Here is a 57,671-nt window from a genome sequence, read left to right as displayed (position 1 = left end):
CGCGTAACCGACCACAATATTCAAGCCCAGCGCGAGCATGGCGTAGAGCAGCACAAAATCCAGCGTGCGCACCCAACCACTGCCGAGCGTCATGCCGGTCAGCAGCGGCAGTAGCAGCGCGGCCAGTACCACCAAGGCATAGCCCATCCAAATGCGGCGTGGAATAGCAGTTGTCATCAGGCTCGCTCGACCGTGGCTTTGCCGAGCAACCCGGATGGCTTCAATACCAACACGGCAACCAGCACGAGAAACGCGAAAACATCTTGGTAATTGCTGCCCAGCACACCGCCGGTGAGATCGCCGATGTAGCCAGCGCCCAAGCTCTCAATCAATCCCAATAGCAGTCCACCCACCACAGCGCCAGTGAGATTGCCGATGCCGCCCAGCACTGCCGCTGAAAAGGCTTTCAAGCCCAATATAAAGCCCATGTAAGGGTCAGCTTGCCCGTAATTGGCGGCGACTAGAAATCCGGCCAAAGAGCCCAGTGCAGAACCGATAGCAAAAGTGGCGGCGATGATGCGATTGACATTGATGCCCATCAGCTGCGCCACTTGGCCATCTTGAGCGGTGGCGCGCATGGCGCGACCGAGCTGCGTGCGGTTGACCAGCAGCCACAAACCGATCAAAGCAATGGCTGATACCAGCACAATGGCAACTTTGGTGGGCGTTAAGCTGGCGTAAGCAAAGGTGAAAGATTGTGTCGGCAGGATGTCAGGGAAGCGTTGATAGCCGCGCCCCCAAATCATCATCGCCACATTTTGCAGAATGATAGAAACGCCAATCGCTGTGATCAGTGGCGCAAGGCGTGGGGCGTTGCGTAGCGGTCGATAGGCAATGCGTTCAATGCTCATGCCGAGCAGCATGCAGGCGGGAATGGTGATAAAGAGCGCCAGCGTGATGCACAGAAACGGCGGCAAACCAAAAACTGTCATCAATACATTGAGCAGGGTGATGGAAATCATCGCACCCATCATGGTGACTTCGCCGTGCGCGAAGTTAATCAAGCCGAGAATGCCGTAAACCATGGTGTAGCCCAAAGCGATCAGGGCGTAAACACTGCCCAGGATGATGCCGTTCGCCAGCTGTTGTGCGAGGATTTCCATGGTGGAGGCGAGCTGCGCTTACTGATCGCTAGCTGTCAGCGCAAATTGCCACTGACCATTGCGTACTTGATAGATAGACACGGGGCTGTTGAGCAAATCGCCTTTGGCATCGAAGCGAATATTGGAGGTCAGACCTTGGTACTCCATTTTCGCTAACAAGGGGCGGTATTTTGCTGGATCAATGCTGCCAGCTTCTTGCATCGCCTTTGCCATCATGCGCATGGCATCGTAAACATAAGGTGCGTACAGCTGGATCACGCCGTACTTGGCTTCAAATTTCTGTTTGAACTCTGGGCCGCCTTTCATATTGCTCAGTGGAATGCCGGGGAGAGAGCCGATCACGCCTTCGGCATCATTGCCGGCCAATTTCAGAAACTCGGCGGTGTAAACGCCATCGCCACCCATAAAAGGCATGGTGATGCCCAGCGCGCGCATTTGTTTCACCATCGGTGCGCCTTGTGCGTCCATGCCGCCGAAGAACAACAGCTGTGCGTCTGAACCTTTGATGTTGGTGAGAATGGCGTTGAAGTCGGTGGATTTATCGGTAGTGAACTCGTGCTTCACGATGGTTGCGCCCAGAGATTCTGCCGTTTTAGCGAATACATCGGCCAAGCCTTGCCCGTAAGCGGTGCGGTCATCAATGATCGCCAGCTTCTTCATGCCTAATGTATTTACCGCGTAGCGTGCCAATTGCTTGCCTTGCTGGCTGTCGTTAGCCATGACGCGGAATGCGCCGGAAAAGCCTTGGGCGGTGTAAGCGGTGGCCGTAGCAGAAGGGGAGATTTGCACCAAGCCAGCATCGTGGTAAATCTTCGATGCGGGAATGGAAGTGCCGGAATTGAGATGCCCAATAACGCCGCTGACACCGGCATCAACCAAGCTTTGCGCCACCTGTGTGGCGGTACGCGGGTCAGCCATGTCGTCTTCCGACATCAACTCAAAGTGGGCGGTTTTGCCACCGATTTGCAGGTTTTCGTTGTTGAGCTCGTCTATCGCCAAGCGAATAGCGTTTTCATTGTCTTTGCCGAGATGCGCTTGCGGACCCGTCAGCGGGGCGGCGTGACCAATGCGAACCGTGAGCGTGTTGCTATTTGCACTGTTATCGGCAGGCGTGGAAGTTGTTGCAGGAGATTTGCCACAACCAGTCAGTAAAGCCGCAGAAGCTAGGAGACCGCAGGCAGCCATCATCGGTAAACGCATGAGAAAAGTCCTTGATTTTCAAGATGCAGGATTATCCTTGCGGGCTGCTGGCAATGTCAAAACTTTACGATTGCAGGCACAGAAAGCAATTTTTTTGGCCATGAAAACTACGATATTTGCAAGTATTTACAGTCTTTCCTTTTGAAAAAAAATACGGGTAGAATGGCCGCTCGAAATCGGCACCCCCAATAAAAAGGACAGTGCGGATCTTGATAAACCCTACGGAGCAAACTAGAACCATGAGCAGCATTGAAGAACGCGTTAAGAAGATCGTTGCAGAGCAACTCGGCGTTAAAGAAGAAGATGTTAAAAACGAAGCCTCTTTTGTAGAAGATTTGGGCGCAGATTCTCTGGACACTGTTGAGCTCGTCATGGCTCTGGAAGAAGAGTTTGATATTGAGATTCCAGATGAAGAAGCTGAGAAGATTACAACTGTTCAGTTGGCGATTGACTACGCCAATACTCATCTGAAATGAGGTTGAGCCGTTTAGCGGCTCGCTCACCATCTGTTATCAATTGAAAAGCCGTTACTTTGCAGTGCGGCTTTTCTTTTTGGTCGTGACATAACGAGGAAATTTAGGCGTGTTAGGCAGAAGAGTGGTAGTTACAGGTCTGGGCATGGTTACGCCGTTGGGCAACACCGTCGCTAGTACATGGGAAGGCGTGTTGGCATCGAAAAGTGGTATTGCGCCGATTGAACACTTCGATGCTTCGCCGTTCACCACGCAATTTGCCGGCAATATTCGCGGTTTGGATATTGAGCAGTACATGCCCTTGAAAGATGCGCGCAAAATGGACGCATTTATTCAGTATGGCTTAGTCGCCAGCATTCAAGCAGTTGAAGACAGCGGTTTTGTGGTGACAGAAGAAAATGCGGATCGCTGCGGTTCTGCGATTGGTTCTGGTATTGGTGGTATTGGTGCGATTGAAGAAAGCCGCGATTTGATCAACACCAAAGGCCCCCGTCGTATTTCGCCGTTTTTTGTGCCGGGCAGCATCATCAATATGGTCTCTGGTAACTTAGCGATCAAATACGGTTTGCGCGGCCCAAATATCGCCGTCACTACCGCTTGCACAACAGGCACGCATAACATCGGTTTGGCTGCACGCATGATTGCACTCGGCGAAGCAGACATGATGGTCGCCGGTGGTGCAGAAATGGCATGCACACCCGTGGGTTTGGGTGGCTTTGCCGCAGCGCGTGCGTTGTCGACACGCAATGACAATCCAGCCGCAGCGAGTCGCCCTTGGGATAAAGACCGCGACGGTTTTGTACTCGCCGACGGCGCAGGCATTGTGGTGTTGGAAGAATACGAAAGCGCCAAACAACGCGGTGCAAAAATTTATGCAGAGTTGTGCGGTTTTGGTATGAGCGATGACGCTTATCACATGACTTCGCCACCAGAAGATGGCAACGGTGCAGCGCGTTCCATGATGAATGCATTGCGCGATGCAAAAATTAATGCAGCAGATTTGCAATACATCAACGCGCATGGCACTTCCACACCAGCGGGTGATGTTGCGGAATGTCGCGCAGTCAAAAGTGTGATGGGTAATGCCGCTGCGCAAGTTGCCGTGAGTTCAACTAAATCCATGACCGGACATTTGTTGGGTGCAGCCGGCGCGATTGAAGCAATTTTTTCTGTGTTGGCCATTCGCGATCAAGTCGCGCCGCCAACCATCAATTTAGATAATCCAGACGACGGCTGTGATTTGAATTTTGTGCCGCATCAACCACAAACCATGACAATTCGCTACGCGATGTCGAACTCGTTTGGTTTTGGTGGCACTAATGGCACGCTGCTGTTCGGAAAAATCTGACGCGTAGCTGGTGGTAGCCGTGCAATCAGTGGCTATTCCTCAAAATTGGGAACGCGCTGTTTCTTACGGTGATGGTTTTTTTGAAACTGTCTTGGTTGTCGATGGTAAAGCGCCGTTATGGGCTTTCCATCGTGCGCGATTGATTGATGCGGCAAAGCGTTTACGCATGGATTGCGACATCGCCACTATCGAAAATAGTTTTCAACAATGTGCGAAACAGCAATCGCTAGCGGTCGTAAAAATTATTGTGGCACGCAGCGGCGGTCAGCGTGGCTATTCACCAGCAAACACCAATTACTCCGTCAGTATTAAGGCTTATCCGGCACCACAATTCTCGCAGCAGCGCATTACACAAGGCCTGCGTTTGCATTTGTGTCGTCAGCGTGTAGCACACAATCCTGCACTGGCAGGCATCAAGCATCTCAGTCGTTTAGAACAAGTATTGACGACAGGTGAACTGAACAAATCACTTTATGACGACGGCTTGATGTTGGATACACAAGGTAGTGTGATTGAGGGCATCAGTAGCAATGTATTTGTTTTGCAAAAAAACACATTGCTGACACCAAACTTGAAATCCTGTGGTGTTGCAGGCGTGATGCGTGCTTTTGTTTTGCAGCAACTCGCCGCAGATATCGGCATGGCAGTCGAAGAAACACGCCTGACATTACAAGACTGCTTGAATGCAGAGGGAATGTTTCTCTGTAATAGCGTGATTGGCATTGTGCCTGTGCAATCTATCGGTGTGAGCAAAATTGCACTGCATACAGAGACGGTAACAAAAATTTGGCAAAAACTTTCTATGCTCGGCTATGCGAGGCTTTATGGCTAAGTTTACTGCGCGTTATGTTGTACAAACTTTGGTATTTCTTTTTCTTATCTCGGTTTTATACGGTGTTTGGGAGGTTAACCGTACGCTATACAGGCCGATCAAGTTGGATAACGACACACATACAGTTTTGGTCGGTCAGGGGGAGACGCTGACCAGTGTAGTGATGCGTTTAGCTGATAAAGGTATCGTTCGTCATCCTAAATGGTTATTGGTTTACGCGCGCTGGAAAAATCAAACACATATCCGTGCAGGGGAATATGAGTTGCAACAGGGAATAACAGGCGAAGCCCTATTACAGAAACTAGCATCTGGTAAAGTGATTCAGTACCAAGTTACTTTGATTGAAGGAAGTACATTTTCAGATGCAATGAAGTTGCTGCTGAGCCAGAAAAAATTAATTGATGATGTCACTCATCTTAAAGATGAAGATTATAAGAAGCTATTAGGCTTTGAAAGGAATAAAGCGGAAGGCTACTTTTTTCCAGACACATACAGCTTTGTCAGTGGTATGAAAGTGTCAGATGTGCTGCGAGTTGCTCACGGCAGAATGAAATCTATCTTAGAAGAAGAATGGAAAAATAGAGCGCAGAACCTTCCCTATAAAACCTCGTATGAAGCGCTTACTATGGCAAGTATTATTGAAAAAGAAACAGGCGCTGCTCATGAAAGAAAACAAATTTCTGGGGTTTTTGTGCGCCGGATGCAGAAGGGCATGAAACTGCAGACGGATCCAACAGTCATTTATGGTTTGGGGGCTGGATTTACAGGCAACCTAAAACGAAGTCATTTGAAAGAACCTTCACCATGGAATACTTATGTGATTGACGGTTTGCCGCCTACACCAATCGCCATGCCGGGGCGTGCGGCTATCAATGCAGCACTGCATCCTGCAGAAGGCAATACGCTATTTTTTGTGGCTAAAGGCGATGGCACGCATACTTTTTCAGAGACGCTGGTTCAGCACCAAAATGCTATAAACGAATATCAGCTGCGTAAAAACGACAACTATCGCTCATTGCCACCGCCTGCTGCAGTAGAGCAACAGCAACAAGAGCCCGCGCCATGAGTACAGCAAGAGGAAAATTTATTACTGTTGAAGGCGGGGAAGGTGTTGGTAAATCGACCAATATTCATTGCATTGAAACCTTTCTACACTCGCAATCTATTCCCTTCATCAAAACACGCGAGCCTGGCGGCACGCCGCTGGCTGAAGAAGTGCGTCAATTGTTGTTGGCGCCACGCGAAGAAGCTGTTTGTGAAAAAACAGAACTGTTATTGATGTTTGCTGCGCGCGCACAACATTTACAGCAGGTGATTTTGCCGGCATTACAGCGCGGTGAGTGGGTACTGTGTGATCGCTTTACGGATGCCACTTACGCTTACCAAGGTGGTGGCCGCAAGCTATCTATTGAAACTATTTTTATATTAGAAACGCTGGTGCAAGGTGAGTTGCAGCCCGATTTAACATTATTGTTGGATGTGGATGTCAGTACAGGCATGGCACGCTTGAGTAATCGTGATCACATTGATCGCTTTGAACGCGAACAGCACAGCTTTTTTGAAGCAGTGCGCGCTATGTATCGCCAACGCGCAAAACAGTTTCCTGAGAGATTTCGCATTATTGATGCAGGCCAGCCTTTGATGGCAGTGCAGGAAAATATTGTTCACTGTTTGCAAGAATTTATTGCGAGCTGCACATCTTCATGAGTAGCAATACTGTATTGACATTGGCGCCATTGCCGTGGCAAGCATCACTTTGGCAATCCTTGGTTGAGCGTAATGAACAGCGGCGTCTACCCCATGCGTTGTTGCTGCACGGTACCGCAGGAATCGGGAAAGGGCATTTGGCGCGATTACTAGCACTTTCACTGTTGTGTGAAAAACCACAACAGCATTTACCTTGCCGCAGCTGTTATGCCTGCCAAATGTTTGCGGCCGGTTCTCATCCGGATTTTTTTCTCGCTGATAATCATTACGGTCTCGATAAAATCGATGGCGATGACGAACCTAAAAAATCAAAAACGAAAAAAACGGCTGTGCCGAGCAAACAAATTAAAATTGATTGCATCCGTGATTTAATTCAATTTGGTGTGCAAACAGCACACCAAAATGGCAAGCGCGTCGCTTTGATTGAGCCTGCGGAGTGGATGAACCACAATGCCGCCAATGCACTGCTGAAAACACTGGAAGAGCCAGGCGAGGATATGCACATCATTCTCGTTTCGCATCAACCTTCGCGTTTATTGCCGACACTACGCAGCCGCTGCCAAGCATTGTTTTGTCCAACACCCAGCAAAGAGCAGTCAATACAGTGGTTACAACAGCAGCAGATTTCGGCGGATCGTGCTCAGGTTGTTCTATCTTTTACACATAACGCCCCCTTAAAAGCACTGGACGCTGCGAACGAACAGCATGATGTGTTGCACAAAGAAACTATGGAAACTTTGAGTGCTGCTCGCAATGGAGACATGAATTATCTGTCTGCTGCAGAATCACTTGCCAAACAAGATCCCGTGATTATTTTGGATTGGTGGTTGACGCTAGTGCATCAACAAACACGCAGTAATCCTCGTGCAGCTTTGTTAAAGTTTTATGACTCTTTGTTGGTGGCACGGCGAAAAATATTAGGCACAGCTAACCCCAATGCGCGGATGTTGTTAGAAACATTGCTCATTGAGTGGATGTTACTCAGTTAATTAGTAGGTGAAGTATGAAAAGACCCGTTTGGCTATTTAGTATGGACAGTGAGCGATTTTCTGCCGCACCGATGACAACGGGCGGTTTGAAAGCCTGCTTTCAAAAATACGGTAAGACAGCAGAAAGTACGGATATTGAGCTAGTACATTTTTTAGTGCGGGAAAATATCGAACCTTGGTTTCAAGAACAGTGGCTCAAGCAGTGTTTACCTCTGGCGGAACAAGCTCTGTCGCAAGGCTTACAACCTGTTGTCGGCTTTAGTGTTTATACATGGAATGCCGCCGAGTTTATTAACCTCATTAAACGCATACGCCAAAGCTGCCCGGCAATTTGGATTATTCTCGGTGGGCCGCATGTGCAACAAGTGGAAGATTATTTGTTGATTGATCCTGTCGATGCTATCGCCATGGGTGAAGGTGAATTTACTTTTGTCGATTGGTTAGACAGCGCACATCTTAAAAATTGGCGCAGTATTGATGGCTTGGCTTTCGTTGAGGACGGCGCAATCGTTAAGAATGCCACGCGCGCGCGCACCACCGATCTCTCTGTTTTTCCTTCTGCATTGGAGGTTATTCCATTAACGGATGATGAAGGGAAACCGCTGTACGAATCTGTGGCGTATGAAACCAGTCGAGGCTGTCCGTTCAAGTGCTCGTTCTGTGAGTGGGGCACAGGCATGTTGGGCACCAAGATTTATCAATTCCCTTTAGAGCGCACGCGTAGCGATTGGGAAAAAATCGTTAACGCTGGTATCGCCAATATCTGGCTTGCAGATTCCAATTTTGGTGCGCTGAAAGAAGATATCGAAAAAACCCGCATTGTCTGTGAGTTGAAAGATAAAACAGGCTTGCCTTCAACTTTTGCAACATCTTGGTCTAAGAAACACAACCCGCGCGTGCAAGAAATTGTGCTGATGCTCAATCAACACGGCTTGTTGCCTCATTATCAATTGGCCTTGCAAACCTTAACGCCTTTGGCGCTTGAATTATCCAATCGCAAAAACATGGCGGCGAATGAGTACGAGCCAATTGCTAAGGCGATGGCAGAAGCGGGTGTGCCGATTGCTGCAGAATTAATTTGGGGATTGCCCGGCGATAATTTGGCGGATTTCGAGCGCAATCTCGATAAGTTGATTGCCACTTTTCCAAATGTAAATATTTTTACTTACAACTTATTGCCTGGCACAGAGTTTTACGAAAAGCGTTTTGAGTATGAAATCGAAGCCGTGCCAGTGGCTGGTTATGGTCGCGCAAAAGGCGAGTATGTGATTGGCTGCCACACTTTTAGTGTGGAAGAAGGGCTAGAAGGTTACTTCTTGATTGCTGCACACATGGTGTTAGTACATGGCACTTTATTGCCATTCACTATTCGTTATTTAGCATTAGAAGCGAGTATTCCTGCCTCGCCATTGATGCGCGCTATTTTGAAACATTTGCTAAAACATTTTGGTCACATCATTACCACATCGCCTGTGAATGAATTGACTGTGCATGAAAAACTAAAAATTTACGAAAATCGTGCCGAGCTTTATGTGGCATTGTTTGATGATATTGATCTCAGCTTCGCGCTCATTCGTGAGGCAATTAACGAGTGGCTAGTGGAGCATGGTGCAAGCGCCGCCTTGCACCAGCGTGTAGATTGGATGTTGGATTTAGATAAAGCCTTGTGCCCGCGCAAAGGCAATCCTTCAACAGAAATTCATCATTTTTCTTGCGATGCACCACGCATTATTCAAGCACTGGAAGCCATGGATTTACCGCCTGCAGCCGCTTTTCAAGGCGACAGCTCTCTGACAGTGAAGTACCCAGGCGGTGTTGGCACGGTACTCAAAGATCCAGACGGCGGTAATTGGATGCGCGGCGATTGGTCCTTGACGAATGAAACGATGATTAATGTGATGGATGCCACACAAGTGGGTGCCGTATTGAGCTGAAAGCTATTGCCAGTGGCTAGCTCGAACAGCACAATGCTGTAAACATAAATAGACAATAATGATAGGTATGCCGTCGCTATGCAGAACACGATCCTTTTGGTTGAAGACAATGCTGACGATGAATTGCTTGCTTTGCGCGCACTGCGCAGCTGTAAGCAGGTGCAGGATGTTATCGTCGTCCGTGATGGTTCTGAGGCCTTAGATTATTTGTTTGGCAGTGGGCTATACAGCGAGCGAGACACTCGCGAACAGCCTAGTTTAATTCTGCTGGATATGAAATTACCTAAACTCAATGGTTTAGATGTGTTGCGCCGTGTGCGCCAAGATCCACGTACGCGTTATCACCCCGTTGTACTGATGACTTCTTCACGCCAAGAAACAGACATCATTGCTGGCTACAGCCTCGGCGCAAATAGCTATGTACAAAAACCGGTCAACTTCGATGAATTTGCTGAGGTGATTCATGATTTGGCCAAATATTGGATAGAAGTGAATCGCACGCCGAATTTATCCATTAACAGCAACTGAGTTGAACACAGAGAGTCGAAGACTGTATGTATCTGAATGTTCTAATTATTGATGACAGCGAAGACGACGCACTGTTGTTGGTGCGTGAGCTGAATAAAAACGGCTACGAGTTGCAGTTTGAGCGTGTCGATACACGTGAAGCGTTAACAAAAGCGTTGGAGCAAAACCACTGGCAATTGGTCATTGCTGATCACACGCTGCCTGGGTTTGATTCGGCAGACGCGCTGAAAATTGTCAAAAAATCGGGCATGGATATTCCTGTCATCATTGTGTCAGGGACCATTGATGAATCAGTGGCTGTTAGTGCTATGCGCAGCGGCGCGCAAGATTTCATCATGAAAGACAAATTGGCGCGTTTGATTCCTGCGATTGAACGCGAGTTGCGCGATGTGGAAACGCGTAAAGCACGCAATCAAGCCGAGCAAGCTTTATCACATATTGCTTATCACGATTCACTCACCAATCTTGCCAATCGTTCTTTACTGAATGATCGCTTGGAACAAGGCTTGGTACGCGCGCGGCGTGATAATTCGTTGCTGGCTGTTTTGTTTATTGATTTAGACCGCTTCAAAATTATTAACGACACTTTTGGTCACACTACGGGTGATATGTTGTTACAAAGTGCGGCAGATCGCATACGCAAAGCCACACGAAGACAAGATTTAATTGCTCGATACGGTAGTGATGAATTTGTTATTTTGATGGAAGACTTAGAGTCGCGTAACGAAGCGGCCACTGTTGCGCAAAACATTATTGAATCACTCCTCAAGCCTTTTAATATCAATCGCCACGAAATGTATGTCGGCTCCAGTATTGGTATTGTTTTTTCGCGCGATTGTGATGGCCGTGGTGAAATGCTGATACGCAAAGCGGATGCGGCAATGAGTCGCGCTAAAAGCTTAGGGCGCAATAAATATCAATTTTATATTGCAGAAATGGGCGACGAATCGCAATCGCGCAATCAGCTAGAACAGAACTTGTATCAAGCCTTGGCGCGTGGTGAGTTTGAATTGTTTTATCAACCACAGGTGCATGTTGAATCTGGTTTATTGCGTGGTGCAGAAGCGTTAATCCGCTGGCGACACCCTACGCTAGGTCTTGTGCCTCCAGCGCAGTTCATTGATCTACTTGAAGAGACTGGCTTAGTTTTACCCGTTGGTGAATGGGTGCTAAGAACAGCAACGCAGCAATGGATGGATTGGTTAAAACAAGGGCTTATCACCGAACGTCATGTAATTTCCGTCAACATTTCCTCTTATCAGTTTCGCGGCGCCGACTTAGTTTTTTCTGTTGGGAATGTCCTTGCAGATACAGATTTGCCACCACATATGCTGGACTTGGAGTTGACCGAAGGCACGCTGATGGAAGATACGCAACTCAGCCAACAAGTGCTGCAAACATTGAAAGAAATGGGCGTCAACTTATCTATTGATGATTTCGGCACTGGCTATTCTTCGTTGAGCTACCTGAAAAAATTCCCGATCGATTATTTGAAAATTGATCAGTCATTTGTTCGTGAGCTTACCAAAAACGAAGATGATGCCGTGATTGCATCGGCCATTATTGGTTTGTCACATAACTTGCATATGAAAGTGATTGCTGAAGGTGTAGAGAACCATGAAGTGTTGCAGTTTCTTGCAGGAAGAAAGTGTGACATCTATCAGGGCTACCACTTTTCAAAACCAATACCAACCAATGCTTTCTCTGATATTTTGCAAGCAGAGCAAAAGCAAATTCAATCGATGGGTTGACCGTGATAGGCAATCAATGTTGCCGTCATAGCAACATTGAGCGACTCGATGCCGTTAGCCATAGGGATGCTGATGGCGGTATGCGACAGCAACTGAATTTCTTTTGAAACGCCATCAGTTTCATTGCCCAACACAAAACCGTCGGCTTTGTAATAGCGTAATCAAACAGTGTAGTTTTTCCATTTGCAGCCATCAAACAAATATTTGCTGAGTGTTGCGCTAGTTGTTGCAATGTTTGTGGCAGCGTTTCACAAATAAAAATAGGCGCGCGAAAAAAAGTGCCTGCGCTGGCTTTAATCACTAAAGAATCTAAACGCGCACAACCGCGTTTGGGGATAATCACGCCGTCTACACCACCAGCCGCCGCTGAGCGCAAAATCATGCCGACATTTTGTGGGTTGGTAATTTGATCAAGCGCCAAGAATCTTGCATGTGGCTTGCTCTTTGTTAGCGAGAGTAGTGCATCTGCTTTTTGTAGGTTAGGCATACGAATATCTAATGCCACACCTTGATCCTGCTTGCCATTGCGTGAAATACGCGATAACGCCAAACGCGTATGAAACGCTTTGGGAACTTGTTTTTTATCGGCTAGCTGTAAGATTTCATCCAGCGAGCCACCTGCGCGATTGGAATCAGCCAAATGCAGTTTGTACGGTTGAATAGCTGGATTTTGTAGTGCTTCCAACACAGGTTGGCGACCAAAGAGTGTGAATAAATCATGGGGCAGGGGAGATTTGCCAGATTGCGTCATGTGAAATCACTCACCAGTCAGTGCGGTTTCTATGCGCGACAGTATAAAATGCTCAGCTCTTTCTGTTGTAATCACAGTGAGTTTTTCATGAGCGAAGTCTTTGATGTCATTTTTGTTGGCGCAGGCCCCGGTGGCTATGTGGGCGCTATTCGTGCGGCGCAACTGGGATTGAAAACGGCTTGCATCGAACGCATGAAAGGCAAGGACGGCAAAGCAACCTTAGGTGGTACTTGTTTGAATGTCGGTTGTATTCCATCGAAGGCGCTGCTGGACAGTTCCTACAAATATCACGAAGCGAGTGAGTCGCTCGCTGCTCATGGCATACAAACTGGTGAAGTTACTATTGATGTAGGCGCAATGCTGCAACGCAAAGACGGTGTTGTGAAACAGCTCACCACGGGCATTTCACAATTATTCAAAGCTAACAGCGTTACACACATCAAAGGTTCGGCAAAATTATTAGCCAATAAAACGCTTTCCGTAACAGATGCGGATGGCGCAGAAACACAGTATCAAGCCAAACATATTGTGCTGGCAGCGGGTTCTACACCCACACAAATTCCTATCGCAAAAGTGGATGACAAATACATTGTTGATAGCACGGGCGCACTCGATTTTCCTGCGGTGCCGCAACGCCTTGGCATTATTGGTGCGGGTGTGATTGGTTTAGAGCTGGGCAGTGTGTGGAAACGCTTGGGCAGCGAAGTGGTTTTGCTCGAAGCCTTGGATAGTTTTTTACCCATACTCGATCAATTCATCGCCAAAGAAGTGAAAAAAACTTTAGGCAGACAAGGTTTGGATATTCGCTTGAGTTGCCGCGTGACTGCCACGCAAATTGACGGCGAAAAAGTGGTTGTCAGTTACAGCGATAAAGACGGCAACGCGCAACAAGAAACATTTGATCGCTTAGTGGTGTGCGTGGGTCGCAAACCCAACACACAAGATTTATTGGCTGCAGATTGTGGCGTTGCCTTGGATGCACAAGGTCGCATCCCCGTGGATGAATACTGTGCAACAAGTGCCGAAGGTATTTGGGCCATCGGCGATTTAGTGCGCGGTCCGATGTTGGCGCACAAAGCATCGGAAGAAGGCGTGATGGTGGCGGAGCGTATCGCTGGTCACAAAGCCGAGATGAACTACGCGCTGATTCCTAGCGTTATCTACACGCACCCAGAAGTGGCTGCGGTGGGGCAGACAGAAGAGCAGGTGAGGGCAGAGGGCAAAGACTGCAATGTGGGGCTGTTCCCGTTTGCGGCATCGGGGCGCGCTTTAGCGGCGGATGAAACCACGGGGCTAGTGAAATTGATTGCCGATGCCGAAACTGACCGCATCCTCGGTTGCCACATTGTCGGCGCGAGTGCGGCAGATTTGGTGCAGCAAGTGGCTGTTGCCATGGAGTTTGGCGCGACGGCTGAAGACTTGTGTTTGATGGTATTCGGGCACCCAACGCTGTCCGAAACGGTGCATGAAGCCGCATTAGCGACCCATGGTCGTGCAATCCATGTTGCTAACAAGAAAAAGCGTGCTTCCGCGCCTGAAAAACCTTGAAAACAGTTGGGCTGAAACCTGTCAGAGTGTAGAATCTGCGCGCGTTATTTTTCGGGTGATGGCTACACAGTGCTTTGTGTCCATCAATTTTCGTCAAACCGGCTTTTGCCGGGTCACAGAGAGCGGTAAAACATGAACCTTCATGAGTATCAGGGCAAGTTACTGTTTGCCCAATACGGCTTGCCCGTATCAAAAGGCCACGCGGTTAGCACTGCTGAAGAAGCAGTGAATGCAGCGGACACAATCGGTGGTAAGGAATGGGTTGTTAAAGCTCAGGTGCATGCCGGTGGTCGTGGTAAGGCCGGTGGTGTGAAATTGGTGAAAACCAAAGACGAAATTAAAGAGTTTGCTGCTCGCTGGTTGGGCAAACGATTAGTGACTTATCAAACAGATGAAAACGGTCAGCCAGTTAATAAAATTCTGATCGAAACTTGCACCGATATCGACAAAGAACTGTATCTCGGCGCGGTATTGGATCGCGGCACTCGCCGCATCGTTTTCATGGCGTCTACAGAAGGCGGCGTGGAAATTGAAAAAGTGGCGCACGAAACACCAGAAAAAATTCTGAAAGCTGTGATTGATCCTTTGACTGGCGCACAGCCCTATCAAGGTCGTGAACTGGCTTTCCAGCTGGGTTTAAAAGGCGTACAAATCAAACAATTCGTTGATATTTTCTTGGGTTTGGCAAAATTGTTCCAAGAAAAAGATTTGGCGTTAATTGAAGTCAATCCATTGGTTATCACCAAAGAAGGCAACCTGCATTGCTTGGATGCCAAAATCGCTGCTGACGGCAACGCTTTGTATCGCCAGCCACAACTGCGCGAAATGCACGATCCAACGCAAGACGACGAGCGCGAAGCCTTAGCTGCGCAGTGGGAACTGAACTATGTTGCTCTCGAAGGCAACATCGGCTGTATGGTGAATGGTGCAGGCTTGGCAATGGGCACGATGGACATTGTGAAATTGCACGGTGGTCAGCCAGCCAACTTCTTGGATGTAGGCGGCGGCGCAACGAAAGAGCGCGTCACCGAAGCATTCAAAATCATTCTTTCTGATTCCAATGTGAAAGCGGTATTCGTCAACATTTTTGGCGGCATCGTGCGTTGCGACATGATCGCAGAAGGCATCATCGGTGCAGTGAAAGAAGTGGGCGTAAAAGTGCCAGTGGTTGTGCGTCTTGAAGGCAACAATGCTGATCTCGGTGCGAAAAAATTGGCTGAATCTGGCCTCAACATCATTGCTGCCAACGATTTGACCGAAGCAGCGCAAAAAGCAGTTGCTGCCGCCGGAGGTGCCAAGTAATGAGCATTTTGATCGACAAAAACACCAAAGTGATTTGCCAAGGTTTCACCGGCTCGCAAGGCACTTTGCACTCAGAACAAGCGATTGCGTACGGCACAAAAATGGTTGGCGGTGTAACGCCAGGTAAGGGCGGCACACAACACTTAGGTTTGCCTGTGTTCAACACCGTGGCTGAAGCCGTTGCTGCTACTGGCGCGACAGCGTCTGTTATCTATGTACCAGCACCTTTCTGCAAAGACTCCATTCTTGAAGCAGCTAACAACGGCATCCAGTTGATCGTCTGCATCACAGAAGGCGTGCCTACTTTGGATATGCTGGAGTGCAAAGTCACTTGCGATACGCTCGGCGTGCGTTTGATTGGCCCTAACTGCCCTGGCGTTATCACACCAGGCGAATGCAAAATCGGCATCATGCCCGGCCACATTCACTTGCCAGGCAAAGTGGGTATCGTCTCGCGTTCCGGCACTTTGACTTACGAAGCTGTTAAGCAAACTACTGATGCAGGTTTTGGTCAGTCTACTTGCGTAGGTATCGGCGGCGATCCAATCCCAGGCAGCAGCTTTATCGACATCTTGAAATTGTTCCAAGATGATCCAAAAACTGAAGCCATCGTGATGATCGGTGAAATTGGTGGTTCAGCGGAAGAAGAAGCCGCTGCATTCATCAAAGCCAATGTTACTAAGCCGGTTGTTTCATACATTGCTGGCGTAACAGCACCAAAAGGCAAGCGTATGGGTCACGCGGGTGCAATTATTTCTGGAGGCAAAGGTACAGCCGATGAGAAATTTGCTGCACTGGAAGATGCAGGTGTAAAAACTGTTCGCAGCTTGGCTGAAATTGCTAACGGCTTACGCGCAGTAACTAACTGGAAATAAACAGCAAATATTTGCTGAGTTCCAACAAAAAGGCAGCGCAAGCTGCCTTTTTTATATATCCTCAAAACATGAAAAAAAATATCGCGCTAGCTTTCAGTATTTTTACTTTGTTGTTTATTGCAGCAGGTTTTAGCTTTCTTTATTGGTTTCCTCGGCTACTACCAACAGGGTTTGTAATGATGCTAACGGATGAAGGTTTGCATCCCTTATTACAATCATCAAAAAAAGAAGTGATTCCACACCGCTATATTGCTTTGTTAGGCGATTCCTATGCTGCAGGAATGGGGGATTGGGCAACAGCTGAGATGTCAAAACCGCAAGCTCGTTATAGCACCGCACATTTATTGCAGGATGCGACAGGCAAGGATGTCATTAGTTTTGGATCGGCTGGGGCAGGGAGCGTGCGAGGTATTGTTACCGAGCCCGTTTCACAGTTAGCCTATTTAAAGCAATACATTAGCAGTGATATAGAACAGCCAGAATGGATGCTGATCTATTTTTATGAAGGCAATGATTTATACGATAACGCGGCTTACTTTCATTATGGTTTTCCACGCTTATTTGATCTTACCAAACAATTTGACTCAGTGACTTACCAACAATACCTGCAAAAATTTGCTATTGATCGTGACGATACAATGCAAATTGTTAAAGCAAATGATTGGTTAAGGCATTGGCCGTTCCTCAATTTCTCAAATACATTCATTCGTACATTGGCAGGAATGCAGCCCAGAAAAATAGGTGGGCAGGGTGCTGATGTTGATTCCACCCTTGATCCGCCTTGGATCATGGGTGGTGCCAGCTTTCGCACGCCGGGGAAGATGAATCAGGCTCGCATTAGCAATCAGATAGTACAACTGCCGGATTCGCTACAAGGGCCAGCACTGGCTTTGAATGCAGATGAGTTGAAGCAAGCATGGTTTGCCTTTGATCAATCGCTGCAGTTTACTCGTAAAAAATTTCCAGACACACATTTCATGCTCGTTTATATTCCATCGGTTTTATCCACCTACGAGCTGCAATCTGAGCAAATTTCTGTTCAGACTTATGAGCGTCGTGAAAGAATTTTTACGCGCCAGCAACTTCTAGAATCCTCACAGCAAATGCGCAACACATTTATAAAAATGGCGAACGATAAACAGCTACCTTTTGTTGATACGACCGACGCCATGCAAAGTGCGGCAAAAATAAAAGCATTGCACGGTCCGGAAGACTGGAATCATCCCAACCAAGAGGGTTATCGAGTGATGACTGAAAGTATTATCCAGCAGCTTGAACCTTTGCTTGTTAACATGACTCCAAGAGTAAATGCACCGTAACGGCCAAGCCATAACTACGCATAATCTATATTATGTTAAATTAAAGATGCAGCCTTATTAGAATGGAAAAACAATGACGCATAAGACAAATACCCGCACTAACCTATCTCGGTCGGCAATATTGGGAAATCGAATTACAAAGAGCCTTATTTTGACGGGAATGCTTTTGGTTAGCGGTAGTTTGTTGGCTAGCATTAATATCACGGCAAAGCCATCCGCATGGCACGAAGATTCTTCGCAAATCAAGCTCACCCAAGACATCGTGCAATTGATGCAAACCCAGCACTTTCGCAAGATGCCGTTGGACGACGCATTGGCCTCCAAGCTGCTTGATAACTACTTAAAAGTGCTTGATCCAAACCGGATGATTTTCTTACAAATAGATATTGATGAGTTCAATACTCGGTACCGCACTACGCTGGATAACGATTTGGAATCTGGAAGATTGCTTGGCGCAGAAGCTATTTATCAACGCTACTACGATCGTTTTACCGGTCGTCTTGAGTGGGCTGCTAAGCAGGTCGATTTTCTCGTCAAAAATGAAAAATTTAATGGCGATGAAACGATACAAACTGATAGAAAGAAAAGCCCTTGGCCAGCAGACCAAACGGCAGCGGATCAGTTGTGGCTCGCTTATCTCAAAAATGACATTCTCAATCTGCGCCTTGCAGATAAGCCGACTGACAATATTGGCGCCACCCTCCTTCGTCGTTATAAAAGTCAGCTAGATAGACTGAAGCGGCAGACAGCAATGGATAACTATGAAATTTTCATTAATGCTTATGTCGAGCTGTACGATCCACACACTAACTATATGTCACCAAGATCAACAAAAGATTTTGAAATTTCAATGGCATTATCTTTAGAAGGTATTGGAGCTGTACTTCAGAAAGAAGATGAGAACACGAAAGTTACTCGATTGATGACTGGAGGCCCTGCGGACAAAGATGGACAGTTAAAAGCTGGTGACCAAATTACCGGCGTCGCTCAAGGAAAAGATGGCGATGAATGGGAAGATGTAATCGGCTGGCCTCTGGATGAAGTTGTTGATTTGATCCGTGGTAAAGCCGATACATGGGTGAGATTGCAAGTAAAAAGAAATGGACAAATATTATCGAAGCCAATTGCTATTCGTCGTGAAAAAGTAAAATTAGAAGATCAAGCTGCCAGTCAAAAAATCATTGAAATACCAGATCAGAAAACGGGGAAATCTCTTCGTGTTGGAGTGATTACTATTCCTGCATTTTATTTAGATTTTGATGCGCTGCGTCGTGGAGATCCTAATGCAAAAAGTACGACGCGTGATGTGGCAAAGATACTCAATGACATAACACAAAAAGGCATTGATGGTGTCGTCATTGATTTAAGAAATAATGGCGGCGGCTCATTGCTTGAAGCTACACAGCTTACCGATTTATTTATTGATCAAGGTCCAGTTGTGCAGATTTTATCAGCGGATAATCATGTTGATCGCCGCAATCGTGCTGTCGGGACAGTTAACTATAACGGCCCCTTAGTTGTTCTGGTGAATCATCTCAGTGCATCTGCCTCTGAAATTTTTGCAGGAGCTATTCAGGATTATCAAAGGGGTATCATCGTTGGCGATCAGACATTTGGGAAAGGCACAGTGCAAACGCTGATTCCAATGGAGGAAGGTAAAATTAAAATCACCGAAGCAAAGTTTTATCGCGTTTCTGGTGGTAGCACGCAGCACCGTGGCGTAGTTCCTGATATCAGTTTCCCTGCCCTGCTACCTTACAGTGAAATTGGTGAATCAGCGTTGGAGCATGCTCTGCCGTGGGATGAAATACAGCCCGCACCTCACTACCGTTTTGCAGATTTACCAGCACTCATTCCACAGTTGCAATCAGCGCACAATCAACGCATGAAAAACAATGTTGAATATCAATCCTTACTAGATAGAACAAAGTGGGCTGATGAATTAAGGCAAAGAAAGTCGATGCCATTAAATTTATTAAAGCGCGAAGAAATAAAAGAGGCGGATGATAAAAAGATTTTATTATTGGCTAATAAAGTAAGGGCTTTCAAAGGAAAGCCACTTTTTAAAACCATACAAGATATCGATGATGACGCACAAAAACAGAGAGATGAAAAAAATCCACAAGACGACTTTTTTCTGATGGAAAGTGCCAATATTCTTGCTGGATTAGTTGACGCACAGCAGAATGGTACTGCACTCGCTGTATCAGCCAACCACCCTTAAAAAACTATTCTGGTTTGTTGTTGCCATCACCTACTGCACTAAAACTCCAGTGCAGTGGGCAGCGATCTGAGCGCCCAGTAACGAACTGAGCAGGCACATCCACTCTGCGTAATTTCTTGCCGCATTCCTCACCCTTAGCCGTTGAAAACTCACCGCAGACTGGGTTGTTGTAGTGCGTTAGCCAGCTTCTGTAGTCGGTCTCTGTTACTTTGCACATGGTGGCTGCGTAAGCCAGTGGGTTTTCAAGATAAGTACCAATGTCTTCTAAGTCAATCGTGATATTGCCAGCGCCTAAGTGGTACGCCATAAAGGTAACTTTGTTATCACGCAAACGGGTAATAAATTGTTCGCCAGCTTCTTTGATTAATTTTGCGTGTTCCCGATGCAAAGTATCAATCTCATCGCGCAATACGGTTTGTTGCTCTTTACAGTAAGAGATTTCAATGTCTTTCCCGTCGAGTTGTTGCTCTAACTCTTTAACAATACCTTGAACGCGAATTTCCAATTCGGCTTCAAAATTAGCCTTGAGTTTTTCTATTTGATCTCCTTCAACTTGCTTGGATTCTTCCAATTGCTTATGGAAAGAATCGCGCAGCTTATCAGTGATTTGTTGTTGATCTTGTAGCTGTCTGCGCAGTGCATCCATAGCTTGGCGGCCACTATCAATTACTGCTTGTGTACTTTCCAGCTGTGTTTGCATCTGTCGCAGTTCATCACTATGAATCTGCCGTGCTTCGCGCAGTTCATCAGCGGCTTTATTTTTTTCTGCGGTTAGCTGAAGTTGATGTTGCCTTTCTAAGTTCTCCAGTTGCTCGCTATTATCAACAGCCACTTTTTTCCTGATATATTGAATCAGTGAATGCGCCAAAGATTTATCTGCATCACTGATTTCACCGGCACTTCCACCAAAATTAGAAACTAGCGCCTCACCAGTTAAAACTGGAATTTCAAAAGCGTATTTGCGGTCACCATCGTGGATTTCATCAACATCAAACGGCAACTCTTTGAATCCCAAGCGATTGCGTTTAACAAGATCTCGCAGCACGACAAATGCATTGGGTTGCTGATTCATGTCAGGATCCCACAGCCCTTGAACATGCCAATCAACAGGACACTGACTGCGGCAACACAAACGAATAGGACCGGCACCCAGATCTGGCCCCAACTCCGCTTGGTCTGTTAATTCTTGTAGCGGGATATTCCATTTACTATCGGCGTTACCAGCACTATCAAAACGCAATAGAAAAAAAACGGCAGAAATAATTTTGAGTTGACCATTTATTCCCACACAAACTGCTTGGATATTTTTATCGGCAAAACTTGGAATAGGTACGAAGTTATCAAGAATGGCTTCAAATTCCGTGAACAGCATTTCTCTATCGACATGCCCATCGACAAAAAACATCACTGATTGGTATTCCCCACTTGTATAACCTGAAAACATACGATTTCCTCTAACTCAATTTTGAGGATGCTATTGTTATATGCGCCCTTGCTATAATGCGCCCCAATTCCAGCTATCAGAAAAACACAGCGATGAAATCGGTAGAGTTGTTATCACCAGCAGGCTCCATCAGAAATATGCAGTATGCGTTTGCTTACGGCGCCGATGCAGTTTACGCCGGTCAACCCCGCTATAGCCTACGGGTAAGAAACAATGAATTCAACCAGTTAGACAAAATGGCTGAAGCCATTTCTATGGCGCATGCGCAAGGTAAACGCTTTTTTGTCGCCAGCAATCTCGCGCCGCACAACGACAAAATACGCTCTTACTTGCGTGATATGGAGCCGGTGATTGCCATGCAGCCTGACGCACTGATTATGTCGGATCCAGGGCTCATCATGATGGTGCGCGATAAATGGCCATATATGCCTATCCATTTGTCTGTGCAAGCAAATGCGGTGAACTGGGCTGCTGTTAAGTTTTGGGAGCGACAAGGCTTGCAGCGCGTGATTTTATCGCGTGAATTGTCGCTGGACGAAGTAGAAGAAATACGCCAACGCTGCCCTGATATCGAGCTAGAAGTCTTTGTGCATGGCGCATTGTGTATTGCTTATTCTGGGCGCTGTTTACTGTCGGGCTACATGACGCACCGTGATGGAAACCAAGGTGCTTGCACCAATTCTTGTCGCTGGAAATACGACACTCACGAAGCTACAGAAACCAATGAGGGCGACATTGTCGCTACCAATCCCGAAGTGCAAAAACAAATTACTGAAGCGAGTCAAACACTTGCCTCCTCTTTTCAAGTTTCAGGTGAAGTAGGTAGTTGGGATCCTTCGGTTAGCCCTACCGACAGCGTCAGCAGTGGAAAATTGCTCAACATTGAAGACCGTGTTTTTCTATTGCAAGAAGAGAATCGCCCTGGCGAATACATGCCCGCTTATGAGGACGAGCACGGCACTTACATCATGAACTCCAAAGATTTGCGTGCGATACAGCATGTCAAACGCTTGATTGATATTGGTGTCGACTCTTTGAAAATTGAAGGAAGAACCAAATCGCATTTTTATGCAGCAAGGACTGCACAGGTCTATCGTGAAGCGATTGATGACGCTCTGGCCGGTCGCGAATTTAATATGGGGTTGATGGATAAATTAGAAAGTTTAGCCAGCCGTGGTTATACAGAAGGTTTTTATCGTCGTCACTTACCGAAAGAATATCAAAACTACGAAAGTGGCTTTTCAATTTCTACCAAGCAACAGTTTGTTGGTGAGGTGATAGGCAAAGATAACAGCACGAATGAATGGATAATCGATACAAAAAATAAATTTTCTGTTGGCGATGAAATTGAATTGATGCATCCACAAGGTAATCAGGTATTTCGCTTATCTGCTATGAAAAATAAACATGGCGAATCTGTAGAGGTTGCGCCAGGATCTGGCCATCAAGTGCGCATTCAAGTTGAAGGAAATATAACTCCAGATTTTGGTCTGTTGATGAAAGCCATCTAAAAAGGAAGCCTCGGTGAGTTCACTATTGTCTATTGCTCGCCAATCGGCTGTATTCGCAGCTTTCTGTTTGTTGGCATCTTTTTCGCAAGCAGAAAAATGTGATTCAAGCACACACTGTGTACGGGTTGGCACTTGGAATATCGCTTGGTTAGGAGGTGAAAAACGCGATCAGGCGTCTGACACAAAAACCATTCAAGGCATGGCGGATATGATCTCTGATCAATGGTCTATTGATTTAATTTCGTTACAAGAAATTAACACCAGTATTGACGGTATGTATCGTGGTGACCACTACTCTACCCGTCCTTGGCAAGAGTTGCGTTCTGCCTTAGAGAAAAAAGGTTACAAAACGGCAGTAGGAAATAGTGGCCAAGGACAGCGCGTTGTTATGGCTTGGCGCAAACCTGTCATTGCAGATGCGGCCGTTGCCGAGCTCAATGTACCCGACAGCTATCAAGTGAATGAATGGTGTCGATCGTCACAGTTACGCAGACCACTAGCAGGGAAATTTCGAGCAGATAAATTTGATTTCTGGTTGATTGCAGTGCATCTCAAATCAGGTTTTGGCAATCAAGGACACTGCAGCGATGATGTGCGGGGCTTACAAACTTATTATCTTGCCGGTGAATTAAAGAAACTTGAGCAATCTGACCGTGACATTATCGCTTTAGGTGACTTTAACACTTCAGGAAAAAATAAAAGCTTAGAAGCACTTTTAGCGATGGGTTTAGATGCCACCACAGAAAAAGGAGATAGAAATCCTGAAAGTTTTAATCGTTCACAAGGAAAAGGAAAGTATGGAAAAATACTCGATCACATCATGATAAAGAAAAAAGATACCGGCGAATGGCGCAAGCAGTCAACCACGATCTATAAGCCACAGAATTCAGAGCCTTTCACAAAGCAATTTTCCGATCACTTTCCTGTGTGGGCTGATTTCAATACACAAACGGACGATGATTAAGTGTACTCAGTTACATTATTCATTCGTTGAATAATGTTTTCCATCACTACACTGCCATCAAAGCGAGCGTCTAAGGCCGCAATAAAAGAATACACACCTGCCAATTTGCGTGCCACCAACATAAATTCCACGCCTGGAAATTGAAAGTGTTGACTAAATGCAGATTTCAACGCGAGCTTCCCCATACGCTTTGGTAATTTTGCAGCAGCCCAACAGTAGTTTCCCGCTTCATCCATTGTGTAAGATGGAATATCCTCTCCTTTTTCTAATCGCATTTTGTAATTTAATGGCTCTGCCAATCCAAGCAATACAGAGCAAAAAATATCTTTAATTTCATTCGCTGTATCTTCTGATAAAAATCCCGCCTGTATCATTCCATTACAAAGTTCGTCTTTATCGCCCCAATAAGCAGCAAGAATCATTTTTCTTAGTGCTTTCAGTAATGAAGGCTCCAATATTCGTACGGAACCAAAGTCAAGCAAAACAATAGTGTCTTGAGGTCTGTATTCATCAGCTATGTAAATACGATAGTTTCCTGCGTGGGGGTCAGTTTGTATTTCACCCCAAAGAAAAACTTCGGAGAGCAGTAGCTCCAGCATATTTTGGGCTAGGTAATTCCGCCTGTCTTGCGACAGTGTTTGAATAACAGGATCATTTTGTGAGACGCCTTGCTCAAAACTCATCGCTAAGATAGTCGATGTGGAATATTCCTCATACACTTGAGGAACGATAAATCGATCATCGTTAGCCAGCAGATTTCCCCAGCGCAAAAGCTTTTGTGCTTCTTTTTGTAAATCAATTTCTTCGAGTAAAACTGCAATGATTTCGTCCGCTCGCGATGACATTTCCTCTCGCTGCTTTTTATCCATCCATAAAAAGAGAGAGGCTTTTAAAACACTAAAATCAGCCAGTAAGGCTTTATCAATATCTGGATAAAGAATTTTTAAGCAGATAGGTTGGTGGCTGATTTTAATTCTTGCTTTATGTGCCTGCGAAAGAGATGCCGCTGCCAGTGGCGTGGGTTCAATGATTAAGTCAGTTCTTTTATCACCAAGTGCTGCCTCTATATGAGGAGCAATGCAAGACCAGGACAAAGGGTCTGTGTCTGACTCTAATTGATGTAAAGCGCTGGCTACTACGGGAGGGAAACAGTAGTCAGCATAGGTTGCTAAAATTTGCCCCAGTTTTACTACGCCGCCTTTAAGCTGGCTTATGTCTTGCACTAATTGTTGTATTTGTTTTTCAATATTTTGATGGCGCAGTGTTTGTTTTTCTTCCGCATCGCTAATTAAGAGTGTATTCCACAGACCTTTTGTCCATCCCCATCCAGCTTTCATGCCAGCTTGTGCGAGATGTAAGTGGCGAGAGATAGCGTGATGGCGAATACCCTTCACGCGTCAAAAACCTGCTTGTAGTAGCGATCACAGAACTCTAAAAACTCCTTTTTGCCTTCACCAAGATAGGGGAAATCAAAGAGAGAACTTGAAAAACACCTTTGTTGATGATGGTTTTTTCATCCTGTTTTTCATCACAAAGTATGGAGTACGCAATCCAGTAAGTAACTGTCATGACGATATTACTGACCAAAATGTCGATATCTTTCTGATCAATAACCAAAATATCCACATCACGGAGTGATGAAATAACCGTTCTTGCCGTTTGAAACTTGATATTCAGTAACCGCCTAAATTTTTTGCCGAGAGAGGCATAGCGAAACAGCAACTCATTGATATTGTGATAAATAAATCTGTAGTGGTAGATTTCTTCAAAAACCACATGTAGGTAATACCAACTATCCTCAACCTTGAGTTCTTTTTTAATTGGCGCATGAAGTATTTCAGCAAAGCTATTTTCAAATCGAGCAAACAATGTCTCAATAATGATTTCTTTGCCTTTGAAGTGGTAATAGAGATTGCCAGGACTTATTTCCAGCTCATTAGCAATATCCGCAGTTGTTACATTGGGCTCACCCTCTTCGTTAAATAAAAGTAGGCTGGCCTGTAAAATTTTTTCTTTTGTTTTCATGCGGCCCTATTAAGGAATGGAATAGATAAGGGCTTAATATCGAAAATTCACAAAAAAAAAGCAAGGCTCCAGAGCGGAAACCTTGCTAAAAGTGGATCAGACAAACAGGAAGGGTTGTCTGTCCAGGGCTAGAACGATGAAATTAGGCTTTGGCAGATGCCTTAGCAGGTGCTTTGGGCTTGCTAACAGCCATGCTGTCCAGTAATGCGTCCAACTTATCAGACAGTGCATCAACTTTTGCATTCACTTCGTCAATTTTTGCGTTATCAGCGCCGATGCTCAAAGAGCCCATGTTTACACTGTTGCGCACTTTATTGATACGGTCTTCAATAGTTGCAGTCGTTTTGTCTTTAGCTTTAGATAATTTGGCTTGGCTTTCGCTATCCAGCTTTTTGCCGAGCTCTACCAAATCGTCAAATACTTTGCTGGTTTCTTTGCTTACTTTGCCGTACTGGCTTACAGCTTCATCAAATGCTTTGCCGTACGCTCCCAATCCAGCCAGCCAAATGCTTTTAGCAACTTCACTTGCTTTGTCTGCAATTTTAGCTTCTTTGATATCTTTTACTTTCTTAGTCATAAACTTCTCCGTTTATCTATTGGGTTACTGGTTTGATTGGTGGTGCTGCCTAGCCAGAACCATCTTTCACATCGGAGTGCATAGTAGGAATAAAAAATAGAATAAACATACTAATTATTCATTATTATGATTTTATTTTGCGCCGCACCAAAATAAGTCTTTCGAGTATACTGAAAAAGTTTCCAAGAGTAGCCAATCATGTCGAAACCTAAGCCTGCCGAAGCGAATCAGTCAAAGCCACTTACCGATTTCCCCGTTGCAAAGCGACTGCTCTCCTCTTCTGAGGTCATGAAGCATCTTCATCTTGAGCATAAATATGTTGCTCGTTTGCTTAAAGTCTTAAACGAACAAATTGAGTCAATCGATGCAGGTGAGAAACCTGATCTCTCGGTTATGCGTGATGCTATCGGCTATATGCATTCACACGTTGATCGTTTTCATCACGCGAAAGAGGACATTGTTTATCGCAAGCTCGCGGAGCAAGGTGAGACTCAAAAAGAAGAAGTGCTATCACTGCTGATTGACCACGAAACGATTAATAAAAAATCAGAAGCTTTGCTGCACTATATAGAAGAGCTTCAGCAGGAATGGACAGCCGATCTGCAGAGAACTCTGCGCCTGCGCTGTGAAGATTATGTAGCCAGCATGAAGCGCCATATGGACTATGAGGAAAGCCAAGTTTTCCCTCTTGTGTTGAGCACTTTGTCTGAAGAAGACTGGTCAGACATCATTCATGATATTCAGCCAGAGGCGGATCCTCTGTTTGGCAATACGATTGAGCAGCGTTACGCCAACTTATTCAGCGCCATTTCCGAGAGCGTGGAGCGAGCTGCCGAAGAGGCCACCGTAGCGCAATGGGTGGGCTTGGGAGCTGCCATGGAAAATATCGGTGTCTTTTCGCAATGCGGCAGCGCCATTGCCAAAACAATCAACTCGCATGTTAAACAGGCCTACAAGAGCAACATGGTTGCTTGCCGTAAGCTTTGGCAATCTGGAACTAAGAACCCCGCAGATTACCTCAGTGTTTCCGCTGATTGCCTACTGAATAATTACGACACCTGTGTGGATACTCTGCAGGATATCGGCAAAATTCTGCGCGGCACTCGGATTCAAGTGGCAGAGCCGTACACCACTCGTTTACGGATTTATCACGAGTCCAGTAATGCGCCGGAATAGCACAATAAACACTATATGTAGTATGCTTTTAAGGATAAGAGCGGCATCTTTTGTGTAATGCAAATGAAATGTCCCCAATCTGACCATTAAGAAGTTCAACATGACAGAAGCAGCACATAAAATTAACTTTGCTAACGCATTGATGGAGCTGAGAGCACCGGTCGAAGCGCTATCCCTACTCCCCGCCCTGCCTATCCTGCGTCGATTGGCACCGCGAGGGAATGGGCAGCCCGTGTTAATACTGCCAGGCTTCCTTGCTACGGATAACAGCACCTATGTCTTGCGGCGCTATTTGAAGCGACAGGGCTATAACGCACATGGCTGGGATTTGGGTCGAAATGCAGGTTTACGCAACAGCACTTACCTCAAACTAGAACAACGCATTATTGAAATGTACGGCCAACATCAAGAGAAAATCAGCTTGATTGGCTGGAGCTTAGGCGGCCTTTATGCCCGTATCTTGGCTCACCGACTCCCTGATTATGTGCGTCAGGTTATTACGCTAGGCTCGCCTTTCAATTTGGCACAACCTAAAGCAACAAGTGATGTGGATGAAGTGTCCAGCTCAATATTGAAAATCTATGAACGCCTGAACCCCGGTGCAAGCCAAGATGAATTGTTGCAAGGTACACCCATTTGGGAAATGCCGCCTCCAGTTCCATCAACCTCTATTTACAGCGAGAGTGACGGTATTGCCGCATGGCGCAGTTGTATTGATGAGACGAGTGCTTCTACGGAAAACCTGCGCATCAGCGGGAGTCATATCGGCATGACTCACAACCCGATGATTTATTACGCAGTCTCAGATCGTCTGGCACAAACAGAAGAGCAGTGGAAGCCATTTGATGCGCATTGGGCACACCGATATTTATTTTTGCGTGCTTCTGATGGCAAACCTGAATCCGTGCATGAAGCACATGCATGAAAGTAACGCTGAAATCTTAATCTGAGTTATTTAACTTATGAGCAGCTATCAGGCAGCAGCATTTAAATTGGTTTTACGCATCCTCAAGAAGCGTATGTTTACCAATACCGATCATGTTGCTCTACGCCGGATGGTGAATAATTCGTCGCGCCGTATGCCCAAGCCGCCAGCTGATATCGATTTTCGCTCTGAAAGAATCGAAGGCATCCCCTGCTTGTGGGTCAAAGCAATGGGAGCCGAACCCGAAAAACTAATTTTGTATTTGCATGGTGGCGGATACATTTTCTGTTCTGCACATACAACACACAAAGATATTTTGTGGCGTTTGTCTGTTGCATCGAAATGTAGAGTGATTGCACCAGACTATCGATTGGCTCCAGAACATCCCTACCCTGCTGCACTAGAAGACTCCATCAAGGTTTATCGCTGGTTGTTGGATCAAGGCTATAAGCCAGAGAACATCGTTATTGTTGGCGATTCTGCGGGCGGCGGTTTGACTTACGGCACCGTTCTGAAAATTCGAGATTTAGGTCTTCCTCTGCCGGCAGCAACCGTGGGTATGTCACCTTGGACAGACTTAGCGGTAACAGGTGAATCCGTTATTACCAATCTCAAGCGCGATGCTTTGATCCCAGGCGACGGGCTGCCAGAAGGTGCTCAATATTATTTAGCGGGCGCTTCGACGCGTGACCCTTATGCTTCACCGCTATACGGCGATCCAACAGGATTGCCGCCAACACTCATTCAAGTCAGCAAAGACGAAGTGCTACTGGATGACTCAAGACGGTTAGCTGCTAAATATCGCGCAGCGGGTGTGCCCTGTGAATTGGAACTGTGGGATGGCATGCCACATGTTTGGCAAACACTAGCCATGTTTATTCCAGAAGGAAAAACAGCCATCAATCGTATTGGCAGTTTTATTGCCAAGCATGTGCATCAAAAAGAAGCTTAAATCACATCAGATTTTTTTTCTGGCTTTTTTGATTTTCTTCTTTTCTAAAACAACTTCTTGCTCAACTACTTCTTCTGCCTGAAAAACTTTTGCACATAAGTCATTAAAAGACTCTTGCAAGCATTGTGCGTAGAACGCAGGGTCTTCCATCTTTTGGCGGTCAGCAGTAAATCCAATTGTCAGTGACTCCCAAGTACTCGATAAAGTGTGAAAAAGTCCTGTATTGGGAATAAGTGGCCCCATACCAAAAGAATCTATCATTTTGGCGCCACAAAAATACAGTGGCTCTGCGGAGCCAGCTAAGTTGGCAATAATGGTGTTATTGGCCGGTGGAAATTTATCAAGCACACCAGATTCAACCGCTGTTTTAACACCCCAGGCAACAAGCCCTGTGTACAAACAGTTCATCGTGTCCGCTACTAAATTATTGCCTAGTACTTTTGCGTAAGCCTTTCCTGCTTGTGATTCTTTATGGACTTTATTCAATCTTTCTAGCGGGTCTTTTATATCAGTACGCAAAGCGACATTGGCCAAACTGATTTTTTCATTGCCTACGATGGTTGATTCTTCTTCGCTTTTGCGAATGCTAAGCGGAACAGCGGCAACCAAAGAGTCTTCAGGCATTTCATCTTTTGCCATCAGATACCGTCGCAAGCCGCCGCCAATTACAGTTAAAGCAATATCGCTGACCGTAACATCTCCCACTTTGTTTTTGATCTTACGAATGACTGCAAAAGGAATATTGACACGATCCACTACGCGTCTTGGCGATAACGGGCCATTAAACCGAGTTTTATTTTTATGAAGCTGCTTTAGTTCGCGAGATTCAATGCCACGCATGACGGCGTTATAGAGGCCAAAAATTCGCCCCGCCATACGAATCAAATTGCCCGACTTGTATACATTATTCAATGCGGCATTAGCGAGAATTTTGGGGAAGTGCACATCAGACTCATAGGCAACAAAGCGTGCAAAATCAATATCGACCGCGTGAAAACGATTAGATTCATCATCCAAAACATGATGGAGACTATTGAATACTTCCATGGCTGTTTTGCCATCCATCAAGGCATGATGAACTTTGAAAAGAACTGCAAAACAACCGTTAGGCATGCCTTCAATACAATTCAAACCATCAATAACATGCACTTCCCATAAAGGACGATTTCTATTTAATGGCTGTGCGTGCAAGTTAGCCACTAACGAACATAGTTTCTGCCAATTACACGGTTTAGGTAGCGCAATGTGTCGAATGTGATAAACAAAATCAAAATAGGGATCTTCAACCCAATAAGGCTGATCCATATTTAGTGGTACTTCCATTAATTTACAGCGAAGAAGCGCAAGATCCCCGTTAATTCTAGATTCAAACAAATCTACGATGTTCTTGAACTCCATACCTGATTTAGTCGATGATGGGTCGTAAATAGATAGCATCGACATATGCATAGGCATGCCATGCATTTCAGAGTGTAAGAACAGGGAATCTAGCCCGCTCAGCTGTTTCATAAAAACTACCGCAAAAAATTATTGAAGAAAAACCTTACGATTTTTCAGCCTAGAAAAAGCACGATTTAACATGCGATCAATAGATGCTTCTACTGCCAGACCGAACCGCTCGGCGATCCCATGTTTTTCTATCCAGCCAATGTGGTAAATGTCGACATCTGGATAACGAGAAAATAGATATTCTTCGCTCGTCATAATCTGATCAACAAGGAGCAGCTCAGCAGCTTTTTTTCCAAACCAAGTTTCGCCAGTGGCAACAGTTTCCATATTAAGGTTTGGTCGCGATGCTGCAACAAAGTCTTTAAACAGATTATGAGTTTCCTGTATTTCATCTTGAAACTTCTGCCTGCCTTTTTCTGTATTTTCACCCAACATAGTTAGTGTGCGTTTGTACTCCCCTGCTGTGAGCACTTCATAATCAACATCATGCTTTTTAAGCAGGCGATTAAAGTTTGGGATCTGAGCAACTACACCAATAGAGCCAATAATCGCAAAAGGTGCAGCGAGAATTTTGTTGCCGATACAAGCCATCATATAGCCGCCACTTGCAGCAACTTTATCAACACAAATAGTCAATGGGATAGATTTATTACGAATGCGCTGCAACTGAGAGGCTGCAAAACCGTAGCTATGTACCATGCCTCCTGCACTTTCTAAACGAAGAACCACCTCATCTTCTGCTTTAGCTTGTGTGAGAATTGCAGTAATTTTTTCAGATAGCATTTCGGCATCAGAAGCCTTGATATCACCATCAAAATCAATAACAAATAAGCGTGATTTTTGTGATGTTTCAGCACCACCTTTTTTCTTGAGTACCTTACTTTCTTTGGCCTTAGCTTTCTCAGCTTTCTTTTCTAATTTTACGACGGCCTCGTAGTCATCATCAGACAGTATCGCTGCCTGCATGGTTTGTGAAATTTCGTGATACTTATCATTTAGGCTTTTAACCTCAACATAGCCCTGCTTCTCTAGCTTTTTTAAGCGCTGAGTTGCGGATGTTAAGGAGACCAATAAAAAACCAATAGCGGCAACCAGTGTGATCGTTTTTGCTAAAAAAATACCGTACTCAAAAAGAAATTCCATAAATACTCAATGTTACTACCACGATTTCACTGCATCTTTTGCTGGGGCATTGACTGGTGTTACCGTCAAATACTGGCCAGCAGATAAAACTTCAAAAATTGCACCATCTGCTATCGGTGTATGGTTAGTCATTGCCAGATGTGCAGACACTAGAGGCATCGCTGCTGGATGGGCATTTAGGAATTGCCAAGTATCCCAAGAGCGCTTTTGACTCAATGCTTCAGGTTGTTCGCGCTCGACCATTTTATCCAGTTGCAACTCAATAAAACGCGCAGAGATGGCTTCGAGCATATAACCTGTTCGCAAGCCGACAAAAGCAATTAAGGGCGGCCAATCAAAGGTTCTTACGGAGAGTTGCCATTGCTGTCCTTGAACTTCCCTACTGCTAAATGCGCCGGATGGCTCCTGTAATTCAACGATGTAAGTATTCGCCTCTTTCTTGCGGAAGCTGACTGTGGCCACCACATTATTATCCGCGCCAACGGATTGGTAGCCATAGATATCCTTACCAGACAAAACAGCACCCAATGCCACTACCAAAATACTAATACCAGCAACACCACGCAAAAATCCTGCTATCCATTTCTTGTTACCTAGTAACTTGAAGACAAAAAATAATGCGGCTAGCGCAAGAAGAAAGAGAAGAATAGCGATTACCTGATAGACCATTACATAACTCCTTGATTATTTGTTATTTAATTTGCAGGAAACCCTAAAGCGTTAACGCTTTCTTCTGCAATTTCCAAAATGGAGTTGTCTTGTTTATGTACAGCAATATACGCTTCAAGAAAGTATTCAATACTCATGACTGCGTCAGCAAAAGTTTCCATAAGTTGCTGAATTGCACCACTGGCATCCGCACGCATTAATTTTGTTTCAACAAACTGCATACACGATTCTGTTACTTTCGCCGCACGGGACATGTTTAATAAAATTAATGCACCGCGAACACTGTTCAAGCTTTTGCCCAAATTAGCAATATGCGCGGAGTCATAGCCAGATTCTGCGTAAGAGGCCATGGCTCGCTTGATTAACGCCAAACCAGATTGCGCTTCGTCCAATACAACTTTCTCTGCCTCTGCCAATTGACTTTGCGCAATGATCGTATCTTTACTCAATGCGTTAGTTTCAGCTAATTTCGCCTGAGATAAATTGATATTCTGAAGTGCCGATACGGTACTTTCTATGTATAACAGCGTATCAGCCACTTCAACTAATTGTGAGTGATCTGCTGCATGTTGCTGCTGCTCCCATTCGTTAATTTTTGCCACTTGCTCGCGTAATACTTGACCAGGCGAAACTAAACCAACGACCGATAATGTATCGGCAACGCGCGTCAATGAAGCAATCATATCTGGGTAAGTGGTCACGATATCACCACCACCTTGTGCAGCCATTTCCAATGCATTTTTGCTGGAACGAATTTCTTCTTGGATTACTTGTGCAACGGACTGCACTGTAGATAAGCCAGGTCCGCGTAAATTGTTCAGCTCCTCTTCCACTTCAGCTTCTGAGTATCCCAAGGGATTAACAGCAAAAGCGGAGCGTACGGCTTTTGCTGATGAAGATTCCGAAGCTGATGTCGCAACAACATAAACAAAGCCGCGCAATAATTGCTCATCGATTGCTTCGTCGAGAAACACCTCACCCTGTTGCACTAATTTTTTTAATTGGCGGTCGAGAGCGGATAACAACATTTTTCGTGAATTAGGCAAAGCGAGATGTTTTTCTCGCACTGTAGATAGCGCAACGCCTGCTGCCCATAAAATTTTACTAAACGGTTTTCCATCACTGATGGCATCTGTTCTTTCTAGGGCGCGCTGCATTAATCCTAAAGAGTAATCGGCATTTTGCCCTTGTAAAACACCAAGCAATCCTACTTGGTACATATGTCTAAATCGGCGCGCTGCATCTTGCGTATACGCCACTGGTGAAGAAACCGTATGTTCTCCACCCTGTGCGTTCATTATTAAAAAATGACTATCTGGCAAAGCAGGTAATTTTCTGGCGGCTCGAATTTCATTAATAAATGGCAACAATAAAACCGGCATCGAGCGCTCAAACTGCTGCACATATTCAAAATAGCGCGTAGCGACAAATGCAGCTGTACTTACCGCTGATAAAACGCTGTCATAAGAGGCGTCGGCATCGGGTGGTAATGTTTTTAATACATCGATAATTTCTGCTGTCAGTAAATCAGCACCCTGCAACTGTACGATTCGAAATACGCCGTCAATTTGTTGAAAACTTTCCAGCGCAGCAGCAACAAGATCCTGTCGCTCTCTGGCAGAAATGTACTGCTCTAATTGATTGGTAGCCAATTGAATTGCTGCTAAAAACTCAGCTTTGACTATGTTCAGAGAAGTGAGGTTAACCGCTCGTTGATCCGACACGCTGGCATCCTGATAGCTAGTTATTGGCAGATGTCGAAGCGCCCTAGCGCCTCGCACCATTTTCTGTATCTAATCCGAAGATTGGAGTGATTATCTAGGGGGGGTATCAGGATTTCAAGCACCTACAACACAATCTTCAAGACGAATCTTGCAAGAAATGGCTTTCTTGATGCACCGTACAAAAGATGGTGCCCGAGGCCGGACTTGAACCGGCACAGGGTTGCCCCCGAGGGATTTTAAGTCCCTTGTGTCTACCGATTTCACCACTCGGGCAGTGATGTGAATGACTTGCTGGGACAGAAAGCCATTTATGACTATGGAGGCGCGGGTCGGAATCGAACCGGCGTACACGGAGTTGCAGTCCGCTACATGACCACTCTGCCACCGCGCCAATTTGGAGCGGAAAAGGAGACTCGAACTCCCGACCCCGACCTTGGCAAGGTCGTGCTCTACCAACTGAGCTATTTCCGCAAAAAAACTTTCGCCTCAAGCTGCAAGGCGAGCCGCGTATTCTATGGGCTGACGGTTAATAGTCAACCAAAAATACTTAAATCAACGCTTTTGATGACACAATGATGCCGTTATTGTCGGCGTACAGATAATCGCCATTTTGTATCACCGCTCCAGCGATTTTTAATGTCACACCGACATCGCCCAATCCGCGTCGTTCTGTTTTTAGCGGAATAGTGCCCATGGCGTGCACACCCAAATCCATCGCAGCAATTTCATCCACATCGCGAATGGCGCCGTAGATCACCACGCCGCTCCAGCCATTTTGCACGGCACTGGCAGCAATCAAATCCCCCATCAATGCACGGCGCAGGGAGCCACCGCCATCAACCACCAACACTCTGCCATGCCCTTCTGTTGCCAACTGCGCTTTGACTGCTGAATTGTCTTCAAAACATTTAACAGTGACGACTTGCCCACCAAATGCTTCACGCCCACCAAAGCTGCCGAATAAAGGTTCAAGCACGGTAACATCGTGTTCGTGCGCGTCACACAAATCAGGCGTAGAAATCTTCATGTATTACCTCACTCAATTAAAATGCCAACGCTTTGTTGTTCAAACACTGGCGGATACTTTTTTAGTCGCAGACCACAAGTTGCGGCTTGCCCAGTTTTCACATCAAACGCGATGCCGTGCCAAGGGCAAATAAGCTGTCCGCCGCGCAGGCTGCCTCTATCTAATGCAGCTCCCGCATGTGGGCAGATATTATCGACGATATGAATCTGGTCATCATGCTGAAAAAGCAGTAGATTGCGCCCGTCAACAACAACGGCTCGCTTGTATCCTTCGTGCAGTCGATGAAGTTTTTCCAACGCGACAAACCGCATAAAAACCCTGTAATCACTATCTAAAAAATGATGAAACCAACACTGCAGCGCGCAGCCGTTAAATTGCTCCCGCTCCCCTACCTTGCTGACAGCCTGCAGTATTTTCACACTATCGCAGCGCATCTGCCAATGCCGGTGATTTTGCAAAGCGATGTCACCGCAACGCAGCAGAACAGCACACAACAACGCAGGGGGCGCTTCGACATTATTTCCGCCGCGCCAGAGTACTGCCTGCAAAGCAACAACAAAACAGTAACATGGAGCGGCGACCAACCATCATTCATGGAAAAATATACTTGCGCCGATAGCTTTTCTGTAATGCGCAGCTTAGTGGCAGAGATGCTGACAACTGAGGTTGATTACAGCGCCGCGATGCAGCAGCAACTGCCATTTTGTGGCGGGCTGATTGGCTACTGCAGTTACGATTTAGCGCGCGAATACGCAGCATTCCCTTTCACAAAACAGAAAGACATTGATGCTCCAGAAATGCAGTGGGGATTTTATGCGTGGGCCTGCACTCAAGATCATCAAGAGAAAAAAAGCTGGCTTGTTATTCATCCAACTTGCCAAGATTCTCTTGCAAAAAGACTACCCACACTACTCAGATCGCCATACAAAAATGAAAAGAACACTGAGCCTTCAGCAAAAAAAAATACAGAATTGACGAGCAACCTTACCTTCGATCAGTACGCGGATAAATTCTCGACAATTCAACACTACATCCATGCAGGCGACTGTTATCAGATCAATTTTGCACAACGATTTAGTGGGAAAACCTCACTTTCTGCACTCGATGTATACACAAAATTGCGTACCGCCATGCCATCACCTTTCTGTGCGTATCTCCCTATCTATAGTGATGACGACAGCGCAATTCTCTCTTTTTCACCAGAGCGCTTTGTGCAGTTATCCGCCGAAGGCATAGCAACAACACAACCTATTAAAGGCACAGCCGCAAGACATAGTGATGTGGAAGTCGATCAAGCCATCGGCTCTGCATTGCAAAATGACCCCAAAAATATTGCTGAAAACTTGATGATTGTTGATTTGCTACGCAATGATTTGGGGAAAGTTTGCGAGACGGGTAGTGTCATAGTAAAAAAATTGTTTGAGCTACAGAGCTTTTCCAATGTGCATCACTTGGTCAGCACCATCGATGGCAAGCTTCAAGCAGGGCTGAACGGTGCTGATTTGCTGCAAGCCTGCTTCCCTGGCGGCTCCATCACCGGCGCACCAAAAAATCGCGCCATGCAAATCATCGATGAAATTGAACCCAACAGTCGCAGCATTTACTGCGGAAACATTATGTTGTATTCCGCACACGGCGCCATGGATAGCAGTATTCTAATCCGCACACTACTTATCAAAAATGATGAGCTGTTTTGTTGGGGTGGCGGCGGCATCGTTGCTGATTCTGAATGCCAGAGTGAATATCAAGAATCGCTGACAAAAATTCGTGCACTGCTTGATATGCTGCAAGGCAATACACAGGCATAAAAAAGCCCAGATAACTGGGCTCTTGCAGGGATTTTATTAGGTTGCAATTAAATACTGATCAGCGCTTTGTTTTTTTCTAGTGTTGCTGGGCCAATACCAGGCACATTCACCAAGTCATCTGCACTTTTGAACGCGCCATTCTGCTCGCGGTAACTCACAATAGCTTGCGCTTTCTTTAAGCCGATGCCATTGAGCTTATCTGCCAATGTTGCTGCGTCGGCTGTGTTGATGTTAACCGTATCCATCGCCGCAGGCTTCTGTTGCACAGCAACAGGCTTATTGGCATTTTGTTGTTCGGCGAAAACATTGCCTGTGACAACTGTTGATGTCATAACGGCAGACAATAAAAGAGACTTAATCAATTTCATAAAAAACTCCATGTAAATAGTTGAGCAATCCCTGCTTGACTATTATCTAAAATAATTTCAAAAAAATATGTCAGCTATATCGTCAATCTTGTAAGCATGTTCTTACAACATTCATTATTTCAGCGATGCGTTGATTGCGCGCAAAGTTTCAGCAGGATTTTCTGCTTGCGTGATGGGGCGGCCTATCACCAAATAATGGCTGCCATTTTCCAGTGCAGCTTTGGGTGTCATGGTGCGCGTTTGATCGCCCGCCTCGCTTCCCGCTGGGCGAATGCCTGGCGTCACTTGGCAAAAATTTGCGCCATAACGATCACGCAATATTGTCGACTCTCTTGCCGAACAAACTACACCATCCAACCCAGCGTTGGCAGCCAAACCTGCCAAGTAAACAATGTGATCTTCTAATGGACGATCAACGCCTGCTTGCACTAAATCTTGCTGACTCATACTGGTGAGCACGGTGACTGCAATCAACAGTGGAGCGTTTTTATCTTGCAACGCAGCGCGTGCAGCTTCGAGCATTTTTACACCGCCGCTGGCGTGTACATTCACCATCCACACACCTAAGTCTCGCGCTGATTGCACAGCATGCGCCACGGTAGTGGGAATATCATGAAATTTTAAATCGAGAAAAATATCAAACTTGCGGTGTGTTAATTGCCTAACCACACTGGGACCACAAGCCGTAAACAATTCCTTCCCTACTTTCAATTTACATTGCGCAGGGTCAAGCTGATCAGCAAGACTCAAGGCTGCATGCTCAGAGTGAACATCCAAGGCAACAATAACGGGAGAGTTTTGGTTGTGCATGCAAGAACTCGGTATTACAGATTAAATTTTCGTGACTGTTTTTTGTTTGGCTGCTTTTACTTGATTGTGCAAAACTTTCAAGTGCATTTGATGTCGCATTGCCTGAAAGGCACTCACGCTCAAACCCAACACAGCGCCCGCTGCAAAAAACACCAATAACCACAGCGCCAAGGGAATGTTTTCAATTGTGTGCCCGAACCAATGAATCGTTACAGCTTCCATGTTGTCTAAATAAAACCACACACCGATAAAAGCACCTGCTACCACCACACAGACTGACAATGCTTTATAAATCCACTTTGTCATAGTGCCTCCAATCAATTAATTCAGTTTGTTCATTTTAGACGCTTACAAAAAGAAACGGCATGAAGCGCGATACTTCATGCCGTTCCAAAAGTTACAGCATACTCAGCAATAAAGAGATGACTACTTCTTATCATCGAGCAGACTGTCGTTCACTCTATCTCTCAATTCCTTGCCAGGCTTGAAATGAGGAACATATTTACCGGTTAGTTTTACCGTGTCACCTGTTTTGGGATTACGCCCAATACGAGGAGCGCGATAGTGCAGAGAGAAGCTACCGAAGCCACGAATTTCAATCCTGCCACCTGTGGACAGAACATTTGCCATGGCATCAATCATCGTTTTGATGGCCAGCTCGACATCACGCGACGACAACATCTCGTAATGCCCAGCAATGCCTTCAATCAACTCTGATTTTGTAACTGTCTTTCTCTCCACCATCAGCTCCCTATCGGAAGAACAACAGGCTTACTGGTTTTGCATTTGTGCTTTGATCAAATCACCAATGGTCGTAGCAACAGGCTGATCTGCCGCTTCTTTCTTATTGTGATTGCTCAATGCATCTTTATCGTCTTCCACATCTTTCGACTTGATAGACAAGCTGATGCTGCGGCTCTTACGATCCACGCTGATGATTTTGGCTTCAACTTCATCGCCTTCTTTCAAAGCGTTGCGAGCATCTTCTACTTTGTCGCGGCTAATTTCAGACGCTTTCAAAACAGCTTCAACATCGTCAGCCAATTTCACAACAGCAGCTTTTGCATCGACAGAAATAACAGTGCCTTTTACGATGCTGCCGCGATCATTTTCTGCAACGAAGTTAGAGAACGGATCATTTTGCAGCTGTTTGATACCCAGTGAGATGCGCTCACGCTCTGGATCAATCGCCAAGATAACGGTATCCACTTCGTCGCCTTTCTTGAAGTTACGCACGGCTTCTTCGCCAGTTTCATTCCAAGAAATATCAGACAAGTGGATCAAGCCGTCGATGTTGCCATCCAAGCCAATGAATACACCGAAATCAGTGATGGACTTAATTTTGCCACTGATTTTGTCGCCTTTGTTGAAGCTACGAGCAAACACATCCCAAGGATTTTCTTGGCATTGCTTGATGCCGAGAGAAATACGACGGCGCTCTTGATCGATATCCAAAACTTTAACATCCACTTCATCGCCCACTTGCACGATTTTTGATGGGTGAACATTTTTGTTGGTCCAATCCATTTCAGAAACATGCACCAAACCTTCCACGCCTTCTTCCAACTCAGCAAAGCAGCCGTAGTCAGTGAGGTTGGTGATTTTCGCGCGTACTTTTGTGCCTTCTGGATATTTGTTGGTGATGATGATCCAAGGATCGTTACCCAACTGTTTCATACCGAGAGAAACACGGTTTTTCTCGCGATCGAACTTGAGAACTTTGACATCCACTTCGTCGCCAACAGCAACGATTTCGCTTGGATGTTTGATACGTTTCCAAGCCATATCGGTGATGTGCAACAAGCCGTCAACGCCGCCCAAATCAACGAACGCACCGTAATCAGTGAGGTTTTTAACCACGCCTTTCACTTGTGAACCTTCTTGCAAGTTGGCCAACAATTCTTCGCGCTCGGCACTGTTGGAAGTTTCCAAAACTGCACGACGAGACACAACAATATTGTTGCGCTTTTGATCCAACTTAATAACTTTGAATTCCAGTTCTTTGCCTTCGATGTGCAGCGTGTCACGCACAGGACGCACATCCACCAAAGAACCCGGCAAGAATGCGCGGATGCCTTGAATATCAACAGTGAAACCACCTTTGACTTTGCCGTTGATCAAACCAACAACCACTTCAGAAGCAGCAAAAGATTTTTCCAAAGTTTTCCACGCTTCTACGCGTTTCGCTTTTTCACGAGACAGACGGGTTTCACCCATGCCGTCTTCAACACTTTCCAACGCGACCTGTACTTCATCGCCAATTTGCAATGAAAATTCGCCGCGCTCGTTTAAAAATTGTGAACGAGGAATTACGCCTTCTGATTTCAAACCTGCGTGAACAGTCACCCAGTCGCTATCGATGTCGATAATTACGCCGGTCACGATGGAACCCGGATTCATTTCAACGGTTTTGAGGCTTTGTTCAAAGAGTTCTGCAAAACTTTCCATTAATACACCTATGCTGATCGCGTAAACGATCTATTTATGACCGCAAGCCAGTACGAGCGGGTTAACGATGAACAGTGAAATCACCCCTGCTAAAAATGTTGTGCAGGACTGGTGGTAAATCTCACTGACCGATAGAAACTTTTTGTACCAAACCACATTGCATGGCGTGGTGCAAAACAGCTTCTACTACTTCCTCAATGCCCATCGAAGTGCTGTCAATTTCGATGGCATCCGCAGCGGGGCGCAAAGGCGCCACGGCGCGGTTCATATCGCGTTCATCACGAGCGCGTATGTCCTCAAGGAGGGCGGGCAGGCTAACACCCTGCCCCTTATTTATCAACTGCTTATAGCGTCTTTGCGCCCGTTCTTCGGCAGTCGCTGTCAGGAAAATTTTGAGCCCAGCGACAGGAAAAACTACCGTCCCCATATCGCGCCCATCAGCCACTAAACCAGGCAATTGTGCAAACTGGCGCTGGCGCTCCAACAAGGCAGTGCGCACCGCTGGCAGAGCCCCCACTTGTGAGGCGCCAATGCCCGCTTCTTCTTCGCGTATTGCTTCACCAAAGTTTTCGCCATCCACCCAAATATGGTTATCCGATGCAAAACGAATGTTGATATGTGCCAACAGCGCAATCAACGAGCTCTCATCATGCAACGCGATGCCCTTCCGCGCACCTGCCACAGCCACGATGCGGTACAGCGCACCACTGTCCAAACAGTGCCAGCCCAAGCGGTCAGCCACCTGCTGTGCAATCGTGCCCTTACCCGAACCGCCAGGCCCATCGATGGTGATGATAGGAACAGTCGTGGTCATGCGGCGCTCTGGATGCGTAGTCCAACGCTGGCTGCTAGCCCCACAAAATCGGGGAACGATGTGGCGACTGTATCGCAGCCATCAATTATGATCGGCTGGCTCGCCACCAGAGAAGCCATCGCAAATGACATAGCGATGCGATGGTCATGATGGCTCCAAATAGAGCCACCGCCCATTCTTCCACCTTGAATCACAATGCCATCCGGCGTGGGCTGCGCGTCGATACCCAAAGTTTGCAGGCCATCAGCCATCACTTGAATACGATCCGATTCTTTCACGCGCAATTCTTCCGCGCCGCGCAAAACTGTTTGCCCTTCTGCTGCACTCGCCGCGACAAACAACACTGGAAACTCATCAATCGCCAACGGCACTAAGGCTTCTGGAATTTCAATGCCGTGCAATTTAGCTGAGCGAATACGAATATCCGCAACGGGTTCACCGCCCACTTCGCGTTGATTCGATACTTCAATATTCGCGCCCATCAATTTCAAAATATCAATCACACCTGTGCGTGTGGGATTGATACCCACATGCCGCAAAGTGATATCGGAATCTGGCGCGATACTCGCTCCCACCATGAAGAAAGCAGCGGAAGAAATATCGGCAGGAATATCAATTTTTGTTGCGCACAATGTTTGACCGCCGCGCAGCGTTGCCTTTGCGCCTTGCACAGAAACTTGGCAGCCAAAACCTTGCAACATACGTTCGGTGTGATCGCGCGTTGGCGCAGGTTCAGTGACAGAAGTTTCACCTTCCGCGTACAAACCTGCGAGCAAAATACTGGATTTCACTTGCGCACTCGCCATCGGCATTTCGTAATCAATGCCGTGCAGCGTTGCGTTGCCGCGTACAAGCATTGGTGGCGTGCCTTTATCACCCGTTGTTTCAATTTTTGCACCCATAGTACGCAGCGGTTTTGCTACGCTCCATGGGGCGTTTGGATAAGGATTCATCGCCGATCATTTCCACATCGAAACGCTGACCCGCCATCAAGCCCGCCATCAAAACGCATGATACCAGAATTGCCGAGATCCAATGCTTTCTGTGGTTGTTGCAAACCGTGCAAACCGACACCGTGAATCGTGACTTTGCCTTGATGCGGGCCTTCAATTTTTGCACGCCCATATCACGAAATGCTTGCAGCGTGGCTAAAGCATCTTCACCTTCGAAAACCCTTCCACTTGCGTAACGCCTTCCGCCAAGGAACCCATGATGGAACGGTGCAGATTTGTCGCCTGGCACACGAAATTGTCCGCGCAAACTGCCTCCCGGTTTGTAATAAATATTTCCTGCTTATCCTCGGAATCAGACTGTTTTACTTGTTGCCGCGACGCATAGATTTCACCAAACGCATCCGCTGCACTTTTGCCCGCACAAATAAATCGTGCAGATAATTGCCATCACTGTTTTCAATTGCACAACGCAAAGATGTTAGATGTTGCTCAAAATCTTTCAGCCACTTAACAATGCTGCACGATTAGCCAAGGCAATATCGTGCCACATCACCGGATCACTGCCAGCAATGCGTGAAATCACGAAAACCACCTGCGGCATAACGAAAAATTTCACGATTCTGGCGAACGCTGTGCCAGCGCTATCCACCAGCGTATAAGCCAGCATGTGTGGCAGATGGCTGGTCAGCGCCAGCACTTTGTCATGTTCTTCCACAGACATTAACGACAATTCTGCATCCACCGCACGCCACAGTGATGGAAACGGCTTCCACTGCCGCCGCATTGGATTCTCACTCGGCGTCAAAATAACCCGATGACGCACGAATAAATTCTCGTTCACTGCGTCAATGCCACTTTTTTCTGAGCCAGCAATAGGATGTCCAGGAATAAAGTTTTTCTGGCAAACGACCAAACACACTTTCAGCATCACTACCACTGAGCCTTTGACGCTAGCGACATCCGTTACGATCACGCCTTTAGCAACCGCCGCATGCAATTTTTCGCAAATGCTTTTTACACTCAGCGTGGGCGGTAACCTCCAACAATATCACCTTCCTGTAACTGCGCTGTCATCGCATCGATATCGGTTGCACCGCGATCAATCACGCCGCGCACGACGGCTTTATCAATCGTTGCTGCGTTGCGGCTGATGCCCAGCACTTGAAGGCAGACATTGCGTTTTTTCAAAGCAAACGCCAACGAGCCGCCAATCAACCCTAAACCGACAACGAGGACGCGTCTCGCTTTCATGCCGACAACACCTTGCGGCAGCTTTTCAAAAATCTTTCATTTTGTTCAGGCAATCCAATAGAAACACGCAGCCAAGTTGGCATGCCATACACAGCAATTGGTCGTACTATGATGCCTTCGCGCAAAAACGCTTGATACAAAACCGAAGCATCGCGTGCAAAATCCACTGCAATAAAATTGCCCGCCGACATGTATTTCCAGATTAAGCGTATCCAATCGCCTCCAGCATTTTCATGCCTTCTGCATTGACAGCGATGCTTTGAGCAAATAATCTTCGTCGTGCAATACCGCTTCCGCTGCCGCCAAAGCCATCGAATTGACATTAAATGGCTCACGCAAACGATTCAGCAAATCCGCCACAACGGGGTGAGACACGCAGTAGCCCACACGCAAACCTGCTAAACCATAAGCTTTGGAAAAAGTTCGAGTTACGATCAGATTAGGAAAACGATCCAATAGTGTTAAACCACTGGCATAACCTTCTTGCGTGACATATTCGTGATAGGCCTCATCCAACACCACAATCACATCGCGCGGAATGTTATTCAGAAAACTTTCAATTTCCTGAATACCTAAACAAGTGCCAGTTGGGTTGTTAGGGTTGGCGATAAAAACCAATTTGGTTTTTTGATCGACCAACTGGCGCATAGCATCTAAATCATGACCAAAATCTTTCGCTTCTGCCACGCGCAATTCAGCACCGATAGATTGCACGGCAATTTCATACACCACAAAGGCATGGCGCGAAATCACGGCATTGTCTTCTGACGATAAAAACACACGCGCGATTAAATCCAGCAACTCATTAGAACCGTTACCTACTGTGATTGCCGATATATCGACAGCCAGTTTTTTTGACAACGCTGTTTTTAAATCAAAGGCTGCACCGTCAGGATACAAAGCGAGGTCAGCCATGGCCGCCTGCATAGCTGCCACTGCGGATTTAGGTACACCCAATGGATTCTCATTGCTGGCGAGCTTGATGATATTGGTGATACCCAGCTCTCGCTCCAACTCAGCGACCGGCTTCCCAGGTTGATAGGGAGATAGTTTCTGCACACCAGGAACAGCACGATCCGTAATATGTTTCATAATTAGCCTGATGTAAAAGATCAAAGAACGGCGCGTGGATAGGAACCTAAAATGCGAATATCAGCGGCTTGTTCAGCCACTTCATTCAAAACAGACGCTACATTTTTGTCGTCCACATGCCCTACAAAATCCATAAAAAATACATAGCTCCACGCACCGTTGCGTGAAGGACGCGTTTCTACACGCGTTAAATCAATATTGTTTTTGTGGAACGGCGCCAATAAGTTGTAGAGTGCGCCTGGCTTATTGCGCACAGCAACGATGATGGAGGTTTTGTCATCGCCGCTCGGTGGCACGCGCTGCGTACCGATAATTAAAAATCGCGTGGAGTTGTCTGGCAGGTCTTCAATTTTCTCATGTACTTTCTTTAATCCGTACAACTCGGCCGCCATATCACCGGCAATTGCTGCTGCATTCCATTCGCTTTGTATGCGACGAGCAGCTTCTGCATTACTGGAAACTGCCACGCGCTCGGCGTGAGGAAAATGTGAATCCAACCATTTGCGACACTGCGCCAAAGACTGCGAGTGCGAATAAATACGCGTGATATTTTCAACTTTTGTGACATCAGACACCAAAAGGTGATGATGGATACGCAGCTCCACTTCACCACAAATATGTGCAGAAGTTTCCATAAAATTATCGAGTGTGTGATTCACCACGCCTTCGGTAGAGTTCTCAACCGGCACTACGCCGTAGTTGACTGCGCCTGCCGCCACTTCTCGAAACACTTCATCAATGGCAGCCATCGGAATGCTGACGCAAGCGTGACCAAAATGTTTCAGCGCAGCAGCTTGTGTAAAAGTGCCTTCAGGACCGAGATAGGCAACTCGCACCGGCTGCTCTAATGCCAAGCACGAAGACATAATTTGTCTAAATAAACGAGCAATTTCTTCGTTATCCAAAGGCCCTTGATTGCGCTCCATTACTTTTCTTAAAACCTGCGCTTCGCGTTCTGGTCTGTAAAAAATAGTATCTGTACTGCCTTCCGCTTTTTTTATTTCAGCCACTGCTTGCGCACAGCGCGCGCGCTCTGAAATCAACTCTTGGATTTTTGTATCGATGCTGTCTATTTGATCGCGCAATGAAATCAGGCTTGTTGTCATTTTATTTAACCTTTTTAATCATGACGCTGCGCAAAGCTACGCATTTGTGCGATCAAAGCATCAACAGCAGATTCGGGAATGGCGTTATATAAACTGGCACGCATACCACCTACCGAGCGATGACCCTTTAGATTTAACAATCCCGCTTCTTCAGCTTCTTTAAGAAACGGTTTGTCCAAAGCTTCATTAGGCAGTGTAAAAGGAACATTCATCCAAGAACGACTTTGCATTTCGACAGGGTTTTTATAAAAACCACTGTCATCAATGTATTGATACAACTTTTCCGCTTTGCGTAGATTGCGCTGTGCAATACCTTCCACACCACCCTGTGCTTTCAGCCACTTGAATACCAAGCCAGCGAGATACCACGAATATGTCGGCGGCGTGTTGTACATGGAGTCATTATCGGCTGCGGTTTTCCAATCCAGTAATTTGGGAATATCAGCTCGTGCTCTGCCCAATAAATCTTCGCGCACAATCACAATCGCTAAACCTGCAGGGCCAATATTTTTCTGCGCACCTGCATAAATCACGCCAAACTTGGAAACATCAATCGGGCGAGAAAGTATGGTCGATGACATATCAGCCACTAGCGGCACAGCACCGAGATCAGGTGTCCAATGAAACTCTACACCACCAATCGTTTCGTTCGGTGTGTAATGAAAATACGCTGCGTTCTTACTCAACTGCCAACTTTCTTGCGCAGGAATGGTAGAGAAATTGCTGTCTTTTGATGAAGCGGCAATATGCACTTCACCCAAGCGTTTCCCTTCTTCATAAGCTTTTTTTGACCACTGCCCTGTCACCAAATAATCGGCTTTTCCTTCGGCGGGCAATAAATTGAGCGGCACCGCAGAAAATTGTAGCGACGCACCACCTTGCACAAAAAGTACTTTGTAATGATCAGGTACCGCGAGCAAATCGCGCAAATCGTGCTCAGCTTCCGCAGCAATTGTTGTCATTTCACTGGAACGGTGGCTCATCTCCATAATCGATAAGCCGCGCCCGTGCCAATCCAACATTTCTTGCTGTGCTTGCAAGAGTACCGCTTCCGGCAGGGCCGCCGGACCGGCACAGAAGTTGTATTTCCTGCTCACCGTTTTACCTCAATTTTCTACCGTTTCTTCCGATTCAGAATCACCCTCTTCCGATTCTGCAATACGCTCCACACTTACCAAAGACTCATCTTCTTTCAGACGAATCACTCGCACGCCTTGTGTATTGCGTGACAACACGGAAATTTCATCGGTGCGTGTGCGCACCAAAGTGCCTTGATCAGAAATCAGCATCAATTGATCGCCGTCGAATACTTGCACCGCACCGACCAATTTGCCGTTGCGATCAGAAGTTTGCATGGCGATAACACCTTGCGTGCCGCGACCTTTCGTTGGGAAGTCAGACGCTTCGGTGCGTTTACCGTAACCGTTTTGGCTTACAGTTAAAATTCTTCCGCCTTCTGCCGGCACGATTAACGCAATCATGCGTGCATCTTCTGCCAAACGAATACCGCGCACACCGCGTGCAGTACGACCCATGGCACGCACATCATCTTCTTCAAAGCGCACAGCTTTGCCATTGTCGGCAAACAACATGATGTCATTTTTGCCATTCGTGATGGCGGTTCCCACCAACACGTCGCCTTCATCCAATTCTATGGCGCGCAAGCCGACAGAACGCGGACGAGAAAACTCAGTCAAGAAAGTTTTCTTCACAGTGCCATTTGCGGTCGCCATGAAAATAAAATGATCTTCCACATACTCTTTAACAGGCAGAATTGAAGTGATGCGCTCGCCTTCATCCAACGGCAATAAATTGACCATTGGACGACCACGCGCACCGCGTGCAGCCACAGGAATTTGATACACCTTAAGCCAATACACTTTGCCCATATTGCTGAAGCACAAAATGGTGTCGTGTGTGTTGGCAATCAACAAATGTTCGACGAAATCTTCATCTTTCACTGCGGTGGCTGATTTACCCATACCGCCGCGTTTTTGCGCCTGATACACATCCAGCGCTTGCGCTTTGGCATAACCGCCGTGCGAAATTGTGACAACGCGATCTTCCGGCGTGATGAGATCTTCGGTGGTGAGATCCAACTGTGAGCTGATAATTTCTGTGCGGCGCTTGTCGTTGTAATCTGCTTTGACTTGCTCCAATTCTTCACGAATCACGGACATCAAACGCGCATAGCTACCCAAAATATCAAGATACTCAGCAATTTGCGCGAGCTTTTCTTGATACTCAGCGAGCAATTTTTCATGCTCCATGCCCGTCAAACGATGCAAACGCAAATCCAAAATCGCTTGCGCTTGTTCGGCAGAAAGATAGTACTGCCCTTCACGCAAACCAAATTCCGCACCAAGATTTTCTGGACGACAGGCAGCGTCACCGGTTTTTTCCAACCACTGTGCAACCGTACCTGGCTTCCAACCGCGCGCAATCAAACGCTCTTTGGCATCCGCAGGCGTGGGTGACTGACGAATCAATTCAATCACTTCGTCGATATTGGAAATAGCAACGGCCAAACCTTCGAGAATATGACCGCGCTCACGCGCTTTGCGCAACAAGTAAACCGTTCTGCGCGTCACCACTTCGCGGCGATGACGCACAAACGCTTCCAACATTTCTTTCAGGTTGAGTGTGCGCGGTTGGTTATCAATCAACGCCACCATGTTGATGCCAAACACGGTTTGCATTTGTGTTTGCGCATACAAATTGTTTAGCAATACTTCGCCAGATTCATTGCGTTTTAATTCGATCACGATGCGCATGCCGTCTTTATCAGACTCATCGCGCAATTCGGAAATACCTTCGATTTTTTCTCTTTGACTAACTCGGCAATTTTTTCAATCAAGCGCGCTTTGTTCACTTGATAAGGCAGCTCACCGACGATGATCGTTTCGCGGCCTGATTTTTCATCGCGCTCAACGATGGCACGAGCACGCACATAAATGCGTCCGCGACCTGTACGATACGCTTCAACAATACCCGCTTTGCCGTTGATGATGCCCGCTGTGGGGAAATCGGGGCCCGGAACAAACTCCATCAATTCATCAACGCCTAAATCAGGATTGCCGACTAGGGCCAAACAAGCATCGACGACTTCACCAAGATTGTGTGGTGGAATGTTAGTCGCCATACCAACGGCAATACCTGACGAACCATTCACCAATAAATTGGGAATGCGTGTCGGCATCACTTCAGGAATCAGTTCGGTGCCGTCATAGTTCGGCACATAATCGACGGTTTCTTTGTCCAAATCCGCCAACAAATCGTGAGCAATTTTTGACATGCGGATTTCGGTGTAACGCATGGCGGCTGGCGAATCGCCATCAATCGAACCGAAGTTACCTTGGCCATCCACTAGCATGTAGCGCAGGGAGAAAGGCTGTGCCATCCGAACGATGGTGTCATACACAGCAGAATCGCCGTGCGGGTGGTATTTACCGATAACATCACCGACCACACGCGCGGATTTTTTATAAGGCTTATTCCAAGCGTTGCCCAGCTCATTCATCGCAAACAGCACACGACGGTGAACAGGCTTGAGACCGTCACGCGCATCAGGCAATGCCCGACCAACGATAACGCTCATCGCGTAATCCAAATAGGACTGTTTCAGTTCATCTTCGATATTGATGGGCAGAATTTCTTTGGCGAGATCAGCCATGTAGCAGCGTTCCTTTTATTACAGCTTTTTGTTACTGCGGGCATCGACGATGCAGCGGCGATGAAAGGCGTAATTCTAACTGAAATCAGCCACTTGTGGGGGGATAGCGGGCAACGAAGAACGCCGTGTAGGCGTTAATTGAGCGCAGATAAATTGATCAGCAAGCTTTCGAGATAAGCATCATCAACCGGATGCCCTGCAATCAGTGCGCGGTAATACAGCGGCCCCCACAACTGATCGAGCAACACATCTAAGCGCATATTGGCACTCAATTCACCCGTGGTGACAGCTTTTTGCAAATCACGCAAACCGATGGCCTGCAAGCGCGCAAAAAAACTGTTGTAGAGCAAATCCAACATAGCCGGATCGGTGCGACACTCTGCCAACACAGCCAGCAGTACGGGCGTCATCCGACCGCGCAGCAGTGTTTTGTAGCCTCCTTTTAAGCAAGCAAGTAAGTGTGCGCGCAGGTTGCGACCATCGAACGGAATCTGTGGCATTAGCAAGGCCTTTTCCGTCAGCACCTCAATGACCAATCCCACTTTATTGGGCCACCAGCGATAGATCGTGGCTTTGCTTACCCCTGCCATGTTGGCGATGGCTTCAATGGTAATGTCGCCATAGGGTTTGCTGTCTAATAAGGAAGAGCAGGCTTTCAGAATAGCCTCATGGCTACTCTGGCTGCGAGGTCTACCCGCCACGCGTCTATTGATGACTTCAGCTTCCATAGCCAGCTCCTTTTTGTTGAGATCAACATTCACTGTTTCGGCTCAGTCTAGCGAGACAGCTTGCGCATTGTCACCACTAAAAACCTCATTTTTTCATTGTAATTGAATAAGTTAGATAACATGGTTATAGTGACACGCCCACATTTGTGTTGGTTCAATCAACCAACCCTGTGAGCAGAGGGTGGTATCGCGCAGCTCCGACAAGACACGCTGCCAGTTACCGGATTTAGCCTGTACCGCAGGCAAACCGCATTGCCCATCCTGTAGCGATGACTGAATTTCTCGCTTTGTGCCCTTCCATCCTAAATAGGCATAAAGCGTACACAAAGGCAGGCAGAAAGCCTCCGTGATGCACTTCCTGTTGCACAAGACGCTAACACTAGCGCAGCACAGGGAAACCGGACACTCTTCGTCTGCTGACCCAGCCGTCCTGCAGGGCAATGCACGCATATAGCCATTGCATTGGCGTTAAGCCAATACCTGATAGGAATAAAAAAATATGAAACGCATGTTAATCAACGCAACCCAACCGGAAGAACTCCGCGTTGCACTGGTTGATGGTCAAAAACTGTACGACCTCGATATCGAACACACCAACCGTCGCCAAGAAAAAGCCAACATCTATAAAGGAAGAATCACTCGCGTCGAGCCCAGCCTTGAAGCGGCTTTTGTGGATTACGGCGCAGAACGCCACGGCTTCCTTTCTCTGAAAGAAATCAGCCGCGAATACTTCAGCAAACAGCCCAACGAAATTGAAGGCCGTATCAACATTCGCGATGTCATCCGTGAAGGCCAAGAAGTCATTGTTCAAATTGACAAAGAGGAGCGCGGCAACAAAGGTGCGGCACTCACCACCTTTATCAGCCTCGCTGGTCGCTATTTGGTATTGATGCCCAACAATCCTCGTGTTGGCGGTATTTCACGCCGCATCGAAGGCGACGACCGCTCCGATCTGAAAGACGCCCTCGCCGGTTTGGATTTACCTGCAGGCATGGGAACCATCGTGCGCACCGCAGGTATTGGTCGCTCGTCCGAAGAACTGCAATGGGATTTGGATTACCTGCTGCAACTGTGGAACTCCATCAAAACAGAAGCGGATAACAGCGCTGCGCCCCACTTTTTGTTCCAAGAGAGCAATGTCGTCATTCGTGCGATTCGCGATTACCTACGCCAAGACATCGGTGAAGTGATCATTGATACCCGTACCGCTTATGAATTGGCGTCTGCGTTTATCAAACAGGTGATGCCGAATTACCACAGTAAAGTGAAGCTGTATCAAGACAGCATTCCGCTGTTCAATCGTTATCAAATTGAAAGCCAAATCGAAACCGCTTTTGAACGCGAAGTGAAATTGCCTTCCGGTGGTGCGATTGTTATCGATGTAACGGAAGCATTGGTGTCTATCGACATCAACTCCTCACGCGCCACCAAAGGCGGCGACATTGAAGAAACAGCGACCAACACCAACTTAGAAGCAGCCGATGAAATTGCACGCCAGTTGCGTTTGCGCGATATGGGCGGTTTGGTGGTGATCGATTTTATCGACATGAATTCACCAAAAAATCAGCGCGCGGTAGAAGACAGAATTCGCGATGCGTTGCAAATGGATCGCGCGCGCGTGCAAGTCGGACGCATTTCACGCTTTGGTTTGCTGGAAATGTCTCGCCAGCGTTTGCGCCCTTCACTCAGCGAAACTTCTGGTCACATCTGCCCGCGCTGTAATGGTCAAGGTACGATTCGCGGCACAAAATCTATTGCGTTGGCTCTGCTGCGCATGTTGGAAGAAGAAGCACAGAAGGAACGCAGCTCTGAAGTGCGCGCAATCACGCCAGTTTCTGTTGCCAGTTTTTTGTTGAATGAAAAGCGCAAACAAATCAGTGAAATTGAAAAACGCCATCAGTGCCGCGTTGTAATTGCGCCTAACCCAGATATGGTGACGCCGCACTACCACATCCAGCGTTTGCGCGATGATGACGCACAACTCGCACAAGCCAGCTTTGAAATTGAATACAACGATGCGCAGCATCAAGAAATTGATGACACCTCTGCTCCATCACAGCAACCCAAAGCTGCAGCCGTACAAATTTCCGTACCGAGCACGCCTGCGCCACAGTCTCAGCAAGTGACAGCCGCAGCTCCTACTGCCGCGCCACAAAACAGCGAGAAAAAATCAGCTAGTTTTATGACGCGCTTGTTCAGCAAATTATTTGGCGATGCTGAAAAAGTAGAAGAAGTTGCACCAGAATCGGAAAAGAAAAATGCACCGCGAGAGCGCGATCGCAATAACGATCAGCGCCGTCGTGGCAATAATCGCAATGGGCACAATCGCAATCAACGCGAGCGCGGCAATAATCGTGATCGTGATAACCGTGACCGTGATGACAATGCGCCGCGCAATGATCAAAACAGAAACGAACAAAATCGCGGTGATCAAAACCGCAGAAATAATCAACAGCAAAAACCACAGCAACAAAATACGCGCCCAAATAATGCACAACAAGGCGCGCAACAACCTGTCGCTCGTAATGAACAGCAGCAGCAACAGCGCAACCATGAAGATCGCGCGCCGCAACAACAAGATAACGGTGATGCGCCAGCGCGTCGTCCGTCTGGCAAACGCCCACGCAATGACAGACAGCGCAATCGCCCCAATGCTGCGGATCAACCGCAACAGCAATCATTGATTACAACAGAACAACCAGCAAATGAAGTGATTGCTCCTGTTGCTGATACGCAGGCTGCACCTTCGCGCCCTGCTGCACCACAAACTCAATCTGTTGAACCAGTAAAAACTGAGGCCACACAAGAAACTACACCAGTACACAGTTCAATGCCTACAACAACTACAGCAAGCGAAATATTGCCTACGGAGAAGCCTGTAGAGAAAAAAGTAGAAGCAAAACTAGAGCAACAAGTTGCGCCAAAAGTTGAATCTGCTGCTGCGCCAGTGGCTGAGACAACTGCTCCAGCAGCCACGACTGAGTCGTCAGCGCCTGTTGCTCGTGTGCGCACACGCCCTAGTAATGATCCGCGCTTGCATCCGAAAAAAGAACCACGCGAGTTCACTATTTTATCTGTGCAAGCAAACAATCCAGAACCCGTTGCACCTACCGAGATGGCACAACCTGACCCAGCGAGGCAGCAACGCAAACGCCCTGCTAACGATCCTCGCAGCAAGCGTACAGAGAGTGCTACTGAAGCTATACCGCAATAATTTTTTTATAGAGTGATTTCAATCGTTCGAGTGTGTAAAAAACATGTACGCCTACACAGACATTGATAAAAAAATTCTCGGTCAACGCGTTATTCAATTTCGCGGGCAAATGGATCGCTTTATTAAAGGCGAATTAGCACCTGCCGAGTTTTTACCACTGCGTTTGCAAAATGGACTTTACATTCAGCGCCACGCGCCGATGTTGCGTTTAGCAGTACCCTACGGTTTATTGTCATCCGCACAACTGCGCATGTTGGCGCATGTCGCTCGTCACTACGATAAAGGCTACGGGCATGTCACTACGCGCACCAACATTCAATTCATGTGGCCGCGCTTAACTGAAGTACCCAGTATTCTTGCCGAGCTAGCCACCGTTGGAATGCACTCCATTCAAACGAGTGGCAACTGCGTGCGCAACACCACGACCGATCAATTTGCGGGTGTCGCTGCTGATGAATTGATGGATCCTCGCCCTTACTGCGAAATTATTCGTCAGTGGTCAACCTTCCACCCGGAGTTTGCTTTTTTACCCCGCAAATTCAAAATTGCCGTGAACAGCGCCAAATCAGATCGCGCAGCGATTTTGATTCACGACATCGCCTTAGAATTGACCAAAAACGATGCAGGTGAAGTGGGCTATCGCGTATTTGTCGGTGGTGGCTTAGGTCGCACACCGTGCATCGCCGCACTGATTCGTGAGTTTTTGCCAGAAAAACATTTGCTGACTTATTTAGAATCGATTATCCGCACCTACAACCTATTGGGTCGTCGCGATAACAAGCACAAAGCGCGTATCAAAATTCTTGTCAAAGCGTTGGGTCCTGAAGGCTTCGCTGAAAAAGTCGAAAAAGAATGGGCACTGGTTAAAGATGGCCCCGCCACGCTCACCGAAGCAGAAATCGAGCGCGTTAAAAAGCATTTTTCTACACCTGATTACAAACAGTTGGATGAAACAGCTGTCGCTGCACAATTAGAAAAACTTGCCGCCGAAGACAAAGCATTTGCCAACTGGATGAGTCGCAATGTGCACCCGCACAAACAAGCTGGCTATCGCATTGTCACGCTATCACTCAAACCCACAGGCGTGATTCCTGGTGATGTCTCGGACAAACAGTTTGATGCCATTGCTGATTTAGCCGATGAATACAGTTTTGGCGAAGCGCGCACAACACACTTCCAAAATATTGTTTTAGCCGATATTGATGGCACTCGCCTGCATGAGCTGTGGAAAAAAATTAAACCGCTGGGCTTTGCCGCACCTAATATTGGTACGCTGAATGACATTATTTGCTGCCCTGGTGGAAGCTATTGTGCATTAGCCAATGCAAAGTCAATTCCTGTTGCTGAAGCCATTCAAAGAAAGTTTGATGATTTAGATTATTTGTATGACCTTGGCGATATTGAACTGAATATTTCTGGCTGCATGAATGCTTGCGGACATCACCATGTCGGCAATATCGGCATCTTAGGCGTTGATAAAAAAGGGGCTGAGTTTTATCAAATATCGCTTGGCGGATTCTCTGGTAAAAATGCAACCTTGGGCGATATTCTTGGCCCTTCATTTTCGCAGGATGATGTACCTCTCGTTATCGAAAAAATTCTGAATGTTTATGTAGAAAATCGATTGGACGGTGAAAGCTTTATTGAAACCTATCGTCGCATCGGCATTGATCAGTTTAAGGAACGCGCTTATGCCTGAGCAACGCATTATCAAAGACGGCACTGTTGTGACAAGTAACTGGCAACAGATTGAAAAAGATGTCACTGATATTCCTCAAGGTGAGCAATTAATGTTGCCTTACGCTTTATGGAAAACTCACTATGAAAGTGTAAAAGACCGCAAGGACATTGCTATTTGGTTTGATAGCGAAGATTTTACTGAAACCGAGTGGACTGAGCAGCTACAAAAGCTCCCGCTCATTGCCATCCATTTTCCTATTTTTACCGATGGCCGTGGCTTCACTACAGCGCGTATGTTGCGGCAACGCTTCAACTACACCGGCGATATCCGTGTTTTTGGTCATGTGTTGCGCGAGCAGATGTGTTACTTGAAGCGCTGTGGCGTCAGCAGCTTTGTACTGGCCGAGCACATCAATTTAGAAGAAGCCGTCGAATCATTAAATGATTTCACTGAATACTATCAGTGCTCAGTGGATCAGCCTCAGCCACTTTTTCGCAGAATGTAAATTGCGCTGAAAGCAAATCCATCTTTTGTAACAAAAACTTTTTAAGCAGCTCTTTTTTTGAGCTGCTTTTTTAGATCGTTCTACGCGGTTTTCTACCGCTGATTTTTTCTGCTGAAGCTCTAGAACGCATAGGTTTACGCTGCTCGCGTTTCATTACTTCTTTGTCAGCTGGCGTTAGCGCGGATATAGGCGGTACGGGTAAGCCAGCTTCCTGATACAAAATTGCCATTTCACCTGGCGTTAATTCTTGCCAACGCCCTTCGGGTAATTTATTAGCCAGCGTCACAGGCCCAAAACGCACGCGCTTTAGCCGAGAAACACGCAATCCTTGTGATTCCCACATACGACGCACTTCACGGTTGCGACCTTCCATCAAAGTACAGCAGTACCAACGGTTAATGCTTTCGCTTTCGTCTTTGTGCAAAAGTCCAACATCCGTAAATCGCGCCATGCCGTCATCCAGCTCGACACCATCGCGCAGGCGTTGCAGCATATCGTTATCCACTGCGCCCATCACACGCACTAAATATTCACGATCTATTTGTGCACTCGGATGCATTAATTTATTTGCCAACTCACCATCTGAAGTCAGAATCAACAAACCACTGGTGTTGATATCCAGTCGCCCCACAGCAATCCAGCGCCCTTTTTCTAGCGTTGGCAAATGTTCAAAAATGGTTGGGCGACCTTCAGGATCAGAGCGTGTGCAAATTTCGCCGATTGGTTTGTTATACAGCAGCACACGCACGCGCGGGCCAGCTAAACGCGTAGAAGAAATGGGCTTTCCGTCCACGCCAATTTTGTCATTTAAAGTTGCGCGATCACCCAATCCGGCTACTTTGTCATTGATGGTCACGCGCCCTTCTGCAATCCACGTTTCCAATTCTCGGCGTGAACCAAAACCCGCACGCGCCAATAATTTCTGTAATTTTTCAGTTGCTACAGTCGTTGTTGCTACGGCTGGCTTTTTTCTTTCACTTGTTTGCTTGTGTGGTTTTTTTTCAGCAGCAGGTTTGGCTTTACTTGATGTGCGCGATGCAGGCTTCGCTTTATCCGTGCCGCGAGTAGACTTACCTTTATGTTCAGACATCAGTGCAGCACCGGTGCAGTATCAATATCAGTAGCAGGATCTTGCGATATCTGCTCAACCGTTTCCTCAGCATCGTCAACCATCTCGCCACCTGCCTGCTCTGCAAGACGCGGCGCTAAAGCTTCTATGACTTGCTGGTCTTGACCAAAATCCAGTTCAGCATTGATTTTATCGATATCGCGAATTTCACTTAACGATGGCAACTCATCCAAACTTTTGAGATTGAAATAATCTAAAAATTGACGCGTAGTGGCATACAGCGCAGGGCGACCCGGCACATCACGATGCCCAACGATACGCACCCACTGCCTTTCCATCAGTGTTTTTATGATGGCGGTACTTACCGCTACACCACGAATTTCTTCGATATCACCGCGTGTAATCGGCTGACGATAGGCAATCAACGCCAGCGTTTCCAAAATTGCGCGCGAGTAGCGAACCGGTTTTTCTTCCCACAAACGCCCTACCCACAATGCAAATTCCTGCCGCACTTGATAGCGCCAACCCGTTGCCACTTCTTTCAACTCAAAGCCGTGGTCTCGGCAATCAGCCGCAATTTCTTCAATCGCTGCTTGAATTTCTTCAGCATCTGGTTTTTCTGCATCACCAAACACTTCTTGGTCAGCAAACACTTCTGCAATGCGTTTAACAGAGAGCGGT

At 46.7% G+C, this 57,671-nt stretch carries 50 protein-coding genes, 3 tRNA genes and 3 pseudogenes (2 of these 56 running past the window's edge); 23 read left to right on the top strand and 33 right to left on the bottom strand.

The genetic code is table 11. The annotated features are described in order from the left end of the window. The 3 genes in view from R3E63_05770 to R3E63_05760 are tightly spaced (at most 18 nt apart) and all read right to left on the bottom strand, a layout consistent with a single transcriptional unit that may run on beyond the window. Positions 1 to 177 carry the start of an ABC transporter ATP-binding protein gene (locus tag R3E63_05770; protein MEZ5539453.1) on the bottom strand. Its footprint begins 852 nt before the window's first position, so only the first 177 of its 1,029 coding nucleotides appear in the window; the start codon lies at positions 175 to 177; the stop codon falls past the left edge of the window. Then, positions 177 to 1,103 carry a branched-chain amino acid ABC transporter permease gene (locus R3E63_05765; protein ID MEZ5539452.1) on the bottom strand — a complete coding sequence of 309 codons (927 nt, stop codon included), beginning with the start codon at positions 1,101 to 1,103 and terminating at the stop codon, positions 177 to 179. The genes R3E63_05770 and R3E63_05765 overlap by 1 nt, the downstream gene beginning before the upstream one ends. Positions 1,104 to 1,121: 18 nt before the next feature. Beyond that, complete coding sequence (locus tag R3E63_05760) at positions 1,122 to 2,303, bottom strand: branched-chain amino acid ABC transporter substrate-binding protein (protein MEZ5539451.1); 1,182 nt, start codon at positions 2,301 to 2,303, stop codon at positions 1,122 to 1,124. A gap of 239 nt (positions 2,304 to 2,542) precedes the next feature. Between R3E63_05760 and acpP the strand changes: the two genes are divergently transcribed. The 9 genes from acpP (at position 2,543) to R3E63_05715 (ending at position 11,865) form a co-directional block, all read left to right on the top strand. Beyond that, complete coding sequence (gene acpP / locus R3E63_05755) at positions 2,543 to 2,779, top strand: acyl carrier protein (GenBank protein ID MEZ5539450.1); 237 nt, start codon at positions 2,543 to 2,545, stop codon at positions 2,777 to 2,779. 106 nt (positions 2,780 to 2,885) lie between these two features. After that, positions 2,886 to 4,124: a beta-ketoacyl-ACP synthase II gene (gene fabF, locus R3E63_05750; protein MEZ5539449.1), complete on the top strand. Its 1,239-nt coding sequence runs from the start codon at positions 2,886 to 2,888 to the stop codon at positions 4,122 to 4,124. 19 nt (positions 4,125 to 4,143) lie between these two features. After that, the gene (gene pabC, locus R3E63_05745) at positions 4,144 to 4,956 is read left to right on the top strand and encodes an aminodeoxychorismate lyase (protein MEZ5539448.1); all 813 of its coding nucleotides are present in this window, start codon (positions 4,144 to 4,146) and stop codon (positions 4,954 to 4,956) included. Beyond that, complete coding sequence (gene mltG, locus R3E63_05740) at positions 4,949 to 6,022, top strand: endolytic transglycosylase MltG (protein ID MEZ5539447.1); 1,074 nt, start codon at positions 4,949 to 4,951, stop codon at positions 6,020 to 6,022. The genes pabC and mltG overlap by 8 nt, the downstream gene beginning before the upstream one ends. Next, complete coding sequence (gene tmk / locus R3E63_05735) at positions 6,019 to 6,663, top strand: dTMP kinase (protein ID MEZ5539446.1); 645 nt, start codon at positions 6,019 to 6,021, stop codon at positions 6,661 to 6,663. The genes mltG and tmk overlap by 4 nt, the downstream gene beginning before the upstream one ends. Beyond that, entirely contained in the window at positions 6,660 to 7,652 is a 993-nt protein-coding gene (gene holB / locus R3E63_05730) for a DNA polymerase III subunit delta' (protein MEZ5539445.1), read from the top strand. Before tmk ends, holB begins: the two co-directional genes overlap by 4 nt. Before the next feature lie 14 nt (positions 7,653 to 7,666). Continuing rightward, positions 7,667 to 9,586, top strand: a complete 1,920-nt coding sequence (locus R3E63_05725) for a radical SAM protein (GenBank protein ID MEZ5539444.1) — start codon at positions 7,667 to 7,669, stop codon at positions 9,584 to 9,586. 78 nt (positions 9,587 to 9,664) lie between these two features. Beyond that, entirely contained in the window at positions 9,665 to 10,114 is a 450-nt protein-coding gene (locus R3E63_05720; GenBank protein ID MEZ5539443.1) for a response regulator, read from the top strand. 26 nt (positions 10,115 to 10,140) lie between these two features. After that, positions 10,141 to 11,865 (top strand): EAL domain-containing protein, encoded by a 1,725-nt coding sequence (locus R3E63_05715; GenBank protein MEZ5539442.1) that lies wholly within the window; start codon positions 10,141 to 10,143, stop codon positions 11,863 to 11,865. A 25-nt stretch (positions 11,866 to 11,890) separates the two neighbouring features. On the opposite strand, the gene R3E63_05710 is transcribed toward R3E63_05715, so the two are convergent. Continuing rightward, positions 11,891 to 12,616, bottom strand: a complete 726-nt coding sequence (locus tag R3E63_05710) for a TrmH family RNA methyltransferase (protein ID MEZ5539441.1) — start codon at positions 12,614 to 12,616, stop codon at positions 11,891 to 11,893. Between the two features lie 87 nt (positions 12,617 to 12,703). Between R3E63_05710 and lpdA the strand changes: the two genes are divergently transcribed. The 5 genes from lpdA (at position 12,704) to R3E63_05685 (ending at position 19,884) form a co-directional block, all read left to right on the top strand. After that, on the top strand, positions 12,704 to 14,164 hold the full coding sequence (lpdA, locus tag R3E63_05705; GenBank protein MEZ5539440.1) for a dihydrolipoyl dehydrogenase: 1,461 nt from the start codon (positions 12,704 to 12,706) through the stop codon (positions 14,162 to 14,164). 132 nt (positions 14,165 to 14,296) lie between these two features. Continuing rightward, positions 14,297 to 15,466 (top strand): ADP-forming succinate--CoA ligase subunit beta, encoded by a 1,170-nt coding sequence (gene sucC, locus R3E63_05700; protein MEZ5539439.1) that lies wholly within the window; start codon positions 14,297 to 14,299, stop codon positions 15,464 to 15,466. Further along, on the top strand, positions 15,466 to 16,341 hold the full coding sequence (gene sucD / locus R3E63_05695) for a succinate--CoA ligase subunit alpha (GenBank protein MEZ5539438.1): 876 nt from the start codon (positions 15,466 to 15,468) through the stop codon (positions 16,339 to 16,341). The genes sucC and sucD overlap by 1 nt, the downstream gene beginning before the upstream one ends. Positions 16,342 to 16,352: 11 nt before the next feature. After that, the gene (locus R3E63_05690; protein MEZ5539437.1) at positions 16,353 to 17,660 is read left to right on the top strand and encodes a hypothetical protein; all 1,308 of its coding nucleotides are present in this window, start codon (positions 16,353 to 16,355) and stop codon (positions 17,658 to 17,660) included. 73 nt (positions 17,661 to 17,733) lie between these two features. Further along, complete coding sequence (locus R3E63_05685; GenBank protein ID MEZ5539436.1) at positions 17,734 to 19,884, top strand: carboxy terminal-processing peptidase; 2,151 nt, start codon at positions 17,734 to 17,736, stop codon at positions 19,882 to 19,884. 4 nt (positions 19,885 to 19,888) lie between these two features. Here R3E63_05685 and R3E63_05680 read toward each other — a convergent pair whose 3' ends face one another. Then, positions 19,889 to 21,328 carry a hypothetical protein gene (locus R3E63_05680; GenBank protein ID MEZ5539435.1) on the bottom strand — a complete coding sequence of 480 codons (1,440 nt, stop codon included), beginning with the start codon at positions 21,326 to 21,328 and terminating at the stop codon, positions 19,889 to 19,891. A 92-nt stretch (positions 21,329 to 21,420) separates the two neighbouring features. Between R3E63_05680 and yegQ the strand changes: the two genes are divergently transcribed. Next, positions 21,421 to 22,839, top strand: a complete 1,419-nt coding sequence (gene yegQ / locus R3E63_05675) for a tRNA 5-hydroxyuridine modification protein YegQ (GenBank protein MEZ5539434.1) — start codon at positions 21,421 to 21,423, stop codon at positions 22,837 to 22,839. A 13-nt stretch (positions 22,840 to 22,852) separates the two neighbouring features. Then, positions 22,853 to 23,803 carry an endonuclease/exonuclease/phosphatase family protein gene (locus R3E63_05670; protein ID MEZ5539433.1) on the top strand — a complete coding sequence of 317 codons (951 nt, stop codon included), beginning with the start codon at positions 22,853 to 22,855 and terminating at the stop codon, positions 23,801 to 23,803. Here R3E63_05670 and R3E63_05665 read toward each other — a convergent pair. The 3 genes from R3E63_05665 to R3E63_05655 form a co-directional block, all read right to left on the bottom strand. Further along, on the bottom strand, positions 23,800 to 25,197 hold the full coding sequence (locus tag R3E63_05665; GenBank protein ID MEZ5539432.1) for an AarF/UbiB family protein: 1,398 nt from the start codon (positions 25,195 to 25,197) through the stop codon (positions 23,800 to 23,802). The two genes, R3E63_05670 and R3E63_05665, sit on opposite strands and share 4 nt — an antisense overlap. Positions 25,198 to 25,234: 37 nt before the next feature. After that, complete coding sequence (locus R3E63_05660; GenBank protein ID MEZ5539431.1) at positions 25,235 to 25,828, bottom strand: TetR/AcrR family transcriptional regulator; 594 nt, start codon at positions 25,826 to 25,828, stop codon at positions 25,235 to 25,237. Positions 25,829 to 25,970: 142 nt separating this feature from the next. Next, complete coding sequence (locus R3E63_05655) at positions 25,971 to 26,405, bottom strand: phasin family protein (protein MEZ5539430.1); 435 nt, start codon at positions 26,403 to 26,405, stop codon at positions 25,971 to 25,973. Between the two features lie 198 nt (positions 26,406 to 26,603). On the opposite strand from R3E63_05655, the gene R3E63_05650 reads away from it, so the two are divergent. The 3 genes from R3E63_05650 to R3E63_05640 all read left to right on the top strand — a co-directional run bounded on the left by R3E63_05650 (position 26,604) and on the right by R3E63_05640 (position 29,458). Beyond that, on the top strand, positions 26,604 to 27,581 hold the full coding sequence (locus R3E63_05650) for a hemerythrin domain-containing protein (protein MEZ5539429.1): 978 nt from the start codon (positions 26,604 to 26,606) through the stop codon (positions 27,579 to 27,581). Positions 27,582 to 27,681: 100 nt separating this feature from the next. Then, positions 27,682 to 28,506, top strand: coding sequence for an esterase (locus tag R3E63_05645; protein ID MEZ5539428.1), 825 nt, complete (start codon positions 27,682 to 27,684; stop codon positions 28,504 to 28,506). Positions 28,507 to 28,543: 37 nt separating this feature from the next. Further along, positions 28,544 to 29,458 carry an alpha/beta hydrolase gene (locus R3E63_05640; protein MEZ5539427.1) on the top strand — a complete coding sequence of 305 codons (915 nt, stop codon included), beginning with the start codon at positions 28,544 to 28,546 and terminating at the stop codon, positions 29,456 to 29,458. A 6-nt stretch (positions 29,459 to 29,464) separates the two neighbouring features. On the opposite strand, the gene R3E63_05635 is transcribed toward R3E63_05640, so the two are convergent. The 9 genes from R3E63_05635 to R3E63_05595 all read right to left on the bottom strand — a co-directional run bounded on the left by R3E63_05635 (position 29,465) and on the right by R3E63_05595 (position 35,766). Then, a complete protein-coding gene (locus tag R3E63_05635; GenBank protein MEZ5539426.1) occupies positions 29,465 to 30,967 on the bottom strand; it encodes a wax ester/triacylglycerol synthase family O-acyltransferase in 1,503 nt (500 codons plus the stop codon). Between the two features lie 18 nt (positions 30,968 to 30,985). Beyond that, a complete protein-coding gene (gene sohB / locus R3E63_05630; GenBank protein MEZ5539425.1) occupies positions 30,986 to 32,050 on the bottom strand; it encodes a protease SohB in 1,065 nt (354 codons plus the stop codon). 15 nt (positions 32,051 to 32,065) lie between these two features. Beyond that, positions 32,066 to 32,719: a hypothetical protein gene (locus tag R3E63_05625; protein ID MEZ5539424.1), complete on the bottom strand. Its 654-nt coding sequence runs from the start codon at positions 32,717 to 32,719 to the stop codon at positions 32,066 to 32,068. Positions 32,720 to 32,745: 26 nt separating this feature from the next. Beyond that, on the bottom strand, positions 32,746 to 34,443 hold the full coding sequence (locus R3E63_05620; protein MEZ5539423.1) for a hypothetical protein: 1,698 nt from the start codon (positions 34,441 to 34,443) through the stop codon (positions 32,746 to 32,748). 186 nt (positions 34,444 to 34,629) lie between these two features. Beyond that, positions 34,630 to 34,716 (bottom strand) — tRNA-Leu (locus R3E63_05615). A 44-nt stretch (positions 34,717 to 34,760) separates the two neighbouring features. Further along, positions 34,761 to 34,834 (bottom strand) — tRNA-Cys (locus R3E63_05610). Positions 34,835 to 34,838: 4 nt separating this feature from the next. Further along, positions 34,839 to 34,914, bottom strand: a tRNA-Gly gene (locus tag R3E63_05605). Positions 34,915 to 34,990: 76 nt separating this feature from the next. Continuing rightward, positions 34,991 to 35,470 carry a ribonuclease E activity regulator RraA gene (rraA, locus tag R3E63_05600; GenBank protein MEZ5539422.1) on the bottom strand — a complete coding sequence of 160 codons (480 nt, stop codon included), beginning with the start codon at positions 35,468 to 35,470 and terminating at the stop codon, positions 34,991 to 34,993. 8 nt (positions 35,471 to 35,478) lie between these two features. Then, entirely contained in the window at positions 35,479 to 35,766 is a 288-nt protein-coding gene (locus R3E63_05595; protein ID MEZ5539421.1) for a Rieske (2Fe-2S) protein, read from the bottom strand. A 42-nt stretch (positions 35,767 to 35,808) separates the two neighbouring features. On the opposite strand from R3E63_05595, the gene pabB reads away from it, so the two are divergent. Next, positions 35,809 to 37,278: an aminodeoxychorismate synthase component I gene (gene pabB, locus R3E63_05590; protein ID MEZ5539420.1), complete on the top strand. Its 1,470-nt coding sequence runs from the start codon at positions 35,809 to 35,811 to the stop codon at positions 37,276 to 37,278. A gap of 47 nt (positions 37,279 to 37,325) precedes the next feature. Here pabB and R3E63_05585 read toward each other — a convergent pair whose 3' ends face one another. The 14 genes and pseudogenes from R3E63_05585 to R3E63_05520 all read right to left on the bottom strand — a co-directional run bounded on the left by R3E63_05585 (position 37,326) and on the right by R3E63_05520 (position 50,521). Continuing rightward, positions 37,326 to 37,646 (bottom strand): ComEA family DNA-binding protein, encoded by a 321-nt coding sequence (locus R3E63_05585; GenBank protein MEZ5539419.1) that lies wholly within the window; start codon positions 37,644 to 37,646, stop codon positions 37,326 to 37,328. A gap of 114 nt (positions 37,647 to 37,760) precedes the next feature. Continuing rightward, on the bottom strand, positions 37,761 to 38,456 hold the full coding sequence (pyrF, locus tag R3E63_05580) for an orotidine-5'-phosphate decarboxylase (protein ID MEZ5539418.1): 696 nt from the start codon (positions 38,454 to 38,456) through the stop codon (positions 37,761 to 37,763). Between the two features lie 21 nt (positions 38,457 to 38,477). After that, positions 38,478 to 38,762: a LapA family protein gene (locus R3E63_05575; protein ID MEZ5539417.1), complete on the bottom strand. Its 285-nt coding sequence runs from the start codon at positions 38,760 to 38,762 to the stop codon at positions 38,478 to 38,480. Between the two features lie 120 nt (positions 38,763 to 38,882). Beyond that, positions 38,883 to 39,200 (bottom strand): integration host factor subunit beta, encoded by a 318-nt coding sequence (gene ihfB / locus R3E63_05570; GenBank protein ID MEZ5539416.1) that lies wholly within the window; start codon positions 39,198 to 39,200, stop codon positions 38,883 to 38,885. A gap of 27 nt (positions 39,201 to 39,227) precedes the next feature. Next, entirely contained in the window at positions 39,228 to 40,904 is a 1,677-nt protein-coding gene (gene rpsA, locus R3E63_05565; GenBank protein ID MEZ5539415.1) for a 30S ribosomal protein S1, read from the bottom strand. Positions 40,905 to 41,025: 121 nt separating this feature from the next. Further along, on the bottom strand, positions 41,026 to 41,718 hold the full coding sequence (gene cmk / locus R3E63_05560; protein ID MEZ5539414.1) for a (d)CMP kinase: 693 nt from the start codon (positions 41,716 to 41,718) through the stop codon (positions 41,026 to 41,028). Continuing rightward, positions 41,715 to 42,960, bottom strand: a pseudogene (gene aroA, locus R3E63_05555) (3-phosphoshikimate 1-carboxyvinyltransferase). Before aroA ends, cmk begins: the two are co-directional and overlap by 4 nt. A gap of 210 nt (positions 42,961 to 43,170) precedes the next feature. Further along, complete coding sequence (locus R3E63_05550) at positions 43,171 to 43,668, bottom strand: prephenate dehydrogenase/arogenate dehydrogenase family protein (GenBank protein MEZ5539413.1); 498 nt, start codon at positions 43,666 to 43,668, stop codon at positions 43,171 to 43,173. Positions 43,669 to 43,691: 23 nt separating this feature from the next. Then, entirely contained in the window at positions 43,692 to 43,922 is a 231-nt protein-coding gene (locus R3E63_05545) for a hypothetical protein (GenBank protein ID MEZ5539412.1), read from the bottom strand. Continuing rightward, positions 43,919 to 45,014, bottom strand: a pseudogene (hisC, locus tag R3E63_05540) (histidinol-phosphate transaminase). Before hisC ends, R3E63_05545 begins: the two are co-directional and overlap by 4 nt. Before the next feature lie 20 nt (positions 45,015 to 45,034). Then, the gene (pheA, locus tag R3E63_05535) at positions 45,035 to 46,120 is read right to left on the bottom strand and encodes a prephenate dehydratase (protein ID MEZ5539411.1); all 1,086 of its coding nucleotides are present in this window, start codon (positions 46,118 to 46,120) and stop codon (positions 45,035 to 45,037) included. A 14-nt stretch (positions 46,121 to 46,134) separates the two neighbouring features. Next, positions 46,135 to 47,217 (bottom strand): 3-phosphoserine/phosphohydroxythreonine transaminase, encoded by a 1,083-nt coding sequence (gene serC / locus R3E63_05530; protein MEZ5539410.1) that lies wholly within the window; start codon positions 47,215 to 47,217, stop codon positions 46,135 to 46,137. Positions 47,218 to 47,226: 9 nt separating this feature from the next. Beyond that, positions 47,227 to 49,793, bottom strand: a pseudogene (gene gyrA, locus R3E63_05525) (DNA gyrase subunit A). A gap of 134 nt (positions 49,794 to 49,927) precedes the next feature. Next, positions 49,928 to 50,521 (bottom strand): TetR/AcrR family transcriptional regulator, encoded by a 594-nt coding sequence (locus R3E63_05520; protein ID MEZ5539409.1) that lies wholly within the window; start codon positions 50,519 to 50,521, stop codon positions 49,928 to 49,930. Positions 50,522 to 51,020: 499 nt separating this feature from the next. Between R3E63_05520 and rne the strand changes: the two genes are divergently transcribed. Genes rne through R3E63_05505 form a run of 3 tightly spaced genes read left to right on the top strand, consistent with a single transcriptional unit; the run spans position 51,021 to position 55,921 of the window. After that, complete coding sequence (rne, locus tag R3E63_05515) at positions 51,021 to 53,735, top strand: ribonuclease E (GenBank protein ID MEZ5539408.1); 2,715 nt, start codon at positions 51,021 to 51,023, stop codon at positions 53,733 to 53,735. A 43-nt stretch (positions 53,736 to 53,778) separates the two neighbouring features. After that, a complete protein-coding gene (locus tag R3E63_05510; protein MEZ5539407.1) occupies positions 53,779 to 55,434 on the top strand; it encodes a nitrite/sulfite reductase in 1,656 nt (551 codons plus the stop codon). After that, a complete protein-coding gene (locus R3E63_05505; GenBank protein ID MEZ5539406.1) occupies positions 55,427 to 55,921 on the top strand; it encodes a DUF934 domain-containing protein in 495 nt (164 codons plus the stop codon). The genes R3E63_05510 and R3E63_05505 overlap by 8 nt, the downstream gene beginning before the upstream one ends. A gap of 70 nt (positions 55,922 to 55,991) precedes the next feature. On the opposite strand, the gene R3E63_05500 is transcribed toward R3E63_05505, so the two are convergent. Together R3E63_05500 and scpB are read right to left on the bottom strand one after the other, a co-directional pair. Beyond that, positions 55,992 to 57,011, bottom strand: a complete 1,020-nt coding sequence (locus tag R3E63_05500; protein ID MEZ5539405.1) for a pseudouridine synthase — start codon at positions 57,009 to 57,011, stop codon at positions 55,992 to 55,994. Continuing rightward, positions 57,011 to 57,671: the 3' portion of an SMC-Scp complex subunit ScpB gene (gene scpB / locus R3E63_05495; GenBank protein ID MEZ5539404.1), read on the bottom strand. It continues 65 nt past the right edge of the window; 661 of the gene's 726 nt are visible here — the last part of the coding sequence; its start codon lies off the right edge, out of view; its stop codon occupies positions 57,011 to 57,013. Before scpB ends, R3E63_05500 begins: the two co-directional genes overlap by 1 nt.

The organism is Pseudomonadales bacterium, from assembly GCA_041395665.1.
Taxonomy (GTDB): domain Bacteria; phylum Pseudomonadota; class Gammaproteobacteria; order Pseudomonadales; family UBA7239; genus UBA7239.
The sequence above is the reverse complement of the archived record's forward strand: the minus strand, read 5'-3'. Positions and strand labels throughout refer to the sequence as shown.

Bases quoted from the DNA above. Each gene is read 5' to 3' on its own strand.
- R3E63_05765 (MEZ5539452.1), bottom strand. From the start codon at position 1,103: ATGGAAATCCTCGCACAACAGCTGGCGAACGGCATCATCCTGGGCAGT.
- R3E63_05760 (MEZ5539451.1), bottom strand. From the start codon at position 2,303: ATGCGTTTACCGATGATGGCTGCCTGCGGTCTCCTAGCTTCTGCGGCT.
- acpP (MEZ5539450.1), top strand. From the start codon at position 2,543: ATGAGCAGCATTGAAGAACGCGTTAAGAAGATCGTTGCAGAGCAACTC.
- mltG (MEZ5539447.1), top strand. From the start codon at position 4,949: ATGGCTAAGTTTACTGCGCGTTATGTTGTACAAACTTTGGTATTTCTT.
- tmk (MEZ5539446.1), top strand. From the start codon at position 6,019: ATGAGTACAGCAAGAGGAAAATTTATTACTGTTGAAGGCGGGGAAGGT.
- holB (MEZ5539445.1), top strand. From the start codon at position 6,660: ATGAGTAGCAATACTGTATTGACATTGGCGCCATTGCCGTGGCAAGCA.
- R3E63_05725 (MEZ5539444.1), top strand. From the start codon at position 7,667: ATGAAAAGACCCGTTTGGCTATTTAGTATGGACAGTGAGCGATTTTCT.
- R3E63_05720 (MEZ5539443.1), top strand. From the start codon at position 9,665: ATGCAGAACACGATCCTTTTGGTTGAAGACAATGCTGACGATGAATTG.
- R3E63_05715 (MEZ5539442.1), top strand. From the start codon at position 10,141: ATGTATCTGAATGTTCTAATTATTGATGACAGCGAAGACGACGCACTG.
- R3E63_05710 (MEZ5539441.1), bottom strand. From the start codon at position 12,616: ATGACGCAATCTGGCAAATCTCCCCTGCCCCATGATTTATTCACACTC.
- lpdA (MEZ5539440.1), top strand. From the start codon at position 12,704: ATGAGCGAAGTCTTTGATGTCATTTTTGTTGGCGCAGGCCCCGGTGGC.
- sucC (MEZ5539439.1), top strand. From the start codon at position 14,297: ATGAACCTTCATGAGTATCAGGGCAAGTTACTGTTTGCCCAATACGGC.
- sucD (MEZ5539438.1), top strand. From the start codon at position 15,466: ATGAGCATTTTGATCGACAAAAACACCAAAGTGATTTGCCAAGGTTTC.
- R3E63_05685 (MEZ5539436.1), top strand. From the start codon at position 17,734: ATGACGCATAAGACAAATACCCGCACTAACCTATCTCGGTCGGCAATA.
- R3E63_05680 (MEZ5539435.1), bottom strand. From the start codon at position 21,328: ATGTTTTCAGGTTATACAAGTGGGGAATACCAATCAGTGATGTTTTTT.
- yegQ (MEZ5539434.1), top strand. From the start codon at position 21,421: ATGAAATCGGTAGAGTTGTTATCACCAGCAGGCTCCATCAGAAATATG.
- R3E63_05660 (MEZ5539431.1), bottom strand. From the start codon at position 25,828: ATGAAAACAAAAGAAAAAATTTTACAGGCCAGCCTACTTTTATTTAAC.
- R3E63_05655 (MEZ5539430.1), bottom strand. From the start codon at position 26,405: ATGACTAAGAAAGTAAAAGATATCAAAGAAGCTAAAATTGCAGACAAA.
- R3E63_05650 (MEZ5539429.1), top strand. From the start codon at position 26,604: ATGTCGAAACCTAAGCCTGCCGAAGCGAATCAGTCAAAGCCACTTACC.
- R3E63_05645 (MEZ5539428.1), top strand. From the start codon at position 27,682: ATGACAGAAGCAGCACATAAAATTAACTTTGCTAACGCATTGATGGAG.
- R3E63_05640 (MEZ5539427.1), top strand. From the start codon at position 28,544: ATGAGCAGCTATCAGGCAGCAGCATTTAAATTGGTTTTACGCATCCTC.
- R3E63_05635 (MEZ5539426.1), bottom strand. From the start codon at position 30,967: ATGAAACAGCTGAGCGGGCTAGATTCCCTGTTCTTACACTCTGAAATG.
- sohB (MEZ5539425.1), bottom strand. From the start codon at position 32,050: ATGGAATTTCTTTTTGAGTACGGTATTTTTTTAGCAAAAACGATCACA.
- R3E63_05625 (MEZ5539424.1), bottom strand. From the start codon at position 32,719: ATGGTCTATCAGGTAATCGCTATTCTTCTCTTTCTTCTTGCGCTAGCC.
- rraA (MEZ5539422.1), bottom strand. From the start codon at position 35,470: ATGAAGATTTCTACGCCTGATTTGTGTGACGCGCACGAACACGATGTT.
- pabB (MEZ5539420.1), top strand. From the start codon at position 35,809: ATGATGAAACCAACACTGCAGCGCGCAGCCGTTAAATTGCTCCCGCTC.
- R3E63_05585 (MEZ5539419.1), bottom strand. From the start codon at position 37,646: ATGAAATTGATTAAGTCTCTTTTATTGTCTGCCGTTATGACATCAACA.
- pyrF (MEZ5539418.1), bottom strand. From the start codon at position 38,456: ATGCACAACCAAAACTCTCCCGTTATTGTTGCCTTGGATGTTCACTCT.
- R3E63_05575 (MEZ5539417.1), bottom strand. From the start codon at position 38,762: ATGACAAAGTGGATTTATAAAGCATTGTCAGTCTGTGTGGTGGTAGCA.
- ihfB (MEZ5539416.1), bottom strand. From the start codon at position 39,200: ATGGTGGAGAGAAAGACAGTTACAAAATCAGAGTTGATTGAAGGCATT.
- rpsA (MEZ5539415.1), bottom strand. From the start codon at position 40,904: ATGGAAAGTTTTGCAGAACTCTTTGAACAAAGCCTCAAAACCGTTGAA.
- cmk (MEZ5539414.1), bottom strand. From the start codon at position 41,718: ATGACCACGACTGTTCCTATCATCACCATCGATGGGCCTGGCGGTTCG.
- R3E63_05545 (MEZ5539412.1), bottom strand. From the start codon at position 43,922: ATGAAAGCGAGACGCGTCCTCGTTGTCGGTTTAGGGTTGATTGGCGGC.
- pheA (MEZ5539411.1), bottom strand. From the start codon at position 46,120: ATGACAACAAGCCTGATTTCATTGCGCGATCAAATAGACAGCATCGAT.
- R3E63_05520 (MEZ5539409.1), bottom strand. From the start codon at position 50,521: ATGGAAGCTGAAGTCATCAATAGACGCGTGGCGGGTAGACCTCGCAGC.
- rne (MEZ5539408.1), top strand. From the start codon at position 51,021: ATGAAACGCATGTTAATCAACGCAACCCAACCGGAAGAACTCCGCGTT.
- R3E63_05510 (MEZ5539407.1), top strand. From the start codon at position 53,779: ATGTACGCCTACACAGACATTGATAAAAAAATTCTCGGTCAACGCGTT.
- R3E63_05505 (MEZ5539406.1), top strand. From the start codon at position 55,427: ATGCCTGAGCAACGCATTATCAAAGACGGCACTGTTGTGACAAGTAAC.
- R3E63_05500 (MEZ5539405.1), bottom strand. From the start codon at position 57,011: ATGTCTGAACATAAAGGTAAGTCTACTCGCGGCACGGATAAAGCGAAG.